Genomic DNA, 55,575 nt, shown 5'->3' with positions numbered 1-55,575 from the left:
GAGGCCATCGGGCACCAGTTCCTCGGGGTATTCGTAGCGCAGCGTGCCGAGCGAGAAATCGCACTGGTCGGCGATGGTCAGCGTGCGTTCCAGCGCCTCTTTCGGATACAGGCGCGACAGGACCTGACGCATGCGCAGATGCGCCTCCGCATTCGGTGCCAGCACATGGCCGCATGCCTGCAACGGCTGGCCCACGCGGATGGCGGTCAGCACATCGGCCAGCGGCTTGCGCGAACGCACGTGCATCGTTACCGCGCCGGCCGCCGCGAGCGGCACGCCGGTCTCGTCGGATACCTGCTGCAGGCGCGTGCGATGCAGCGCTTCCGCGTGGCCCTGCAACAGCTCCAGCGCGATGGAAACGCGCGCGCCGAATGTGCGCTGGCACCAGTCCACCTGCGCGCGCAGCACGTCGGGGTCGGGGCAATAGTCGGGCAGCAGCAGCACGAGGCAGTCGGGCATGCCGCGCAGATGGGACTGCTCGGGGGCGGGGTCGCTGAAGTCCGATGGGTACAGCAGGTAGCTGCCCTTCTCCGCGCGGCGGCGGCCCAGCGTGATCATCTCGCTGAGGTTGCCGAAGCCTTCGCGGTTCCTTGCCAGGATGGCCAGTCTGGGTGGCGGCATGGGGTTCGCCGCGACGTCTGCCATGAGCGTGAAGCGGCTGCCGATGATGAGGTTGAAGGCATCGGCCGCGGCGGCGCGGGCCAGCAGCCAGTTATTCTCTTCCCATGCCGCGTCGTCGCTGGGGCCCGCCTTCAACGCCTGCTCCGCCGCGCGGGCGGCTTCGCGCGCTTCCTCGCGCAGGGTCTTGAGCGCATGGTGCGCGCGCGCGGTGCCGGCCACCGAGCACTCGTCGGTCAGCGCGAGTCCGCTGTAGCCGAGCTGGAACGCGCGCTCGATCAGCTCGGCCGGGTGCGACGCGCCGGTCAGGAACGTGAAGTTGGAGATGCAGTGCAGCTCGACGTAGTCGGGCAGCGACGGCAGTAACGGAAACATCGACATCAGGCAAACAATCCATGCAGGAACCAGCGGTACTCGCCGCCCTCGTCCCCGTCGCGCGCGGGATGTCCCGGGCGCTCGCGATACACCCAGCAGCGCACGCCGTCGGCGCGCTCGGCGATAAAGTAGTCGCGCGTGGCCAGGCCGCCGTCCCACCAGCCAGCCTCGATGCGCTCCGCGCGCGTGAGCATGACCAGCGGGCCCTCGTACAGCGGACGATGGCGTTCCACGCGCAGCGGCTGCGGGGCTTCGAGCAGCCATAGCGGGCGCTCCGGGCGGTCGCCACTTCCGCTGGTCCCGCTGGTCCCGCTGGTCCCGCTGGTCCCCCCACCCCCACTGGCTCGGCCGGTCCCGCGTGTGGGCACCTCGTCGATGGGACACCATCGATTGGCGCGCTCGGGCCGATGGTCGGCCAGCGGCCTGGGCTGCAGCACATTGTCGCGGCCGAGGCGCGCCGTCAGCGTATCGAGCAGGCGCGCGAGTTCCGCGGGCTCGCCCGCCGGGTCGGGAAACAGCGCCTCGCTGCGCGGCAGGCACGTGGACATCGTTTCCACATTGAGCGCGAGCCCGCCGACGGGCGCGTGGAAGCGCACCTTGTCGAGCTTCTCGCGCAGCAGCCGGGACAGATGCACGGGGTCGCGGCTCGGTTGCGCGAGGGCGAGCGGCACCGGCGTGCAATCGACCTCCACGCCCAGCCGGTAGCGTTCGTGCTCGAGCACGAGCACGCAGCGCGTGACGCCCGCCTGCTGTGCCGCGAGCCAGCCCGACAGCGCCAGCAGCAGGCGCTGCGCGCCGGCCAGCACGCCTTCGGCCGAGTCGATGCGCCCGGGCAGTTCCATGCGCTGCGAGAACGTCGGCGGCGCTTCGAACCATGCAAAGCCCGCGCGCGCATCGCCGTATGCCTGATCGAGCCGCGCGAGCAGCGCCGGGCCGAGCCGCCGCGACAATCCCGTGCGCGGCAGCCGGCGCACCTGCGCGAGCGTGCGGCAGCCGATGCCGTCGAGCCATTCGGGATCGACGAGGTTGTGCAGGCACTCGACGGACAGGCGATCGAGCAGGCGATGCATGCGGGCGGCCTGCACCGCGCGCCGCGCGGGGCGGAGGATCTTGCCGCGCGCGGTGCGGCGCAGCGGCTGCCGCGCGAGCCAAGCGGCGCCCTGCGCGGTGGTGCCCGTGCCGATCTGCGCGAGGGTGCCCAGTTGCCGCACGCGCGCGCGCACCGCGCGGCTCAGCGCGCGATGGCCGCCGAACAGCCGCAGGCTTGCGGTCACGTCGAGCATCACGGTGGCCGCGTCGGGGGTCTCGTCGATGGTCACCGCGGGCGTGAAATGCAGCAGCGTCAGCGCAACCGCGGTCATCAGCGAGGCTTCGGCCTGCACGTCGCGCTCGAGCTGCACCACCTCCGCGGAGAGCGCCTGCACGCCGCCGCGCCGCATGCCATGGCCGACGCCGAGCGACATGGCCGGCCCGTTGGCCAGCACCACGCGTTCGTGTTCGAAGACCGCCACCGGCAGCGCATGGAACGCGACGGAGGTTGTGCCATCTGCTGCGATGGTTATCGCCTCAGGCCAGTTCGGCCGCAGCGCGTCCAGCGACAGGCGCGGCAGATGCACCGCGATCCAGTGTGTCGGCAGCATGGACAAGACTCTTCTCAGTGACGGGGGCGGCGGGACGGCCCGGAACATGCGCCATGCCCGCGAGCGGCAACAGCAGCGGTGTGTCCCGCACGGGCCCGCGCCGTTTATGGAACGCGATGGACAGCACATTGCCGGGCATCGGCGACAGCGATAACCGCAGCACCGCGGGCGACGACTCGTGCAGCGCCTTGCGCGGCCGCAGCACCCAGACCACCGTATCGCCCGCATGGGCCAGCACCTGCAGCCGGCGCATCGCTTCCGGCCGCGCGCCCGACAGCCATACCATCACCGCGCCGAACGCCTGGCTGCGCAGCATCTGCTCGGCCGCCCACAGCATGTCCGCGCGGCGCGCGGCCTGCGTGGCGCCGGCCGGTGCCCGCACCCAGAACAGCTGGCTTGCCGGCAGGCTGTCGGCAAGTCCCATCGCGTTGGGCAGGTACGGCGGATTCACGAACCCCACGCGGCGCCCCGTCGCGGCAATCGCGCGCAGCGCCGGCATCAGCAGGCGCAACTCGCCCGCGCCATCCTGCGCGAGCAGCAGTTCGGTCACGGCGGCGGCCGGCCAGCCGCCGCCGGGCAGCTCGGCCGTGAGCGCGTCATAGCCCGTGGGCCATACCGGCAGACGGCCCAGATGGCCTAGCTGGCCAGCGCGCCAGAGACCCGGATAGCGCTGCTCGAGATCGGCAACGGCCACGCGGCCGCCCTCCGGGGGCGGGTCGGGCGCATCAGGTTCGGGCGCATCAGATTTGGGCGCATCAGGTTCGGGCGCATCAAACAGCGGGGACGGCAGCTCCACCGCCATGGGCGGGGCTGCGTACGGTTGCGCAGGCATTGTGCTGTAGTCACCTCTTTTTATAAGGCGACGTCGTGGTTTCTCTCAATAACTGTATATTTATACAGTATCGGGAGCCACGCAAGCTTTCGATGCACCAGTGCGGAGACCTTCACACGGCAAAAACCACGCGCGCGTGCCATGCCCGCCTTGGGACTGCCAGCAACGGAATGTGAACAAATGTCAGACAGGATTGGCTTCGCGTCACTGGTACGGAACAATCCTTGCTATGAAACGGAATACGCGCGAATGCGTACATCTTCTGGTGAGCGGCCTCCAGCGCGAGGGACCGCTTCGACGCGATCAGCTTGCCGATGCAAGCGGACTGACCGCGGAGGAAACCACACGCGCGCTCAAGGCCGCGCGCCAGATGTGCGTGGTCGACCATGTGCCGCACGAACCCGAGGCGCACGACAACATGGTCTATTACAACCTCACCGGCCGCCCGTTGCCGCCTGCCCGCCGCAGCACGCGTATCCCGCCCGCGCCGGCCGACCGCTTCCAGGCGCTGCTCGAAGCCTGGAACTCGCCGTTCGAGGCCTGACCCGCCCGTCGATTCACCGCTTCAATCCACCGGCAGCACATGCAGCGTCGAGGTGCCCCGCGCATACTCGACCGCGAACAGGCGCCGATGGCCGGCGTCGAACGCCACGCCACGAATCGACTGGAATCCCTGCGCGAACACGCTGACCGCGCCCGCCGCCGAGATGCGGCGAATCGCGCCATCGTGGCCCCCCGTGAACAGGTCGCCATTGGCACCCAGCGTGAACTGGTCGTTATCGGCCGTCGCCAACAGCTTCAGGGCATCGGCACGGCCCGGTGTCGACGTCAGTTGCGCCAGATCGCCCGTATAGATCTTTCGCGTGGACTGGTCGCCGACGTACAGCACGTTGCCGCGCACCGCCACGCCCACGGGCTTGTCCAGTCCCGTCACCAGATCCCGTTCCACACCGGTCAGCGGCGTGGTCTTCGGATCGATCGTCAGCAGGCTCACGCCGCCCTGCCGGCTGGCATCGCCCCGGCCTTCCTGCTGGATAAACCAGCTCACCACATAGGTATTCGTCTTGACGGGCCATAACCCGATACGCCGGCGCTCGGGCGCCAGTCCCTTCACCACATCGATGCTGCCGCGCGGATCGACGTATGCCACGCCGCCCGCGCCGCCAAACCCGAACCTCGGAACAAGATAACGGCCATCGGCATCGCGCACGACCTGGCCGAGACCCGGGCCGCGCGGCGTGGTCACCGGCGGCAATGTGGCCAGCGGCAGCACGCGTCCATCGTTGGCGCGCGACTGCAGCCGGTTGCCCGTGTCGTCGGTAATGATGGCTACCTGCGTGGGGTCGCTCCACCAGATGCCGTTGGCGCTGCCGGCGAGCGCTTCCTGCGCGGGCTGGCGATCGACGGACGGCGCCGCGCAGGCGGCCATGAGGACAGCGGTCAGGGCAATCGGAACGCGCATACCGTCGGCGGGAAAGTTGGCATGACGCGATGATAGAAGAAGGAACGGCCGATTGATTGCGCGTTATTGCCGTTTATATGTCGCGTGCATGATCTGGATCCATTCGCCGTCGCCGCCCTGCATGAACGACGTGAGCGTGCGCTGGTTGTCGTCCTGGAACGCAATGACGTCGCGATACTTCGCCATCTTGCCCTCCACGACCTTGCCCTCCGGCGAGAACGCGGGGCCGTCGGCGCGCAGCGTCAGCGTGCGGCCATCGGACGAGAGATCGCCTTCGTAGACCCACAGATGGCTCATCATCGAGCCGATGAACGTGCCCACGAAATGCTTGCGGGCGGGATCGTAGCCAAGCGTCATCACCATGACGCCATGTCCGCAGCCCGGCATGTCGCCCTCGCTGCGGCCCTGCACCCAGATATCGCCGATGGCGGTCACCTGCTCCGGCATCTTCCACTTCTGGGGCGGCGCATCGGGGCCCGGCTTCGCTTCGCCCTCGGCCATCCAGTTGCCGATGAGCTTCTTCAGCCAGGTATGTTCCTGAGTCGTTTGCGTCTGCATGCGTGATCTCCTTTATTTGTGTACAGCGTACACAAACTCTAGGAGACCATCGGCGATGTGTCCAGCAACATGACAACATTGTCATGTTGCATGGCCGGTGCTAGGGCAACCGGATCTTGGGCACGATAAACGTATTGCCCGGCGCGCGCATGACGTCGCACTGCGCGTCGCCCTTGCGCGTCTCTCCGGACGCCGTCATGAATTCGATATTGCCGACGACGCTGTACGCATCTTCGGCCACGCGACGCGTGGTGCTGCGCGTCCAGCGGAACGCCTCCGGATTCGGCAGCTTTGCCTTGACCGCATCCATGCACGCGATGGGCGCGCCGGGGGCCTCGGGCTTGCCGCGCTGGCCCAGTTCGTAGTTGATGCCGTCGAGCGACGACTCGACGACGGCATGGGCTGCCGCGGGCAACAGCAATGCGGTGAGCGCCAGCACGCGGGCCACCAATGTCATGTCAGGACTCCAATAGAAAAAGGCCGGCGCATGAAACGCCGGCCCCGAAGATTATAGCGAGACGGTCGGGATCAGACCGAGAGGTCCTTCGGCTCCGGCTTCTGGTCGTCGAACCAGCGGTAGAGCACCGGCACCATCACCAGCGTGAGCAGCGTCGACGTGATGAGGCCGCCGATCACCACCACCGCGAGCGGGCGCTGCACCTCGGAACCCGGCCCCGTCGAGAACAGGAACGGCACGAGGCCCAGCAGCGCGATCGTCGCGGTCATCATCACCGGACGGAACCGCTGCGTTGCACCGCGCACCACGCTGTTGCGCAGCGACATGCCCGACTCGCGCAGCGTGCGGATATACGACACCAGCACCACGCCATTCAACACCGCGATCCCCCACAGCGCGATAAAGCCCACCGATGCCGGCACCGACAGATACTCGCCCGTGACGAACAGCCCGATGATCCCGCCGATGGACGCGAACGGCAGCACAAGAATGATCAGCGTGGCATACCGCAGCGAGTTGAACAGCAGGAACAGCAGGAAGAAGATCGCGGCGATCGTCAGCGGCACGATGATCTGCAGGTGGCCCATCGCGCGCTCCATGTTCTGGAACTGGCCGCCCCACTCGAAGTAATAGCCTTCGGGCAGCTTGACCTTGCTGGCCGTCGCGCCCTGCAGTTCGGCCACGAAGCCGCCCAGGTCGCGATCCTTCACGTTGATCATCACCACGACGCGGCGCTTGGCCATTTCGCGGCTGATCTGCGCCGGACCGTCGGTCACCTCGATCTTCGCCACACTCTGCAGCGGCACCTGCACGCCCGAAGGCGACGATACCAGCAGATTGCGAATCGCCTGCACGTTGTCGCGGAACTCCTCGGGCAGGCGCACGGCCGCCGCGAAGCGGCGTTCGCCTTCGAAGATGTCCGTGGCCCGCTTGCCGCCGATGGCGATCTCGATGATGTCCTGGATGTCCGAGACATTGAGCCCGTAGCGCGCAATCGCCTGACGATCGATCTCGATCTGCAGGTACTGCTGGCCCGAGATCCGCTCGATACGCACGTCCTGCGAGCCCTTGATGCCGCCGGCCACGCGCGACACCTCGCCCGCGAGTTCGCGCAGCTTGTCGAGGTCGTCACCGAAGATCTTGACCGCCACGTCCGAACGCACCCCGCTGACCATTTCGTCCACGCGGTCCGAAATCGGCTGGGCCATCACGATCTGCACGCCGGGAATCGCCTTGAGCTTTTCGCGGATGGCGTTCTGGATATCGTCCTGCGTCCAGCCGTCGGGCCACTCGTCGCGGTCCTTGAGGCTCGCGATCGGCGTCGATTCGTTCTGGCCCTGCGGGTCGGCCGGGCTTTCGCCGCGGCCCACGCCGGAGACGATGCCCTTCACGCCCGGCACCGACAGCACGAGCTTGTTGGCTTCCTTCTCGAGCTTGATCGACTCTTCGAGCGAGATGTTCGGCACGCGGTCCAGCGCCGGCACGATGGAGCCTTCCTTCATCTCCGGAATGAACGACGTACCGAGCATCGGCACGATCGCGACCGCGGCAAAGAAGCCCACCACGGCGCCGATCACCGTCTTCTTGCTGTTGGTCAGCGACCAGTGCAGCATGCGCAGGTAGCCGCGCTTCATCACCGCGATGAGCCTGGTCTCGTGGTCCACGCCGCCCTTGAGCAGGTACGAGGACAGCACCGGCGACAGCGTCAGCGACAGGAACAGCGAGATGGCCAGCGCAATGGAGATCGTGATCGCGAGTGGCGCGAACATCTTGCCTTCCATCCCGCTCAGCGTCATCAGCGGCAGGAACACCAGGATGATGATGCCCACGCCGACGATCACGGGCGTGGCCACTTCCTTGACCGCGCCGACGAGGATCTCCGTCTTGGTCAGGCCGCTATCCCTGGCGTGCCCCAATCGCTCGAACGAGTTCTCCACGACCACCACGGACCCGTCCACCATGAGGCCGATGGCGATCGCCAGCCCCCCTAATGACATCAGGTTCGCGGACAACCCCATCCGGTTCATCACCATGAAGGTCAGCAGCGGTGTCAGCACGAGTGTCGCCAGCACGATCAGCGACGAGCGCACGTCCCCGAGGAACAGGAACAGGATGATCACCACGAGCACCACGCCTTCCATCAGCACCTTGGTCACGGTCCACAGCGCCGAGTCCACCAGCTCGCTTCGATCGTAGTACGGCACGATCTGCAGCTTGCCCGGCAGCATGCCGGTGCTGTTGATCTCCGCCACGCGCTTCTTCACGCGGCTGACCACTTCCTTGGCGTTGCCGCCGCGCATCATCATCACGATGCCGCCGACGGATTCCGTCTGGCCGTTCTTGATCAGCGCGCCCTGCCGGACCTCGTGCCCGATGGTGACCTCCGCCACATCGCGCAGGTACACCGGCGTGCCGTTGACCTCCTTCATCACGATGCTCTGGATGTCCTCCACCCCGCGCGCAAGGCCCACGCCGCGAATCAGGTATTGCTCGGCATAGTGCGGCAGCACGCCGCCGCCCGAGTTCGCGTTGTTGTTGGCCAGTGCCTGATACACCTGCTGCAGCGTGATCTGGTAATGGCGCATGCGGTCAGGATTGACCAGCGCCTGATACTGGCGCACATAGCCGCCCTGCGAGTTGATTTCCGCGATACCGGGGATCGAACGCAGCAGCGGGCGCACCACCCAGTCCTGCACGATCCGGCGCTCGGAGAGCTCTTCCTGCGACAGTTCCTTGTCGCCGTCGTCCGCGCGGTCCAGCGTGTACTGATACACCTCGCCAAGGCCGGTCGAGACCGGGCCGAGCACCGGCGTCACGCCCGACGGCATGCGCCCGCCCACTTCGATCAGCCGCTCCATGACGAGCTGCCGCGCAAAATAGACGTCGGTCTTCTCGGTGAACACGAGCGTGATCAGCGACAGGCCCGCCTTGTTCAGCGAACGCATCTCTTCCAGGCCGGGCAGGCCCGTCATCGCCATTTCGATCGGCACCGTGACAAAGCGCTCCACCTCCTCGGGCGAGCGCCCGGTGGCTTCGGTGGCGATCTGCACCTGCACGTTCGTCACGTCCGGGAACGCATCGACCGACAGCTTGCCGGCCGCGCGCAACCCGAAGAAGAACAGCACGATCGCGATCACGCACACCACCAGCCGCTGCTTGATAGCGGCTTCTACCAGGGATGTCATCATGGCGGCTTATCCCTGTTCGAGGCGCTTGCGCTCGTTGTCCAGATGGAACGCGCCATCGACCACCACGCGGTCGCCCGGCTTCACGCCGCCGAGCACCACGCGCATGCCGTCGCTTTCCGCGCCGAGCTTGACCTTGGTCAGGCGGTACTGGTGGTTGGGCATCTCCACATAGACGGACTCGTCGTTGCCATCGCGCACCACGGCGGACTCCGGCACCACCAGCTGCTCCACGGCCTTGCTGGCGATGAGCATGCTCGCGAGCATCGCGGGCTTGAGGCGGCCGTCGCGGTTGTCGAGCTCGGTGCGCACGAGCACCGTGCGCGTCTGCGGGTTCACGATGCGGCCGACGTAGATCAGCTTGCCCGTGATCGCACCGTTGCCGTTGCCCAGCGACGGGACTTCGATATCCACGCTCTGCCCTTCCGCGACCAGCGCGGCCTGCTGCTCGGGCACTTCGGCCACGACCCAGACGCGCGACAGGTCGGCCACGGTGTAGAGCGCGTCCGCCGGCTGCACGACCTGGCCCTGCGCGACATTGCGCTCGACCACGGTGCCGCTGATGCTCGAATACACGGGCGAGTACGAGTCGATGCTGCCGCTCTTGGCCAGCGTGGCGATGGCGGCCGGCGACATGCCCAGCACGCGCAGCTGGTCGCGATAGGCGCGCATTTCCGCGGACGCGATGGCGAATTCGCTTTCGCGGCGTTGCAGTTCGCCGCGGCCGATCACGTCGGCCGCGAACAGCTGGCGGGCACGCTCGGCATTGCGGGACTGGAGGTCGCTCTGCGCCACGGCCTTCAGGAACGACATCTGGACGGCGCCGAGTTCGCTGCTATGCAGGCGCGCGAGCACCTGGCCGGCCTTCACTTCCTGGCCGAGGATGGCGTAGAGATCGGTGACGCGGCCGGTCACGCTCGCGCCGATGCGCGAGACGCGCTGCTCGTCGAAGTCGACGCGGCCGGCCACGCGCAGCATTTCCGCGAACGGGGACGTGGCGATGGGCGCGACCTTGAGCGTCGCCAGCAGGTTCTGCTCGGGCTGGACCAGACCCGGCGGCAGCTTGGCCAGGGCCGGTTCGGTCTCCGCCTCCTTGGAGCAGCCGGTCAGCGCAAGCACCATGACGGCGGCGGCCGTGAACGAATAAAGGAAATTGGGGCGCATGATCAATTCGGAATCTGGGACGTGGGCATCGCGGACGGCATCGGACCGGTAACGCTACCGGGCGCCGCGGACATGAGCTTTTCGATCTGGATGGCGGCAACCTGCATCTCGTACTGCGCGGCGATGAGCTCGTTCCGCGCATTGCGCAGCACACGCTGCGCATCGATGAAGTCGAGAATGCCGCGCTCGCCGAAGCGGTACGCGGCTTCCGCCACGCCCAGCGCGGATTCGGCTTCGCGCACGATGCCGGACTCCAGCGCCGTGACCTGCGCCTGCGTGATCTCGTATTGCCGGTATGCGGTGTCCAGTTCCTGCATGAGCTCGAACTGGCGCGCTTCCAGCGCGGTCTGCGCCTGCGTGGCCTGCGCGGTGGCCTCGCCAACAGGGCCGCTGCGGCGGTCCCATAGCGGAATGGTCATGACCAGGCCGACCTGCGTCACCTTGTTGTCGGGCTGGCGATCGGTCTGCGCGCGCACCGAGACCTCGGGCCAGCGCAGCGAACGCTGGTAGTCCACGCCGAGACGCGCTTTCTCCAGTTCCATGCGGCGCTGCGTCAGTTCCGCGTTGTTGCTGAGCATCGTCTCGTGGAGGATGCCGAGCGCCGGCACGGTGGGCGAGGTGCCGAGCGTACCCTGCACGTCGAACAGCGACGGCATGCCGCCGCCCACCTGCTGGCGCAGCCCAGCCTTGGCCTGATCCACGCGCAGCTCGGCCGTCTGCATGTTCTTCTGCGCGGTGAGCAGTTCGGTTTCCGCCTTGATCAGCTCGTAGCGCGGAGCCTCGCCGACTTCCACGCGCAGCCGGGCGCGCGAATGGATCTGCCGCATCATCTCGAGGTCCTGGCGCGCGGAGTTGAGCTCCGATTCGCGGCGCAGCACCTGATAGAACGATGTCTTGACGCGGGCCGCGAGGTCCGACCGGAACCCCTGCCGCTGCGCCTGCGATGCCTCGAGCCCGCGGCCCGCCATTTCCTGGCGCAGGCTGCGCTGCTGCGGATAGTCGAACTTCTGCACCACGGCGTAGGTCGGCGCGGCGCCGCTCGGCACGTCGGACTGGCGGCCCTGCAGGCGGCCGTACATCAGTTCGACCTGCGGGTTCGGATACGCGCCGGCGGACGTGATGGCCGCGGACGCGGCATCCACGCCGGCCTGTGCGGCGTCCACGCCCTTGTTGGTGGACTGCGCCAGCGCGAGCACTTGCTGCAGATCGAAAATCGTGACCGATTGGGTCGTATATGCGGGTGGTGTCCGGACCGCGGCCGGCGCGGTCGTCGTGGCCGGCTGCTGTGCCCATGCGGACACGGCTACCAGCGACAACGACGCTGCCCAGGTCAGCGTTATCTTGTTCTTCATGTCGAAAGCAATCGAGCGAAACGGTTGCCCCACGCCCGCCAAAGGCGGATGACGTCCCTGGATGCCATGGCATCAGGACGAGAGCATGGCGCCATACAGGCGCTAAGGGCAAGGATGCGACCCGCCGTGTCCGGTCGTTACCGGACAGACGGCGGATGCCGTGAAGACGTCAGACGAGGGCGTCAGGCGGCCTGAGCAGGCTCGCCGGCCGGCTGGGAGCCCGGCCACCGGAAGGTGCCACGTAGGTGGCTACGGAGAATTGAACGGGAGGAACGGGCGGCAGCACGAACAGCGCGCTGGACTCCTCGATCTCGTCGAGCATGTCCAGCGGGTCGAGCAGGTCCGCGGACCAGATATTGCAGTAACCGGGCGGCGGACCGTTATCGACGAAGATTTCCTCGACCTCGAGCGGGTCGTCGCCGGGCAGGACGATCTGCTCGGCGGCATCGCCGTCATCGAAGAACCCGGTGGCCACGACCGCATCGGACTGCGCCACCGCCTCCATGACGGCGTCCGCCGCAGGTGCATCCGCGCGCACGTTCGCCGCTGCCGAAAACGACAGCGCGGACAGGCACAGGGCAGTCAGCAGATAGACGACGAAACGCATGAATGGGGGCGCGCGTTGGAGGGGTTACGACGGGAAAACCACGTGGCAGGCGAATTGCTGCGACACAGCATTGTAACCGAACGAAACATTGACCCCGCAGATTCATAGGAGTTCCGCGACTTATGCTGCGAACGCCTCCCGATTCGACTGCACGAAGTCCGCCACGGTTTGCGGGGACTGGCCGGTCACCTGGGCGATAACGCCGTCCACGCCCGAGAAGATGCCGTTCTGATAGTCCACCGCCGTGGCCAGAAAATGCTGGATCAGGAATTCCGGCAGGTTGTACGACTCCAGATGCGCGCGGTACTGCTCGAGCGTGGACGGTGCGTACGTGATGGTCCGGCCGAGGACCTTGCCGATTTCGGCGGCGATTTCCTGCTGGCTCATTTCCACCGGCCCGAACAGCGAGTAGATGCGGCCGATATGGCCTTCCGGCTGCGTCAGCACGCTCGCGATAAAGCGGGCCTGGTCTTCCGCCGCGATCGGGGCGTGGCGGCCGTCCCCATAGGGCAGCGTGATCTTGCCTTCGTTCACGAGCGGGTCGCGTACCCACGGGAATGTCAGCCACTCCGAGAAATACGTCGGACGGATATGCACGGTGGGCACGCCCGACCAGTCGAGCACGCGCTCGGCAATCCAGTGGTCGCGCGCCGCATGGCTCTTCGAGTCCTCGCGCGCCGAGATCTGCGACATCTCCACCACGACCTCCACGCCCGCGCGCTTGGCCGCATCGGCGAAGTAGGACGTCGCCTGGATATAGCCGGGCCGCACGGGATAGCACAGATAGGCCCCGGACACGCCCTCCATCGCGTGGATCACGTCGTCGTGCTCGAGCAGGTCGCCCACGAAGATTTCCGCGCCCTGCGCGCGCAGCGCTTCACTGCGCTCGTCCTCCTGATGCACGAAGGCGCGCACCGCGTGCCCCTGCTCCAGCAGTTGACGAATGGTATGGACACCGGTCTTGCCCGTTGCGCCCGTGATCAGATATTTGCGTTGTGCCATGAGTTGCTCCTGTCGAGGTAATGGGTGTCCGACAGCGTCAAATCGCATCGAGATGCCGTTTGACATCGTTCAAAAGCGCCACTGAAGCGTCGGAATCTTCAATGACGCGTGACATCGTGATCGCGCCGATCATTGCCGCCAGCGCGAACGCGGCGGCGGATTTCGCCTCGTTCGGGGACCTGTCCGCGAAGCGTCTGGCAAGGGTGTCGCGCAGGTCGTCGAACCCCTGCGTGGCGGCCCGCCGTGTCTGCGTGTCCGCGTGGGCCAGTTCGCTGCCCATGGCGGCCAGCGGGCAGCCGCCGGTCGGCGTGTCGCGGTGCGCCGTGGACACGTAGGCATCGACCAGCGGCGCGATGCCGGGCTTCGCGCCCTGCTTTCCCGCCGCGGCTTCCAGTCCGGCAATGACTTCGGCCATGGCCTGCGTACAGGCCTCCGCCACCAGCTGGTCCTTCGACGCGAAGTGCCGGTAGAAGCCGCCCTGCGTCAGGCCTAGCGGCGTCATGACGTCGTTGAGCCCCGTCGCCTGAATGCCCTTGAGCCGAAACTCGCGTGCGGCCATCTCGACGATGCGCCGGCGTGTTTCCGCGGTTTCCGCTTTCGACTTTCTCATGTTCGCCCCTGTGCCTTCGATTGTTTGTGGTCGCTAACCATCTTATTTAGATGGTAGTCACCATCTATTTGGAAGTCAAGGAAGTTTTAGATGGGGATTGGCACATTAGGTCGAGTGAAGCCCGAGTCAAGGCGGCGGAAGGCGGTAGACTCTCGCCTTCCGCCCATCTTTGGCGCCTTTGCCGATATCCGCGTGACACGCTGCTTCGCGATTTTCTCGTTTTTCTCCGTCCTCGCCCTTCCCTCCCTTGCCCTCGCGCAATCCCAAGGCATCGATATCACGTGCGATCCCGCCACGCGCGGCAGTGCGACGGCCGCCGAGCGGTTGATCTGCGATCACGCGCTGCTGTCGATGGGCTATCGCCGGATCTTTGCCGATCAGCAGCGCATGCTGCGCGAGCAGAAGATCACCGACGATGACGTGGCAGCGTTCCGCAAACAGCGCGACGCCTGCACCACGCTGGACTGCCTCGATGGCGTGTTCTCCGCATGGAAGCAGAACACGGCGAATCTGAAATCGGGCCGCAGATAAACCGCCGCATCCGGCGTTTTGAACACTTCTGAAACGACACGGAAACCTTCGCCGATGGGTCCGGTATCGTCGCGACCGGTACGCTCGACAGCTATTGGTTCAACCTATGACGGACATTGGAAATGGGTCTTTGACCCAATAGCAAGTAGCGACCATTCTTAAGCCATCGCTTAACGCATTGCATCGCTCGATGCAGAGCACTTGTCCCACCCATCTGGAGTTGAAAATGAAGCGCGTTCTTCTTGCCATCGCCGGCGCCGCCGCCCTTGTCTCTTCCGTTTCCGCCTTTGCCGGTCCCGACTGGACCGTCATCGAGCGCGCCCGTACCTATGCACACCAGCAGCAAGTGCAACAGGCCCAGCTGCAGCATCAGCTGCAGGAAGCCCGCAGGGCATCGGGCAGCAACGCCAAGGCTGGCTGAGCCTGACGCGGCTCCCCGCCCCTGTCACCGGACGCATTCCCCGAGGGGTCTGCCGGGCCGCGTGGCAACGCGGGTAAGGAAAAGGCGACGGTCGTCCAGCCGTCCCGCGACCGAATGGTCATCGCGCCGCCGTGGGCTTCCACCAGACGCTGGCTGATCGCGAGGCCCATGCCCATGCCTTCCGGGCGGGTCGTGAAGAAGGGTTCGAAGACCCGCGGCAGATGCCGCGGATCGATGCCGCTACCGTTGTCGGCAATCTCGAACCACACGGGTCCGTTGCGCGCGTCGCGATGGTCGCCACACTGGTAGGCGCGTATGCGCAGATGTCCGGTGCGCACCGCGGCGACCGCCTGCAGCGCGTTGGTGAGCAGGTTCAGCATGACCTGCTGGATTTGCACACGGTCCGCCAGTACGTCGGGTAGCGATGAGGCGATATCCACGTCCATCCGCTCGGCGTGCGCGAGGCGCGACAGCGGCACCAGCGGCACGGTTTCGTCCCATGCGGAGCGCAGCGACAGCGGCTCGACCTCGCGCTCCGTGCGCCGGCTCAGCGCGCGCAGTCCGCGCAGCACCCGCTCCGCGCGCAGCGCCTCCTCGCGCATGCGTTCGACGCCCTCCGATACCTCCTTCAGATCCACGGTCTCGTGCGACAGCCAGCGCAGCGACGCATCCGCATCGAGCGAGATCGCCGCGAGCGGTTGCCTGAGTTCGTGCGCGATGGATGCGGCCATTTCGCCCAGCGTGGACAGGCGGCTGACATGGGCGAGCATGTCCTGCAGCCGCGCGAATGCGGCGCGCTGACGCACGACCTCGCGCCGCATCGCGCGCACGCGCATGGCCAATGCCAGCGTTGTCACGGCCAGCACGATGGCCAGCCAGATCATAGGGTGAGTGCGCGAGGGCGGCGTACCGCGAGCGCGTCGGCCATCGTCACCAGTTCCGCGAACGAGTCCGCCTGCATCTTGCGCATGACCTGCCCACGGTGGATCTTCACCGTCGCCTCGGTAATGCCGATGGCGCTGGCCACCTGCTTGTTCAGCAAACCCGCCGTGGCCAGCGACATGACTTCCTGCTCCCGCGGCGTGAGTTGCGCAAAGCGTGCCCGCAGCGCGCGCACCCGCGAGTCCGCCGAGCGGCGCGTGCGATCCACCTCCAGCGCGCGGTGCACGGCGTCGAGCAGTTCCTGGTCGCGGAACGGCTTGGCGATAAAGTCGCACGCGCCGCCCTTCATGGCGGCGACACCCATTGCAAAATCGGCATAGCCGGAGATGAAGACGATCGGGATCGGATGCTGGCGCTGGCGCAGCCGCGCCTGGATCTCCAGCCCGCTGATGCCGCGCAGCCGCACGTCCAGGACGAGGCAGGTCGGCACGTCGGGCGGCGTCAGCGCCAGCAATTCCTCGGCGGAAGACAGCGTTTCGTAGCGCAGGCCGACCGAGCGGAACAGGTTGGCCAGCGCCCTGCGCATGGCCGCCTCGTCATCGACAGCCAACACGAGTCCCTCGTCATCCAAGTCCGACAGCGCTGCGGGAATGGCATGAAACGTCACAGTACACCCCCTTCGTACCTTTGGCGAATCCGCGCATATTCTTCTGACTATCCAGAAAATGTATGTCGGTTGCGGGGCGCCCGCCACAAAAAGCTGTGCTTCGGCGCATGAAGTGCGACTTTGGTATGACTTCGAACCGACCGTAGTGGTAGCGCCCGCGCGTCCGCGTGCACATACATTGAGACCACATGACTCCGCCCGTCGCCCGCCGTCCGCCGCCATGCAGAACTCGTCAATTGTGGTGCCCCTTGTCTCCGTCGTGGAGGACGATGCGGGCGTAAGAATCGCGCTCGGCGGGCTGATCCGTTCGCTGCGGCTGCCCGTTGCGCTTTATGCGACGCCGCGCGGATTCCTGCAATCGCCGCGGCTGGCGGCCACCACCTGCCTCATTGCCGATATCGAGTTGCCCGCGATGACGGGCTTCGCGCTGTACGAGTCGTTGTGGGCGGCGGGGCTTCGCATGCCAGTGATCTTCATGACGGGCGCGGCGGACGAGACGTACCGCCAGCGGGCCGCGCTATTGAACGCCGCCGCGCTGCTGGAGAAGCCCTTTCTGCCCTCGGCGATGGTGGGGGCCATCGAGCATGCGCTGGCGCTCTCGCCTTCCTGAGGGCGCGGGCATGGAAAAAACGCCCCGTGCGGGGCGTTGGTGCGGGAGGACCCGGGCTTCAGGCGTCAGGCGCCGTCGGAAAACGAACTGCGCGGGCCGATACGCGCACCATCGACGAACGGGTTGCGTTCGCGAAGGCGCGCGCCATCGGTGTACGGGTCGCGCGGTCCTGCGCGATCGGCGCGGGCCAGATGATCGAAGACCTGCAGCGTGCGGGCCGGCGGCGCGCTGACGCCGGTGCGGTCCTGCCCGGCGTGGGCGTTGCCGGACAGCGCGACGCCGAGGGTCAGCGTCATGGTGGCTACAACGAGCGTGCGTGCGAAGTGGGACGTCATGATCGAACTCCTGTGGATGGGATAACTGGATATCTGCGGCGCGTTGCCGTTGAGACCAATGTAGGAGCTACCCACTCGCGACACTAGGACCAGGAATGACGTTTCACTGACAACCGATGGTTGATGATCAGCGCCTGGCGATCGACGTGCCGCCCAACCCCAGCAGCCGATCGCCGGGCCCGCCGCTCGCCGCCACGACGAAATCGATAAAGCGCCGCACGCGGACGGGCATATGGGTGCGATGCGGGTAGTACATGTAGAGGCCGACGTTGTTGCTGTCGTACTGCGGCAGAATCGCGACGAGCCGCCCCGCCGCCAGATCCTCCTGCACCATGTACGCGGACAGCTGGCCGATGCCGATGCCCGCGCGCACGGCTTCGATCTCGGTCTCCACATCGTTGAAGGTCGCCACGGCCGGCACCTCGAGGTAGACCAGATCGCCATCGATCGTCAGTTCCCACGGGATCGTCCGGCCCGTGACGGGCCGCCGGAAGCCCGTGCACTGGTGCCGCTGCAGGTCCTCGGCGCGCTTCGGTTCGCCATGCCGGGCCAGATATTCGGGCGAGGCGCAGATCAGCAGCGGCAGATCGCAGAGCTTGCGGGCCACGAGGTTCTGGCCCGGGCTGGTCCCGGCCCGGAAGCCCACGTCGATCCGCGATTCCACGAGGTCGGTAAAGAGATCGCTGGCCACGACGTCGAACGTGATGCCCGGATACTGCTGCCGGAACTGCCGGATCAGCGGCACCAGCACGCGCACGGCCACCGAATGCGGCGCGGTCAGCCGCAGCATGCCGTCGTCCTCGGCCCGGCTGCTCCGCACCTGTTCGAGCGCTTCGTCGAGCTGCCGCATGCCCGGATCGGCCAGTTCGAACAATCGCGCGCCTTCGGTCGTCAGGCTCAGCTTGCGCGTGGTCCGGTGCAACAGCCGCACGCCGAGTTCGTCCTCGAGCGTGCGCACGGCCTTGCTGACCGCCTGCGGCGTGACGCCGGCCTCCACCGCGGCCTGCGCGAAGCTTTTGGCCCGGACCACGCCCAGGAACAGTGTCAGTACGCGCGCCTTGTCCATGTTTGGCAACTGAGGGTTGGGAATGATGCGTGACTATAGCGCGCAGGGCGTCGATTCCGGCTAGGGAAAGTCCTATCCCACAAGCGTGTCGGCGCGACTCTACAATAAGTCCATATTGTAGTTAAGCAATCCATAATATGGACAACAGAAGATTCCCATGCCGCTCGATACGCCCGACACAGAACCGCTGACGCCCTACCAGTATCCGAACCCGCCCGATGCGCTGCCCGAGATCGTCGTGCCGCAGGCCATCCCGACCGACGAGCGCCTGTGGGTGCCGCAGGCCGAGAATGTGTGGTTCCGGCCGCTGTGCCTCAACGCGAGCCAGGGCTACTGGATGAATCTGCTGCGCGTGCGGAAGTCGGGCGTGCTGAGCCGCCATCGCCATCCGCAGGCCGTGCATGGCTTCGTGCTCAAGGGGCGCTGGAAGTATCTCGAGCATGACTGGGAAGCGGTCGAAGGCAGCTACGTGTTCGAGCCGCCCGGCGAGACGCACACGCTCTATGTGCCGCCCGATGTGGAGGAGATGATCACGTATTTTCAGGTGAACGGCGTCATGTACTACACCGACCCGTGGGGCAAGGGCATGGGGTACGAGGACGTGTTCACGAAGATCGAGATGTGCCGCAAGCATTTCGAAGCCGTGGGCCTCGGCGCCGACTATGCCAACCAGTTCATTCGATAGCGGCGCAGTCCGATGAACGCGACGCCACGGGGCTCCCACGCGCGCTACGACTTCTCCGGCACGGTGGCCGTGGTCACGGGCGGCGCGGCGGGGATCGGCGCGGAAATCGTCGCGCAGCTGCGCGCGCATGGCGCGACCGCGATCGTCTGGGATCTGCCGAACGCGCTCGACGATACCGGCGACGGCCTGTTCAGCGCCGTCGATGTGACCCGGCCCGACACGCTGCGCGCGGCCGCGACGGCCGCCCTCTCGCGCTGGGGACGCATCGACTGCCTCGTCAACAACGCGGGTTACGCGGGACCGACCGTACCGCTCGATGCGTACGACCCCGCCGAGTGGCAGCGCATCGTCGAGATCGACCTCGTCGGCGTGTTCCATGCGTGCCAGGCCGTGGTGCCCGCCATGCGGCAGGCGGGCTACGGGCGCATCGTCAATATCGCCTCGCTCGCGGGCAAGGAAGGCACGCCCAACGCGTCGGCGTACAGCGCGGCCAAGGCTGGCGTGCTCGCGCTGACCAAGTCGCTCGGCAAGGAGCTCGCGATGGAAGGCGTGCTCGTCAATGCGATTGCCCCGGCGGCCGTACGCACGCGCCTGCTCGAGCAGATGTCGCCCGCGCATGTGCGCACGATGATCGACAAGAGCCCGATGCATCGGCTCGGCGAGCCCGACGAGGTGGCGGAGATGGTGCTGTGGCTGTGTTCGGCGTCGTGTTCGTTCAACACCGGCGCGGTGTTCGACCTCTCCGGAGGCCGCGCGACCTATTGATTTCGTAGTGCCCTAAAAATAGACCAGACAGGAGACAAGCCTCATGAAAACTCTCGCGTTCCGCCTAGGTTGCGGCATTGCGCTGACCGCCGCCTGCGTTGCCGGCCCGACCGTGCAGGCGCAGAGCTACCCGACCCATAGCGTCGAGCTCGTCGTGCCGTTCCAGGCCGGCGGCGGCACCGATGCGCTCGCGCGCGCGTTTGGCGAGTCTTCGCGCAAGCATCTGCCGCAGAGCGTGATCGTGGTCAACAAACCCGGTGCGAGCGGGTCCATCGGGTGGGCCGACGTGGCCAACGCCAAGGCGGACGGCTACAAGCTGTCGCTGCTGACGGCCGACCTGACCATCGTGCCGCACCTGGGTCTGACCAAGCTCACGTACGAGAACTTCACGCCGATCGCGCGGCTCAACGCCGATCCGTCGGCGATTACCGTGCGCAGCGATTCGCCGTACACCACGGTGGAACAGTTCCTCGATGCCGCGCGCAAGAACCCCGGCGGCATGCGCGTGGGCAATGCGGGCAGTGGCTCGATCTGGCATCTGGCCGCGGCGGCGCTCGAGGACAAGACCGGTACCAGGTTCAACCATATTCCGTTTCAGGGCGGTAATCCCGCCGTGCTCGCGCTGCTCGGCGGACATATCGATGCGGTGACGGTGAGCCCTGCGGAGGTCTATGCGTATGTGTCCGCCGGCAAGCTCAAGACGCTTGCCGTGATGGCGGACCAGCGCGTGAAGGGCTTCGAGAACGTGCCGACGCTCAAGGAGCGCAAGGTCGATCTGTCGATCGGCACGTGGCGCGGGATCGGCGCGCCGAAGGGGACGCCGCCCGAGGTCATCAACGTGCTGCGCACGGCGGCCGCGAAGACCGCCGCGGAGCCCGCGCTGCGCGAGATGATGGACAAGCAGAACCTCGGCTTTGCCTATGCGGACCAGGACGAGTTCCGGGCCGCGATTGCCAGGGACGATGCCTACTTCAAGGCGCTGATCGCCAAGCTGGGATTGAATCCATGACATTCGAAGCCAACCTGTTTGCGGGCAAACGCGCGCTGGTCACGGGCGCCACGCAGGGCATCGGCGCGGGGGTCGCCAACCGGCTCGCGAGCCTCGGTGCCCGCGTGACGGCCACGGGGATCGATCGCGGCGACGGGTCGCTCGATGGGTCGATCGATATCCAGATTGCCGACGTGAGCCAGGACGCCGACGTGGCCGTGCTGATCGGCGGATTCGACGGGCTCGATATCGTCGTCAACTGCGCGGGCATCATTCGTCGCGGGACCGAGCATGACGTGGATGTGTTCGCACAGGTGCTGGACGTCAACCTCACGGGCACGATGCGCATCTGCTCGACGGCGCGCCCGTTGCTGGCGGCGCGCAGGGGCGTGATCGTCAATACGGCGTCGATGCTGAGCTTTTTCGGCGGCGCGCTGGTGCCCGGTTATGCGGCGAGCAAGGGCGGTGTGGCGCAGCTGACCAAGTCGCTGGCATTGGCGTATGCGGCCGATGGCATTCGCGTGAACGCGGTGGCGCCGGGGTGGATTGCGACGCCGCTGACGCAGGCGCTGCAGGACGACCCGTCTCGCGCGGAGCCGATTCTTCAGCGGACGGCGTTGGGGCGATGGGGCACGCCTGAGGATGTCGCGCAGGCGGTGGCGTTTTTGTGTGCGCCGGCGGCGGGGTTTATTACGGGGGTGATATTGCCGGTGGATGGCGGGTATATGGTGAGTTGAAGGGCGCCCTCTCCCCCGGCCCCTCTCCCCACGGGGAGAGGGGAGAAAACCTGAACCAGCAGGTAATCAAACGTCGCGGCCGCCGGCCAGCGCAGGGGTTTCCGCGACGCGTAGGCCGATCTCCCGGCAGGCCGCGATCAGCGGTGTCACGTATGCCGCCACCGGGTCCTCTTTCTGGCGGAACCGTAGCGTGCTCACGCTGACCGCCGCGATCGGGCGGCCCTGTGCGTCGACGATCGGCGCGCCGAAGCAATGGATGCCCGCTTCGTTCTCTTCGTCATCGACCGACCACCCCTGCGCGCGGAACGCGTCCAGTTGCGCGCGCAGGGTCTTCGCGTCGCCGATCGAGTTCGGCATATAGCGCTTGAACTCCAGCTGCGGGATCAATGCATCGAGCGCGTCCTGCGCGAGCGCGAACAGATACGCTTTTCCCACCGCCGTGGAATGCATCGACACCGACGTGCCGATGCGCGACGCCATGCGCACCGCGCTCGGGCTCTCGAGCTTCTCGATGTAGATCATCGTGTTGCCATTGGGCACGGCAAGATGCACGGTCTCGCCCGTGACATCGCGCAATGTCTTGAGCGCCTCCACGGCCGCCACGCGCAGATCGGAACGCGACCAGCTGCGGCTGGCCAGCTGCATGAGCCGTGGCCCCAGCGACAGCGTGTTGTCGCGCGGATTCTCGCGCAGCATGCCCTCGGCCACGAGCGCCGCGACGATGCGATACACGGTAGGACGCGGAAATTCGCCGTCGCGCGCGAGCGACGCGATGGTGACGGGCTCCTCGGCATCGGCGACCTGCTGCAGCACCACCATGAACTTGGAGAACGCGGCGGTACCGGCGACCTTGGCGGGAGAGGAAGCGGTCATGAGCAATGGCGTGGATGTCGGTGGACAGGCAGCCATTATCGCGCATGCGGACGCAAAAAAAACGCCGAGGCGCCATGCCGCGGCGTTCAAAGGACAAGGAAAGTGCGTGGCGATCGTTGTCAGAAACGATGGCGGATGCCCATCAGTACACCGGTCTGGTTCTTGCCGGGCACGGTGCTGCCGAAGCCGCCGGTGCCCAGATCGGATCCATCCTTGTTGCGCGTATAGGCAAGGTTCAGATAGGCGTCGGTGCGCTTGGAGAATGCATAGTCCGCCGACACGATAAACAGCCACGGATCCGCCCCGGAATTGCGGAAGTCCTGGTAGTACGCGGCACCGGTCAGCGACCATGCGGCCGTGATATCCCACGAGGCGCCGGCCCAGTACAGGTTCGACGAGGTGGCCGCGTTCGGCGCCGTATGGATGCGGCCATAGCGGTATCCGAGGTACGACTTGACCGGACCGATCACGTAGGTACCGACCAGCGCGGCCTTGCGCGTGTGATCGTCCTTCGTGGCGACGGTCTTGCCGTCCTGCTCGTCGTACACGGCCGCGATGGCCAGCGGACCGCTCTCGTACGCGAGGCTCGCGCCGTATTCGCGGCCGACCTTCGGGCTGCCCGGCACTTCGCCATTCACGCCAGACGTACCGTCCGCGCCAAAGCTGTAGAGCAGCTTGGCCGTGACCGGGCCGAACCTGCCCGTGTACTTGAGCGAGTTGTCGGCGCGGGACTGGAACACGTCGTCCTGCACGCCGATCGAGTAACGCGTGGAGATGCCCATCGGGTCGTACTGCACGCCGATGTCATACATCGGCGTCATATGGCGACCCAGCGTCAGCGTGCCGAATTGCGACGCGTCCAGACCGATCCACGCCTGACGACCGAACAGGCGACCGCTCTGCCCGCTCTTGCCATCGTCGATGCTGAACCCGCTTTCCAGCGCAAAGACCGCGCGCAGACCGCCGCCCAGGTCTTCGGCACCGCGCAGCCCCCAGCGCGACCCCGACAGATTGCCGGACTGCATCCGCACCACGCTGTTGCCAGCGCCCTTCTGATGATTCACGAACTCGACACCCACGTCGGCCACGCCATACAGCGTGACGGACGTCTGCGCATACGCGTGACAACCCAGGCCCGCCAGGGCCACTGCTACCAGCTCTCTCTTCATGCTCTCGGTTTCCCCTAGTGGTGGCCGCCAACCGCTGATTGATCGCGGATGTGTCAATGCCGAGGCAGATTGTTCCAGCGGGCGCTGTCAGATTGAAGTGTGCATTTGTATCACAAAATACACATTGAGTGACGTTTCGAGCATGCGGTCGTTCGAAACGTCAAACGGAGAACGCGGAGATATGTCGCGGTGTTTCACCGTCCGGCCATGACATCGGTCGACATAATTGCCAGATGGCCCCCGCCCCGACCGGCTCCTACAGTTGGCTCACCGACGCACACACGTCATCGCTCAACCACCGGAAACGATCATGGAAAACCTTCACTACATCGCGTTCTTCGTCACGGGAATCGTCGTGGCGGCTTCATTCGTAGAGGCCTTCTTTCTGGCGCGCAAGGCACGCCGCGAAGGCACGGAATACCACTGGCACGAGATGGGCCTGTCCCTCGCCGACATGGTCGGCCGCAAGCTCATGGCCTTCCTGCCGCTCTCGCTGGCCACGCCGATCTTCGCGTTTGCCTGGCAGCACCGCCTCTTCACCGTCGAGATCAACAGCGCGCTGGCCGTGCTGCTGCTCTTCGTCGGGCAGGAGTTCTGCTACTACTGGTACCACCGCGCCTCGCACCGCATCCGCTTCTTCTGGGCCACGCACGCCGTGCACCACTCGCCCAACGAGCTGACGCTGGGCACCGCGTACCGCCTCGGCTGGACCGGCAAGATCACGGGCACCGCCGTCTTCTTCGCGCCGCTGGTCTTCCTCGGTGTGCGCCCGGAAGTGGTCCTGGCCACGCTGAGCCTGAACCTGCTGTACCAGTTCTGGCTGCACACCACGTGGATCCCCAAGCTGGGCTGGCTCGAGTATGTGTTCAATACCCCGTCGGCCCACCGCGTGCACCATGCTTCGAATGTCGATTACCTCGATGCCAACTACGGCGGCGTGCTGATCGTCTTCGACCGGCTGTTCGGCACCTACGTGGAAGAACGGGAAGACGAACCCTGCCGCTTCGGCCTGGTCCACCCGACGACGACGCACAACCCGCTTGTGAACCAGTTCGAACACTGGATCAGCCTGGGCAAGGACATGAAGGATGCGGGCAGCATGCTGAACGCGATCGGCTACCTGACCATGCCGCCGGGCTGGGCACCGAACGGCGAAGGCACGACGACCGAGGCACTGCGCAAGCAGCATCAGCAGCAGCAGGAGATGGCGGCAAGCGCCGGCTGAGCGGAAGGAAATGTAATGAGGAAACGGGCAGCGACGGCTGCCCGTTCTGGCTTAACGACCAGCGTCCGCGACTAACGTCCGCGCAGGAACGTGACGACGTGTTCGGCGAATGGTTCGGGCACCTCCCAGTTCGAGAGGTGCGCGGCGGGCAGCGCCACGTATCGCGCGCCCGGAATCGCTTCCGCGGCCTCGCGCCCCTGTGCCGCGGTGGTGGCCAGGTCCTGCTCGCCGGCAATCACGAGCACCGGCGCGTCGATCGACGGCAGCAGCCCACGCAGATCGGCATCGCGCACCGCGGCGCAATTGGCCGTATAGCCCGCGACGCTGGCGGTCTCCAGCATGCGCCGTACCGGCGCGATGTCATCGCCATGCGCGCGCAGATAAGGTTCGGTGAACCAGCGCGCGAGCACGCCATCGACGATCGCACCCATGCCGTCGTGCTCCACCGTCGCGATGCGATTGTTCCAGACCGTCTCCGGCCCGATCAACGCCGCCGTGTTGGCCAGCACGAAGCGGCCGAAGCGCGAGGCGTGACGGCTGGCAAGGAACATCCCCGTCATGCCGCCCATCGACAGCCCACAGAAATGCGCGCGTTCGATGCCCGCATGATCCATGATGGCGACGACGTCGGCCGCAAGCTCGGCCATGCCGAACGATGGCGAGGGCAACGCCGAGCGGCCATGACCGCGCGTGTCGTAACGCAGCACGCGGTAGTGCAACGTCAGCGCGGTCATCTGCGGGTCCCACATCTCGAGCGTAGTGCCCAGCGAATTCGACATCACGAGGACAGGCTTGCCGGCCTCTCCCTCGATGACGTAATGCAGCCGACGCGTGGGCTCAATCGGCATGGATCCCCCGCTCGCGAATCAGTGCGCCCCACTTGGCCGTCTCCTTCGCCAGATGATCCTTGAGCTGCGCGGGCGTGCTGCCGATCGGCTCCGCGCCGATACCGGCCAGCCGCTGCCGCACCGCGGGCTTCTTCAGCGATTCGAGCATCGCGCGGTTGAGCGTGTCGATGACGGCCTGCGGCGTCTTCGCGGGCACGAACGTCGCGAACCACGGCGACAGCTCGTAGCCCGGCACGCCAGCCTCCGCCACCGTCGGCACATTGGGCAGCGCGGACGACCGCACGCTCGTGGTCACGGCGATCGGCGTGAGCTTGCCGCTATCGATATGGGGCTTGGCCGACGTGATGCTGTCGAACATGTAGTCCACCTGCCCGCCCAGCAGATCCGTCATGGCCGGGCCCGACCCCTTGTAAGGGATATGCAGCAGGTCCACATGCGCCATGGACGTGAAGAGCTCGCCGGCCAGATGGATGGACGTGCCGTTGCCGGCCGACGCATAGGTGTACTTGCCGGGCTTCGCCTTCGCGCTGGCGATGACGTCGGCCACGGTCTTGCTGGGGTTTTTCGCCTTGCTGGTGACCAGCACGTTCGGCACCACCGCGAGCAGCGACACCGGCGCGAAATCCTTGATCGGGTCGTAGCTGAGCTTGCCGTACAGCGCGGGGTTAACGGCCATGCCATTGGCCACGATGATCAGCGTGTAGCCGTCGGCCGGCGCGCGCGCCACGAGCTCCGCGCCGATATTGCCGCCCGCGCCGGGACGGTTCTCCACCACGATGGCCTGCCCCAGCGACTTCGACATGTCCTCGCCGAGCGTGCGCGCGATATTGTCCATGGCGCCGCCCGCGGGGAACGGGACGATCCAGCGGATGGGGTGGTCGGGATAGGCGGCATGCGCGGGGGCGGCGGCGAACACCGCCGAAGCCGCTACGGCGAGGGTCGCCAGCGAGGGCAGCAAGGACTTCATTGTCTCCGTTCCTTGTTGTAATGGTTATCGGGGTCCGCGATCAGCGGATGGACGACGGGTGCTTGGCGAGCGGCGTCACATGCAGCTTCATGTAGGGGAACAGCGGCAGCGCGGACAGCAACGCATGCAGTTCGTCGTTCGACTCCACGTCGAACACGCTGTAGTTCGCGTACTCGCCCACCACGCGATATAGCGCCTGCCACTTGCCCTGCCGCTGCAGGTCCTCCGCGTAGGCCTTCTCGCGCGCCTTGATGGCTTCGAACGTGTCGGCGGGCAGGTGCTGCGGCACCTGTACATCCATCCTGACGAGGAACAGCATGGGATAGTCTCCTTGATCGATCGTTGGTGGCGTTGCGTGGGTGGCGTTGACAGGTCAGGCCTTGCGGCGATAGTGCGCGAGCTTGTCCTCGTCGATGGCGAGACCAAGACCCGGCCCCTGCGGCAGATGCAGCGCGAAGTCCCGGAACACCGGACGTTCGGTCACGATATCGTCCTTGACGAGCAACGGACCGAACAGCTCGGTGCCCCAGGCCAGCTGCGGCAGCGTGCAGAACCCATGCGCCGCGGCAATGGACCCCACGGCGCCTTCGAGCATCGTGCCGCCATAGAGCGCGATGCCAGCCGCGTCGCCCACCGCCGCAGTCCGCAGCATGCCAAAGATGCCGCCGGACTTGGCGATCTTCAGCGCAAATACGTCGGCGGCGCCAAGGCGCGCGAGTTCCATCGCATCCTCGGGGCCGGTCACGGCTTCGTCGGCCATGATCGGCACCACGAAGCGCGCGGCCAGACGTGCCAGCGCGGCGCGGTGCTCGCGCGGCGTGGGCTGTTCGATCAGATCGATGCCGGCGGCCTCCAGCGCCGCGATACCGGTGGCCGCCTCGGCCTCGTTCCACGCCTGATTGACATCGACGGTCACGCGCGCGCGGTCGCCCAGCGCGCGCTTGATGGCCGAGACATGCGCCACGTCGTCGCGCACGGCGCGGCGGCCGATCTTGAGCTTGAACGTGTTGTGGCGGCGTTCTTCGAGAAAACGCTCGGCTTCCTCGATATCGCGGCCCGTATCGCCGCTGGCCAGCGTCCAGAGCACGGGCAGCGTGTCGCGCACCGCGCCGCCGAGCAGCGTGGCCACCGGTACGCCAAGGCGCTTGCCCTGGGCATCGAGCATGGCCGACTCCAGCGCGGACTTGGCGAACCGGTTGCCGCGCGCCACCTTGTTCAGGCGCGCCATCGCGCCATGGACGTTGGCGGCGTCCTGCCCCATCAGCGCGGGGGCCAGGTAGGTGTCGATCGTCAGCTTGATGCCTTCCGGGCTTTCCTCGCCGTACGACAGGCCGCCGATCGTCGTGGCCTCGCCGATACCTTCCACGCCGTCGCTGCAACGCAGGCGCACGATGACCAGCGTCTGCTGCTGCATCGTGGCCATGGCCAGCTGGTGGGCCCGGATCGTGGGCAGATCGACCAGAATCGCTTCGACGGCGGTGATCGTCGTTGTCATACCTTCTCCATCCGTAAACATGCGCATTCATGCGTTGCACCGAGTATGGACCTTGACGCGACGGGCGTCCAAGACCGAAGATGTCTCGATTCATACCCTCAAGGTATGCCTCGGCATACCCCCCCCTCCGCCATGGAACTCCGCCACCTCCGCTATTTCCAGACCGTCGCGCAGGAACTCAACGTGACGCGCGCGGCAGAGAAGCTCCATATGGCGCAGCCGCCGCTATCGCGCCAGATCCGCCAGTTCGAGGAAGAAGTGGGCGTGGCGCTGTTCGACCGCGTCGCGCGCGGCCTCAGGCTGACCGAGGCGGGCCGCTTCCTGCTCGACCAGTCGCTGCAACTGACCCAGCGGCTCGAGGAAACGCTGGAGGGCACGCGACGCATCGGCCGCAACGAGAAGCGCTGGTTCAATATCGGCTTCGTGCCGTCGGTGCTCTACGGCGTGCTGCCGGAACTGATTCGCGAGCTCCGCGAGAACGATGGCGACGTGGAGGTCGGCCTGACCGAGATGATCACGGTACAGCAGGTGGAGGCGCTCAAGTCCGGGCGCATCGACCTCGCATTCGGCAGACTGCCCTTCAACGATGCCGCGATCGTCCAGCAGGTCGTCATGTCGGAGACCCTGGTTGCGGCCATCCCCATTGCCGCCACGCCACCCAAGGCGCCGCCCACCGCGGAAGATCTGGCGCGTCAGCCGCTGATCCTCTACCCCGCCCGGCCACGGCCGAGCTACGCGGACCACGTGCTGTCGCTGTTCCGCGCCCAGGGGTTGCAGCCGCGCGTGGTGCAGGAAGCCAACGAACTCCAGACCGCGCTGGGCCTCGTGGCGTCCGGCCTCGGCATGACGCTCGTGCCCGCGTCGGTGCAGCGGCTGCATCGCGACGATGTGCGATACGTACCCATCGAAGCGCCGGGCTTTCTGTCGCCCGTGATCATGAGCTATCGCGCGGGCGATACGTCGCCGCATCTGGCGCGCACGCTGGCCTGGGTGCGGGAGCGGCTGCACGGCTAGTGCGGAAACGGCACTAGCGCGGATTTATGGAAGACGCCTGGTCCGTGATCGACCACGATGGACAACGTCCCCGTCCCTTGCGACCGGGATCGCATCCTTCGCAGATCGATTACAGGAATCAGCATGACCCAGCCATCGCTCAAATGGCGCGACCGCGCCAGCATGACGGAAGCAATGTTGCCGGACGACATTGTCACGGCCTTCAAATCGGGCTTTCGTGGAAACCTTATCGGCCCCGCCGATGCAGAGTATGACGCGGCACGCCGGTTGTGGAATGCCGGCATCGACAGGTATCCCGGACTGATCGCGCGGTGCGCGGACACGCAGGACGTAGCCGCCGCCGTGCGACTCGCCCGGCGGCATCGCATACCGCTCGCCATCAAGGGCGGCGGGCATGGCGTGACCGGATGGGCGCTCTGCGACGGCGGACTCGTTATCGACATGTCGGCGATGAACCGTGTGGTCATGCACCCCGAGACCGGCATGGTCGTGGCCGGCGCGGGCGCACGGGTCGGCGATCTCAGCACCGTGACGAGCGCATTCGGCCGCGCGGTGCCGATGGGTGCCCATTCGCGAGTCGGCATCGCGGGCCTGACGTCGGGCGGCGGCATCGGCTGGCTGAGCCGCCGATACGGCCTCGCATGCGACAACCTGATGTCGTGCGAGATCGTGACCGCGGACGGGGCGTCGATCGTGGCCGACGCGCAGGCCAACCCCGATCTGTTCTGGGGCGTGCGCGGCGGCGCGGGTAACTTCGGGGTGATGACGACATTGGTGTTCCAGTCGCATCCCGTGGATCGGGTGCTCGGCGGCATCGTGCTGTTTCCGCGCAGCGAGGCGACGCACGTGCTGCGCCAGTACCGCGCATTCATGCAAACCGCACCCGACACCCTGACCGCGTACGCGGCCTTGATGTCGACGCCGGACGGCGTGCCGGCGGTCGCCGTGATGGTCTGCCATTGCGGCAGCCCAGAAGACGCGATGCGCGATGTCGCGCCGATACGCGCGTTCGCGACACCGCTCGTGGACACGATCGCCCCGATGCCGTTCGACGTCATGCAGCGCATCGCCGATGCGGGCAGCCCGGACGGATTCCGCAATCGCATTCAATCGGCGCTGATGCCCGAGCTGACCGATGACGCGATCGCGCAACTCGTCGGCCACGCCGAACGCGCCCCGTCGCCGTTCTGCATGACGCTCGTGCAGTGCCTGGGCGGTGCGATCGCCCGCACGCCGCTCGATGCCACGGCGTTTCCGCATCGGCATGCGGCGTACAACATCGGCATCGAGGCCAGATGGACCGATGCCGAGGACGACGCGACGTATGCCGCATGGACGGCTGCATTCGCCGACGCGCTGCGCCCATACTCGGCGGCCACGCAACTCGTCAATTTTCTCGGCGACGATAGCGCGGACGCCATCTGCAACGCCTTCGGCCCGCACTACGGCCGGCTGCAGCAGCTCAAGCGCCAGTACGACCCCACGAATCTGTTCCTTCGGTGCGCCAATATCCGGCCAGGCTGACCAGGCGGGTCATTCCGATGCGGGCGGCAGGTACTCCATGCCGATTTCCTCGTAGAGGCGATAGATCAGATCGAGCAACGCGCGCAGGTCTTCCGATTCGTCGAGCGCCCGCGTGCTCATGATGATCGGCGAGACGAGCTTGGGGTCGTCCAGTTCCACATAGGTCACGTCGTCGCGCTTCAGGCCATAGACGCTGCTCGGCACCACGGCGATGCCCTCGCCCATCGCCACGAGTCCCAGCGCGATCTGCAGCTCGCGCGTTTCCTGAATCCGCCGCGGCCGTAACGCGCGGTCGTGGAAAGCGGCCAGCACCTGGTCGGCGAAACTCGGCCGCGGCGCCTTCGGGAAAATGATCAGCGTGTCGTCGAGCAGATCGTGCAGCGCCAGCTGCGTACGGCCCAACGACAACGGATGCCCCTGCGGCAGCGCCACGATCATGCGCTCCTCGCGCAGTACGACACGTCGCACAGCGGGGTCGTCGTGACGTATGCGGCCGAAGCCGACGTCGATGCGGCCCTCCTTCAGCGCCTTGATCTGGTCCATCGTGGACATCTCGTGCAGCGTGAGTTCGATATCCGCATGCGCGGTGCGAAACCGCCGGATGATGCGCGGCAGCATGCCGTACAGCGTGGAGCCGACGAAACCGATGGACATCGTGCGCTCGATATTGCCCACCCGCCGCGTCATCGCCTCGAGTTCGGCGGTCTGCGCGAGCAGCTGCATCGCCTGCGTGTAGAAGTAGCGCCCCGTGTCCGTCAGCTTCAGCGGCCGCGCGTTGCGCTCGAACAGCAGCACGCCGAGCGATTCCTCCAGTTGCTGGATCTGCCGCGATAACGGCGGCTGGGCGATGTGCAGCCTTTCCGCCGCGCGGGTGAAGTTGCGTTCCTCTGCCACAGCCACGAAGTAACGCAAATGTCTCAGTTCCATCTTCATACCTTTCTGGTATCGCCCGGATACTCATTCAGTCTTGGACGGGCCGAATACGCGTCAACTATGCTCCCCAACACGTCGCACGGCAAGCCTGAGATAGGGTTAATACCCAGCAAGCATAAAGTGACCGACCGTTCGAACCCACTAGAGAGACATATCGGAGCGAGACATGACGCACGCTGACATCCAGACGCTGGTCAGGCAATTTCTGGTCGACACGGCCACCCAGGGCAACCCGAACCCGCGCGTCCAGCAGGTCGTGGTGCGGCTGACGACGGACCTGTTCCAGGCCATCGAAGACCTCGACCTGACCCCGAGCGAAGTCTGGAAAGGCATCGAATATCTGAGCGAAGCCGGCGCGACGCAGGAGCTTGGCCTGCTGGCCGCGGGCCTCGGCCTGGAACGCTTTCTCGATATCCGCGCCGATGAAGCCGAGGCACGCGCCGGCCTGACGGGTGCCACCCCGCGCACCATCGAAGGCCCGTTGTATGTCGCGGGCGCGCCCCAGTCCACGGGCTTTGCGCGCCTCGACGACGGCACCGAATCCGCGCAGGGCGAAGTGCTCTTTATGCAGGGCACCGTGTACGACACCGCGGGCAAGCCGCTGCCTGGCGCGAAGGTCGAGGTCTGGCATGCGAACCTGCTCGGCAACTATTCGTTCTTCGACAAGACGCAGTCGGCGTTCAACCTGCGCCGCACAATCGTCACGGATGCGCTGGGCCGCTACGGCTTCCGCAGCAATATGCCGATGGGCTATGGCTGCCCGCCGCAAGGGACCACGCAGCGCCTGCTCGACCTGCTGGGCCGCCATGGCCGGCGGCCCGCGCATATCCACTTCTTCGTCTCGGCGCCCGGCCATCGCAAGCTGACGACGCAGATCAATATCGATGGCGACGCGCACCTGTGGGACGACTTCGCGTTTGCCAGCCGCGACGGACTCGTGCCGCCGATCCGGCGCATCGACGACCCCGCGCAGCTCGACAGGCTTCAGTTGAGCAAGCCGTTCGCGTCGATCGATTTCGACTTCCGGTTGTTGCGCGATGCGGCCGAGGCGCCCGCCGCGGAAGTCGAGCGCATTCGCGCCGCCGCATAAGCATCCCGCATAAGCATCCCGCATAAGCACCCCGCATAAGCACCCTCGCAAGTACGCCCAGCAGGAGACAACCATGATCCCGATCCATCTGGATACCGGGGCGGGCCCCGCTCGTCCTCAAACGCCGCCACACAGCGTGGAGAGCCTAGATCGCTTCCTCGTCGAGGACAAGGCCACCGGCGACTATCGGCTGCATCGCGCGGCCTTCACCGACGAAGCGCTGTTCGAACTCGAGATGAAACATATCTTCGAGGGCAACTGGATCTATCTGGCGCACGAGAGCCAGATTCCGAACAACAACGACTACTACACCACGCACATCGGCCGCCAGCCGATCGTGATCGCACGCAACCGCCAGGGCGAGCTCAACGCATTCATCAATGCGTGCAGCCATCGCGGCGCGATGCTGTGCCGGCACAAGCGCGGCAACAAGGCCACCTATACGTGCCCGTTCCACGGCTGGACCTTCAACAACAGCGGCAAGCTGCTGAAGGTGAAGGACCCCGACCAGGCCGGCTATCCCGAATGCTTCAACAAGGAAGGTTCGCACGACCTCAAGAAGGTGGCGAAGTTTGCCAACTATCGCGGCTTCCTGTTCGGCAGCCTCAATGCAGACGTGCTGCCGATCGAGCAGTTCCTCGGCGATGCCGCGCGCATCATCGACATGATCGTCGATCAGTCCGCCGATGGCCTCGAAGTGCTGCGCGGTTCGTCCACGTATACGTTCGCGGGCAACTGGAAGCTGCAGGCCGAGAACGGCGCCGACGGCTATCACGTGTCCGCCGTGCACTGGAACTATGCGGCCACCACCAGCCAGCGCAAGCAGCAGAACGAGCGCGAGGACAAGATCCGCGCGATGGACGCCGGCAACTGGGGCAAGCAAGGCGGCGGCTTCTATGCGTTCGACCATGGCCATATGCTGCTGTGGTCGCGCTGGGCGAATCCCGAGGATCGTCCCAACTTCGCGCGACGCGACGAGTTCGCCGAACGCTGCGGTGCCGCGACCGCGGACTGGATGATCCAGAACTCGCGCAATCTCTGCCTGTATCCCAACGTCTACCTCATGGACCAGTTCGGCTCGCAGATCCGGCTGCTGCGTCCGCTGTCCGTCGATCGCACCGAGGTGACCATCTACTGCATTGCGCCGAAGGGCGAGTCCGACGAGGCGCGCGCGCGCCGCATTCGCCAGTACGAGGACTTCTTCAACGTCAGCGGCATGGCGACCCCGGACGATCTGGAGGAGTTTCGCGCCTGCCAGCAGGGTTATGCAGGACAGGCGCTGCCGTGGAACGATATGTGCCGCGGGGCCACGCACTGGATCGAGGGCGCCGACGACGCCGCGAAGCAGATCGGGCTCCATCCCGTGATGAGCGGACTGCGGACGGAGGACGAAGGCCTCTATACGATCCAGCATCGCTACTGGCTCGAGACGATGAAACGGGCGGTGGGAGACGCAGCATGAGCGCCGCCGCCATCCAGATCCACGACGTATCGGCGTTCCTCTACCGCGAATCGCGCCTGCTCGACGACGAGCAATGGGACGACTGGCTGACCTGCTACCACCCCGAAGCACGCTTCTGGATGCCCTGCTGGGACGATGACGGGCAGCTCGTGACCGATCCCGAGCGCGAGATCTCGCTGATCTTTTATCCGAACCGGCAGGGTCTCGAGGACCGCGTGTTCCGCATCAAGACCGAGCGCTCGAGCGCGACGATTCCCGATACGCGCACGAGCCACAACCTCAGCAATATCGAGATCGAGAAGATCGATGGACAGACCGCCACGGTGCGCTTCAACTGGCACACGCTGGCGCACCGCTACCAGACCAACTTCAGCTACTTCGGCATGTCGCGCTACGTGATCGATTTCTCGGGAGAGACCCCGCGCATCCTGGACAAGTACGTCGTACTCAAGAACGACTACATCCACCAGGTCATCGATATCTATCACATCTGATACCAACGATGGGGACAGCCATGGCACATACCATTGCTCTGCAGTTCGAAGACGGCGTGACGCGCTTTATCTCCTGCGCCGAGAACGAAACGCTGGCCGATGCCGCATATCGCCAGAAGATCAATATCCCGCTCGACTGCCGCGACGGCGCGTGCGGGACCTGTCGCGGGCTCTGCGAGTCCGGCCGCTACGACCTGCCCGAGTCGAGCTATATCGAGGATGCCCTTACAGCCGAGGAGGCCGCGCAGGGCTACGTGCTGTCGTGCCAGACGCGGCCGCGCTCCGATTGCGTGATTCGCGTGCCCGCATCGTCCACCGCATGCAAGACCGGCGTGTCCCGATACGAAGGCGCGATTGCCGATGTGGCGGCGCTCTCGGACTCGACGATCGGCTTCGCGATCGACCTCGACGACCCTTCCGCGCTGAGCTTTCTGCCGGGCCAGTATGTCAACGTGGAGATTCCGGGCAGCGGGCTGACGCGCGCCTACTCGTTCAGCTCCGCGCCCGGGGCCTCGCGCGCGGCATTCGTGGTACGCAACGTGCCGCAGGGGCGGATGAGCGGCTACCTGTCCGCGCAGGCGCAGCCGGGACAGCGCATGACGTTCTCGGGGCCCTATGGCAGCTTCTATCTGCGCCCCGCCACGCGACCGGTGCTGTTCCTCGCGGGCGGCACGGGCATCGCGCCATTTCTCTCGATGCTCGGCGTCCTGTCCGCGCAAGGAAGCGAGCATCCGGTGCGCATGGTCTACGGCGTGACGCACGACATCGACCTCGTCGCGACCGATCGCCTCGATGCCGCGGCGCAGGCCGTCGGCGGCTTCAGCTATCGCACCTGCGTGGCCGATGCGGGCAGCGGCCACGCGCGCAAGGGCTATGTGACCGCGCATATCGAGCCCGAGTGGCTCAACGATGGCGACGTCGATATCTACCTGTGCGGCCCGGTCGCGATGGTGGAGGCAGTACGCGCGTGGTTGCAGGATTCGGGGATCACGCCGGCCAATTTCTACTACGAGAAGTTCTCGGCGAGCGCGGAGGCATGATGGCGAATACGCTTCCTGATGCGGGCCGACTCGCGGGTCAACGTGCGGGCCAACGTGCGGGCCGACTCGCGGGCAGATTCGCGGGCCGGACGATGATCGTCACGGGCGCGGCACAGGGGATCGGCCGCGGCGTGGCCCGTCGCGCGGCGACCGAGGGGGCGACCGTGGTACTGGTGGACCGGTCCACGCTCGTGGACGAGGTGACCGCCGAGATTGCATCGGCGGGCGGCATGGCCATCTCCGTCCACGCGGACCTCGAGACGTTTGCCGGCGCACAGCGCATGGTGGCGGCCGCGCAGGAGGCATTCGGCGCGGTCCATATCCTCGTCAACAACGTCGGGGGAACGATCTGGGCCAAGCCCTACGAGCATTACGCCGAAGACGAAATCGAGGCCGAGATCCGGCGTTCGCTGTTCCCGACGCTATGGGGCTGCCGCGCGGTCCTGCCCGGCATGGTGGCACGGCGTTCCGGCGTAATCGTCAACGTGTCCTCGATTGCCACGCGCAGCATTCATCGCGTACCGTATGCCGCGGCCAAGGGCGGCGTCAATGCGCTGACGGCGAGCCTTGCGTTCGAGCATGCGGAGGACGGCATTCGCGTGAATGCGGTCGCGACGGGCGGCACCGAGGCGCCGCCCCGCCGGATTCCGCGTAACGAACAACGCCAGAGCGCGCAGGAAGCCGGATGGTACGAGGCGATCGTCGCGCAGACGAAGGCCACGAGCCTGATGCATCGCTATGGGTCGATCGCGGAGCAGGTCGGCGTGATCCTGTTCCTTGCCTCCGACGAGGCGTCCTATATGACCGGGACGGTCGTGCCCGTCGGCGGCGGCGATCTGGGCTAGCCAATCACGCCGCCACCTTCTTGCGCGCGGCCCGCGCGATGCTCTCCGCGAACAGCGGCGTCTCGCGGCGATTATGGTCGCCCGATGCCGCCTGGCGGTCGCGCGCGGCCTGCTCGAACGTGAGGCCATTCTTCTCGACGAACGCAAGGAAGTCGTCCGTCGGGTGCGACGTCACGCTGTTCGTGTACTCGGTCCTGCCGTCGGGCAGGCCCTTGGCGCTCAGTTCCCAGATGACCTGCACTTTCGTGCGGCCATGCGGCGTGAAGACGTCCGAGATCGAGACCATCTTGCAGTACTGCGGGTCCGTGACTTCGCCCACGTAGTGCTGCACCACGAGACCCGTGCCGATCATCTCGACGTTGATCGACATGCGCCGGCCATCATCGGTCCACGTTGCGCCGGCCGCGATGTGGTCGGGAGGCGCGCAGCGCTGATACTCGGCATCGGGCAGCGCGAACAGCCATTGCGCGATATCGACTTGCTTCACATCCACGTCGATGATGTGGCTGAATGCGCTTTGCGAGAGGATGAGGTCTTTGCGTACGGTGGTCATGGCATGCTCCAGTGAGTGAGAGAACGTGATCTAGTCTCCTGCATCGGTATCTCGCGTACCTTCGTGGACATCCAGGCGATTTAGTCTTCGCCGCCGATCGTGAGAATGATCTTGCCGACGTTGGCGGACGATTCCATGCGGCGATGCGCGTCCGCCGCGCGCGATAGCGGAAACGTGCTGTCGACGATCGGCAGCAGGCCCGCATCCGTATCGAACCGGGTGAGCCAGTGTTCACGGAAGCGTTGCGTCATCGCGTGCTTCTCGGCCTGTGTGCGGGACTTCATGACCGTGCCGATGATCTGCAGATGGCGGTAGAGGATGTCTTCCAGCCTGATGCCGACCTCCCCGCCGCCCCCGAGCAGTCCAACCTGAACGAGGCGGCCGCCATGGGCCAGCGACGCGATGTTCTTCGCGAAGTACGGCGCGCCGATAAAGTCGATGACGGCGTCCACGCCGCGCTTGCCGGTCTTCTCCGCGATGACCGCCGCGAAATCCTCGTTGCGATAGTCGATGACATGATCGGCACCGAACTGCACGACGCGGTCGTGCTTGGCCGCATCCGCGGTCGCAAACACCGTCGCGCCCGTTGCGCGGGCCAGCTGGATGGCGGCGGAACCGACACCGCTCGCACCCGCATGCACGAGTACGGCGCCGCCCCGCGTCAGGCGGCCGAGATGGAGCAGCGCTTCATGGGCGGTCACGAAGACCTCGGGAATGGCCGCTGCGTGGACATCGTCGAGGCCGGCCGGAATGGGCATGGCCATGCGCCAGTCGATGCGCGCGATTTCCGCATAGGCACCGCCGCCGACCACGCCCATCACGCGGTCTCCCTCGCGGTAGCCCTGCGCCTCGGCACCGACCGCGATGACCTCGCCGGCGATCTCCAGGCCCATGAGGGCCGAGTCGCCGAAGTCCGCGCGGCCGTAGCCACCCTTGCGGTGGGTCAGGTCGGCGCGGTTGACGCCCGCCGCGTGGACGCGCACGAGCAGGTCGCTCGGGCGCAGTTCCGGTACGGGCGCATCGCCCAGTTGCAGCACATCGGCATCGCCGAACGAGGGGAAGAGAATGGCTTTCATTGCGGGTGGCATGGCAAACGTGAATGACATGCCCCGAATGGTAGTGCCGCACCGCCTGAAAACCATGATGCAAAAATGCATCACTGCACAGGAAAAGTGCAGGTATCTGGCAATGCCCTCCGCCGCTTACAATCGGGCGTCGAAGGCTTCGGTGATCTTGTCGATCATTGCGCGAATGCGGGCGGTGTGCCGCAGGTCCTGGTGGGTGACCAGCCAGACCTCGTAGTGGGGGTTCCGCTCGCGTCCGGGCCAGATGCGCACGAGCCCGTCGCGCTCGGCCAGCGGCACGGGCACCTCGCCGATCGCGCGGCCCATGCGGATCAGCGCGCGCAGCATCAGGCTCGAGTTGACGGCCGCCGCGAGGCGTCCGTGCTCGGTCGGCAGTCCCACCAGCGTTTGCTGGAGGCTTGCCGTCGGATGCGACTGGAACACGACGAGGTCGTGCCCCGCAAACCCGTCGCCGGGCGTGGGCTCGCCGCGTTCGGCCAGATAGGCGGGCGAGGCGTAGAGCCCGACCGGCCAGCGCGCTAGACGGCGTGCGATCAGGTCGGGGTTGTCGGGCTTGCGGTTGCGGATGGCGATATCGGCCTCGCGGCGCGCGAGGTTCAACATCTGGGTCGAGGTGTTGAGCCGCACCTCCACGTTCGGATGTTCCGCATGCAGGCGCGAGATGGCCGGGATCACGAACTCGAGCGCCAGCGTATCGGTCGTCGTGACCTTGACCTCGCCGGCGAGCCGGGTATCGGCGCCCTGTGCCTGCCTGACGAGTTCGTTGGCCGACTTCTCCATCTTCTCCGCCGAGCGCAGCACGTTCTCGCCAGCCGGCGTCAGCACGTAGCCTTCCGAGGTGCGCAGGAACAGCGTGGCGCCCAGCGCGTGTTCGAGCGCCGCGAGGCGGCGCCCCACGGTGGCCTGATCCACGCCGGCCACGCGCGCCGCGCTACGCAGCGTTCCCTCGCGCTGGAGCGCCAGAAAGATTCGAGTGTCGTCCCAGTTCACTGCCGACCCATGACGTTGAAGTTTCCGCCAATGGTACAGCCTCGGCCGTGACGGGGGTCAGGTCCAGATAGCGGCGACTGGCTTCGATGAATGCATGGAGGATGGACATCGGCATACGCATGCGGGCTGTTTGACATTGAGATGCATGGTATCGGCTCGCCGCCGGAAAGTCCCTTGCACATTGGCGCAGCGCGCATCGGGCGAATCGCCTAGCGACATCACACCTTGGCATGATCCGGCACATGCGTGCGGCGTCTCGGCGCCATGCGCTGCCTGCCTTTTCGTATCCGCACGCAGGCCCGGGATCCACGTGCGCGCGAGCGGCAGCCACGGGAAACCGCGCGACCTGTCGGAATTTGCGATCAGGAAAGATCGAGCGCGAACGACAGGTGCGCGGCGATGCTGGCCAGCACGGCCAGCAGCCCCAGCGTGTCCAGCAGCGCGTCGAGCATGGCAACCTCCATCATCGTCAGTGAGACAGTCGCGGTCCGTAGACCTTGATGAAGAACATCAGCGTGATCAGGCTCGTGGCGATCAGCGTGACGACGCGCACCGCTGCCGCCGGCGCGCGCCTGCCGAGACGCGCGCCGCCATAGCCGCCGATGGCCGCGCCGACCAGCATGGACAGCGTCTCGGGCCACTGCACCGCCTGCGCCGCGATAAACGCGGCCACCGCCACCGTGTTGGCTGCGCTGACGAGCAGCGTGCGCGGCGCGTTCAGATGCTTGATCTCGCGGCTCTCCAGCAGGCCCCACATCGCCATCATCATGATGCCCACAGCCCCGCCGAAATAGCCGCCATAGATGCCCAGCGCAAACTGGATGGACAGCACCGCATGCCGATGGATGCGCACACGGGCCCGCAGCGCTTCGCCGATCTTCCGGCCGAACGCGAGCGCGACCGAGGCGACCAGCAGCAGCCAGGGCAGCACGAACGTGAACGCGACCGACGAGGTATGCAGCAGCAGCAATGCGCCCAGCATGCCCCCGCACAGCGTGACGACCAGCAAGGCGCGCAGGGAGACCGATCCCACCGGACCCAGTCCGTCGCGATAGGCCCACGCGCTGGCGAGGCCGCCCGGATAAAGCGCGACGGTGCTCGAAGCATTCGCCTGAACCGGGGGGACGCCCGCCGCGATCAGCGCGGGCAGCGTCACGAACGAGCCGCCACCGGCCAGCGCATTCATCGCGCCACCCAGCATTCCCGCCGCAAATACCAAGACAATCGGTGCCATGGGACGCATGCTAGTCAGGTAGCCACCGTTTCACAATCTGGCAATTCCCGTGCTAGCCTTCGGACATTCCGAAACCACATGACATGACCGATGCGCTTCGATCTGACCGATATGCGGCTGTTCCTGACGGTCGTGGAGACTGGAAGCATCACGCGGGGCGCGCGGGCCATGCATCTGGCCCTCGCATCGGCCAGCGAGCGCATTGCGGGCATGGAGGCGGCACTGGGCACGCCGCTGCTCGATCGCAACCGGCGCGGCGTCAGTACGACGGCCGCGGGCGATGCGCTCGTCCGGCATGCGCGCGAGATACTGGGCCGGGTCGAGCAGATGCGCGGGGAGTTGCGCACGTTTGCCACCGGGCTCAAAGGTCGTATCCGCCTGCTGGCAAACACCGCGGCGCTCGGCGTATTCCTGCCGCCGCGGTTATGCCGCTTCCTGACGGAGAACCCCGATCTTTCGGTCGATATCGAGGAACGCACGAGTGTCGATATCGTGCGCGCACTGGCCGATCGGCGCGGCGACCTGGGTATCGTGGCCGATACGGCCGACCTCGGCGCGCTGCAGACGCATGTGGTCGCGCGTGACCAACTGGTGGTAATGACGAGCCGCGCCCACCCGATGGCGTCGCTAGACAGCGTGGCGTTTGCCGACGTGCTCGATCAGCCGATCGTCGGCATGGCCGATAGCGCGCTCGAGACCTATCTGGGCGAACGCGCGTCGCGCCTCGGGGGGCAATTCAACTTCCGCGTGCAGCTTCGCACGGTGCACGATGTCGCCATGCACGTGGAAGCGGGCATCGGCGTGTCGCTCCTCTCCGAAGCCCTCGCGCGGTCGGTCACCCGCGACGTGGCCATTCTTCCGTTATCGGAATCCTGGGGCGCACGCCGCCTGATTCTTTGCGCGCGGGACTTCTCGAAACTGTCGCCGCATGCCATGCTACTGGCGCGAGAGCTGATGGCGCCGACCGTCTGAGGGCTTGCGGATCGTGCGATGTGCGCGTCACCGTCGGTGATTCGTCACCGCTTCCAGGCACATTCCATCAGAACTTCGGGCGACCGGGCGGTTCGGGTCATGGTTGCCGGGCGCCGCGAAGAACTGGATGCCATAGCGCTCGCTGTATTGATCGGGCACCTTCTCGAGGCCGCGCATATGCACGGGCTGGCCGTCGTCGGAAAAGTCGCCGGGCAGCGCGATGTTGGCGGTATCAGGGCAGCGCCATGCCGAACTGCACGAACGGATGGTACGTGTTCGCGTTCATGATCAACGCGTAAATCGGCCCGTTCCTGACCAGCACGCCCGCGTCGCCGGCCTGGAACAGCGCGACATCGCCGGACGGGTCCGCGGCGTTGAAGGCCTGCAGGGCGCCGAGGTTGACCTTGCCCGGCGTGGGCTGCGCATAGTCGAGCGTGAACGACGGCGTCGTGGCGGTCGTGGCCGCGCCGGCCTGCGTGCCGCCCGTGCCGCTGAACAGGCTGGCCACGTACGTGGCCGCGGGTGCGCGCGTGCCCGTCCCTTCCACGCAGTTGCCCATATCGGGAAGGAAGTAGGTGCCGTTGTAGGTGCCGGGGAGGTCGGGATGATCGACGGTGGCGTCGAATACGCCGGTCGATACCGCCGGCGCGCCGCTCGAACCGTCGTAGGTCACCTTTCCACAGAGGGCCGCGGACGTGACGCCAACGAATGTTCCATCGAATGCGTTCGGCTGCAACGCCGTGGCGGGCGCGAGCAGCGACAGCCCGACCTGGGCGTCGGCGATCGTGTTGAGGAGGTCGCTGGCCTGGGCGGGAATGAACGAGTAGCCGATGCGGACGATCACCGGAATGCGCTGGGTGCCGACCTTGCCGACGATCATGATGCCGTGTGCCTGCGTCGGCGACAGCAGGACGATCGGCTGCGCGATGCCGACCGACGCGTAGGGCGACCCGGACGACCTCGAGCGGCTGATGAACACGTTGTCCTGCGTCAGGTCCGCATTCTGGCGGCGCGTCCACGGCGTACCCGTCGTGCTGCACGAGTACCCGGTGCCCTCCGCCGTGCAGCTACCGTCCGCATTGAGCGTTTCGGTCCAGTTCGCGGGTTCGGGCCCCCAGCCCTGCGGGCGCGCGGTCTGGTAGCTCGTGCCCGTTGGCGACATATACATGCCGACCTCGTGGTAGCGGCCCGCTACCTGCGACAGGTCCGTTTCCGTCTGGGCAAACCCGATGAACGGGAAGCTGTCGAACGTGCGTCCCGGCACCGCGCCGAGGTTACCGAGCAATGCCACGCCGTCGTACTGGATCGTCGCGCCGGGCGTACCGCCGGTCACGGCGTCGAAGCCCGCGAACAGCATCGGCGGGTTGGCCGGATTGATCGTGACCGCATAGCTGGCGTCGGCGGTCTGGCCGTCCTGCAGCACGAATGCACAGCGGTTCTGTTCGGCGGTCGGCAATGTCGTCGGATGCGTGAAGCTGCCTTCGATCGTCAGGCCCGTGCGCGTCTGGTTGACCTGGCCGGCAGCCTTCGGCACCGCGGACGCGACGAACGTCATGCGATACCGCCGCGTCGTCGTATCGAAGCCGATCTTGATGTATTCGCCGCCGGAGGAGGCACCGGTGAACGTGGTGCCGTAGTCGAGCGATGCGGCGCACAACGGTGTAACCGGTGTCTCCGGCGTGACGGGATCAGTGGCCGGCGGCACGGGATTCGTGGCGGGCGGCGGTGTCGTGGCCACCGGCGCCGCCTGTGCCGGCGGATCGTCGCTTCCGCAACCGCTCAAGGCGGCCAGCAGCGGCAGTGCCAGCAAGATGCCACGCGTGGACGTGGCAAGACCCGGATGTGTCCATCCCGTTTTTTTCATTTTTGATTTCCCCGGTACCCCAAATCGAACAATCCGCGGCTCGCTCTGATGATTTGTCTGGCGAGTCTTGCGCGACTATAGCATTGCCGTGGTCTACCGCAGCAGCATCCACGCGCCAATGGCGAGTGCGATCCACATGCCCACGACCAGTGCAATGCCCCAATAGCTCGTCGGTCTGGCGCGTTGTGCATCGAGCCATGCTTCCGCCTGCAAGCGGGAAGCGGCGAGCACCTCCGCGGGGATCAGGCGGATGGCCAGCCAGATGAGTCCCGGCAGCAGCAACACATCGTCGAGATAGCCGAGCACCGGAATGAAGTCGGGGACGAGGTCGATCGGGCTCAGCGCGTAGGCCACCACGACCATGCACAGGGCCTTCGTCAGGAACGGCGTGTCCGGATGCCGGCAGGCGAAATATAGCGTCACGCCGTCGCGCTTGATGCGTCGCGCCCATTGGCGGAGATCGTCGGTCAGCGGCATGGATCCGGGTGGTGAGATTGGGTGAAGAGCCGGCGTGGAGAGACGCGTCATTGTAGACAGGGAATCCGGCTCGGCTAGAATGCCCGCATGACGCAAATCATTGTCTTCCACTGCTGAGTCGCGTGCGCCCTGATGTCGGGGTGCTTCAGGCGATTGCCCTGGGTGCCGGGCTTCGGTCCGGCTGACCGACTGCACCCGCGTTCGCGATGAACGCCGCGGTGCTTATGGAAGATTTGCGTCATGCACTCACCTACCCTTCTCGTCAGCGGTATCTCGGGCCAGCTCGCCCAGCTTGTCATGGCGTCCTTGCTCGGACATCCCTCTCTCGTCGGCACCACGCGTGCGCCCGAACGGCATCGACATCTGGCCTCGCATGGCGTCGATGTCCGGTACGCGGACTTCGACCAGCCAGCATCGACGACCCACGCATTCGAGGGCGCCGACCGGTTGCTGCTCGTCAGCACCGGCGCCGAACACTGCGGACCGCGCCGCGTGGCGCAGCACCGTCACGCGATTTCGGCGGCGGGCGAGGCTGGCGTCGAGCGTCTGGTCTACACGTCGCTATTGAACGCCGACACGTCCCCGCTCGGCCCCATCGCCAGCGATCACGCGGCGACCGAAGCGATGCTGCGCGAAAGCGGCCTCCGTCACGTCGTGTTGCGCAACGCGTTCTACATGGACATGCTGTTGATGTCGCTGCAACGAGCGATCGCCACGGGCGAATGGATCTCGGCCGCAGGCCAGGGCCGAATCGCATACGTGACGCGCGAGAACTGCGCCATGGCGGCGGCCGCCGCGCTGCGTTCAGACGTGGGGCAGGACATGACGCACCATCGGCGCGTGGACATCACGGGTCCGGACGCGCTGAGCGGCGAGGACGTAGTCGCGATTGCCAACGCGGTACTGGGGACCCGGATCCGGTTCGTCCCGGTGACAAAGGAGGAAGCCGCAAGCCGGTTATCCGCAAGCGGCATGCCGCCTCCCATGGCGGCGCTGCTGGCTTATATCGACACGTGCGTGGCGCAGGGCGCGATGGCGCCCGCGAGCGACGATTACCTGCAGCTGACAGGCGAGCGCGCAACGTCCGTGGAGGCGTTTCTGATCGCGCATCGCGACACGTTGCTCAACGCAGCATCAACCTGACGGTCTCGGCAGCCGCACGCGCGACCGCGACAAGCCTGGCCTCGCCCATGCCCTCGCGTGCGCCTGCCGACAACCCCGACATCACGAGCGCCACATAATCGGTGACGGCACCGGCCTGCTTTGAATGTGTCGTCGCGATATAGCGCCGCACCTGCGCGCGCCTGGCTTCCGCGACTCGCCTCGCCAGCGTGGCGCTTTCGCTGTCGTCGTTGCCGCGTGCCGATTCGAGCACCAGACAGCCGCGGCGGCCCGGGTCCCGCGAGTAGCGCCGTGCCGCGCGCTCGAGCAGGTCGGCGATCGCTTCGGCGGGCTCTCGGCCGGGACGCAGGACATCGGCCAGCACGAGCTCCGTGCGCGCATAGCGTTCGAGCACGCGCTCGAAGAACGTGGCCTTGCTGCCAAAGGCCGTGTAGAAGCTCGGCGGCTTGATGCCGAGCGCCTCCGTCAGTGCGCTCAACCCCACGGCGTCGTAGCCTGCGGCATGGAACAGGCGCTGCCCTTCGGCCAATGCCGCATCCGGATCGAAGCTGCGGGGACGACCGCGGGCCGGCTTCTCGGTTAATAGTTTAGTGCTCACTATAGAAATCTCTTGCGACCGTATGCAACGAAATATATAGTGATCGCTACATTAATTCAAGGACACCGCCATGGAAGCACGCAACATGGAAATCGGAATGATCGGCCTCGGCGCGATGGGCCAGGCCATGGCACGCAATCTCGTGCGAGCCGGCCATCGCGTCAAGGCGTGGAACCGGTCGGGGGGATCGATCGACGGCGTGACGATGGTCGCGTCGCCCGAAGAAGCGTTTCAGGGCGATGCGGTGCTGACCATGCTGTCCGACGACGACGTCATCCGCTCCGTGCTGCTGGACTCCGCCGTGCTGAGCCGCGCCCGGCCCGGCGTCGTCCATATCGTCATGGCCACGATCTCGGTGAGCTTTGCGCGCGAGCTCGTCGCGCAACACGCGGCGAACGGCGTGGCCTATATCTCCGCCCCGGTACTGGGCCGCCCCGACGTGGCCGCGGCCGGCGAACTCAACGTGCTGGCCGCCGGCGCGCCGCAAGCCATGGAGAAGGTCCGCCCGCTATTCGATGCGATCAGCAAGCGCGTATGGGACATGGGCGCCGAACCGCCCACTGCTAACGCGGCCAAGGTGGCCTGCAACATGATGATCGCGATGGCCATCGAAGCGATGGCCGAGGCGGTCGTGCTGACGGAATCGAACGGCCTGCCCCGCGCGCAGTTCTTCGACCTGATCCTGAACACGCTGTTCGGCAGCCGTTCGTATCAGGTGTACTCGGCCAATATCGCGGGCAACCACTACGACCCGGGCTTCAAGGCTTCCCTTGGCCTCAAAGACCTGCGCCTGGCCTCGGAAGCCGCGGCAGACACGGGTCGCACGCTACCGATGCTGGCCGCCGTCCACGACCGCATGGCGGAAACCGTGGCGGCCGGCATGGGGTCCCGAGACTGGTCGGCCATGGCGGACTTGACGATCGGGACCCGCTGATGTCCCGCTGATGTCACGGATATCGCCGTCAAATCCCCGCGTACCACTCGTACCCGCGGTCTTCCCAGTAGCCGCCGCGTCCGCCCCATAGCGCGTCGAACGACGACACGACCTCGATGCGCATCAGGTACTTGGCCTGCTTGTAGCCGAGCTGGCGCTCCACGCGCAGGCGCAGCGGCGCGCCGTGGGCGACGGGCAGGTTCTTGCCGTTCATCGCATAGGCGAGGATCGTTTGCGGATGGTAGGCGTCGAGCAGGTCGATGCTTTCGTAGTAGCGCCCGCTGCCGTCGAGCGAGGCTTCCAGTTCGTCGGCGCAATGGAACACCACGTAGCGCGCGCCCGGTTTCAGCCGCGCGAGGTCGAGGACGCGGCCGAGCGCCACGCCCTGCCACTGGCCGATCGCGCTCCAGCCTTCCACGCAGTCGTGCCGCGTGATCTGCGTGCGAGACGGCAGCCGCTTCAGGTCCGCGAGCGTCAGGCTCAGCGGCTGCTGGACCAGCCCTTCCACCTTGAGCCGCCAGTCGGCAAACCCGTTCTCGCTCAGGCGGAGGTATTCGTCGGAATCGGGCGCCTGCGTGCCATTGGCGCGAAAGACGGGCGACAGGTCCGCGAGGCGGTACTCGGGGGCGAGCTTCTGCCCGGACAGCAGCAGCCGCTGGCTGGCCTCGGTCAGTTTCTCGGTATTGCGCAGCACCGCCCCGAACGATTCGCTCTGCGTCATGCGATCGCACCCGGCAAGGATGCCGGACCCGGCGGTCGCGATCAGGCCCGCCAGCATGCGGCGGCGTTTGAGGTCGACTGTCATTGATCGTCCTTCGCGCGTTCGATGGCATAGCGCCCGGTCAGCATCGATCGCATGTTGTTCCAGAAACCCGAGAGCACGACCATCAGCACATGCACGACCACGAACAGCACGAGCGACGACGCCGTAAGGAAATGCAGCGTGCGAGCCGAGGGCCGGCCGCCGAACAGGTCGGGCAGGAACGGGAACGCCGCGTCGAGGCCCGGCGACATCGTCAGTCCGGTCAGGACCATCAGCGGAATGAGCACCAGCGCGACGACGAGGTACGTCATCTTCTGCAGCGCGTTGTAGCGCCGCGCCTCCTCACCCTTCGGAAAGCGAAGGCGCGCGTGATCCCGCACCTCGTGCCAGAGATGCCGCGGCTTCAGCTGATCGGCGTCCGGCAGCAGATCGCGCCGGATATGGCCGCGCCACAGTCCGTGCAGCAGGTAGACGAGTCCATTGAAGACCAGCAGCCACGCAAACAGGAAATGCCAGTTCCTGCCGGCGCCGAGGTCGTGGTACGAAGGAATCGTGAGCCACCCCGGAAAGGCGGACGCGGCAATCAACGCATGGTCCGCGTCCGCACCGAACTTGCCCCAGTAGAGCCGCGGGTGCGCATTGAAGATCTGGAGGCCGCTCATCAGCAGGATGGCGAGGCAAAGCACGTTTGCCCAGTGGGTGATGCGCACGATCACGGAGTGCCGTGCGACGAATCGATGATTGCTGTTCATGCGGGATGCCTCAAAAGGCCAAGGGTGGCCGGCTGGCACCCTGTACCAGCCGGCGTGAGCGGGACGCCCGAACGGATTACATCGGCGGCACGACGCCGTTCTTGCCGACGATCAGCTGGCTCGCGGACAACGCGCCCGATGCATCCTTCTGCGTGGGGATGAACACGACCGTGCCCGGCTTCACGTCGTCATGCGTGGCGGGTGCCAGCGTGACCACAGGCGTGCCATTGGGAATCGAGATCTTCTTCTCCTGCCCGTGATAGTTGACGGTCACCACGCTGCCATTCACGGACTTCACCGCATCGCCAACGGTAGCGTTGGTCATCGAGCTGTTGGGCTTCAGGTCCCAGCCATAGCTGCCCTCGCCGCGCCCTTTCATCGCGGGCGGAAAGATCAGCACTTCCAGCGCGCCATCGCCGCCCTCGGCCTTGGGCAGCGAGGCAATACCGACGAAGTCGCCGGGCTTGATATCGCCGGTGCTCGCGCGCTGCACGGCCGATACCGCCCAGCCGTCCGCGAGCTTGATCGTGACCGGCTGCCCTTCCCGCGATTTCACCTGGAGCTCGTTGCCGGACAGCGCGGTCACGGTACCCCGCACGCGAACGGTCTGGTCCGCGGCATGCGCGGCGCCCATGGCGCCCACGGCAAGCAGCAGGCCCGTCAGGGTGCCGGTGATGGCGCTGGTAAACGTCCTGTTCAGTCGAGAGACTGTCATGTTCTATTCCTTGGCGTGGCGCATCGTCTGAAAGGGCCGTCGAAGGCTGCGCCGTGACCTTCGACCGCATGCTCCATCCAACTAGTTGGTAGGGAGTAAAGATAAAAAAATCATTCACGCCTGGCGGCGCGCAGCATCGCCTCCACACTCAGCGCGACATCGGCTTCTGTCGTGGCCCAGTTCGCCACGCTGATGCGCATGGCCGTGCGCCCCTGCCATACCGTGCCACCGCACCAGCAAACGCCCTCGGCCTGCAAGGCATCGATGACGGCGCGCGTTTTTTCCGCGGAGCCGAACGAGACGAGCACCTGATTGAGCACGACCTCGTTGAGAATGTCGTAACCGGCTTTCGACAAGCTTTCGGCGAACAGGCGCGCAAAGCCACATGACTGCGCAACAAGGTCCGCGACACCCTCGCGGCCGAGGTGCAGCAATGCCGCCCATACCTCGACGCCCCGTGCTCTTCTGGAAGATTCGGGCGTGTAGTGCGACGGATGGCGCTCGGCGTCGTCCCCCTCCGCCAGATACGCGGCCGTTGCCGACATGGCTGCCCGCAGATCGCCAGCGTTGCGCACGAACACGAGGCCGCTGTCGTAAGGCACGTTGAGCCATTTGTGTGCATCGGTCGCCCACGAGTCCGCCTCGGTAAAGCCTTGGGTCAGCGCGTCGAAGCCGCGATGCGCGAGCGCCCAGAGACCGAACGCGCCATCGACATGCACCCACGCGCCGGCCTCGCGGGCCAGCCGGCACACCTCGGCCGCAGGATCGAAATCCCCGGTGTTGACGTTGCCGGCCTGAATGCAGACGATCGTGCGGTCATCGAGCGCGGGCAGCAGTTCGGCGCGCAGTCTTCCGCGCCCGTCGGTCGGCACGCGAATGACGCGGTCTCGTCCGAGGCCCAGCAACGACAGCGCCTTGAGCACCGTGACGTGGACCTCGTCACCGACGATCACGCGAAGTTCCGGCGCGCCATACAGGCCCCGGGCCTCGACATCCCAGCCCTGCCGCGCCAGCAGCGCATGCCGCGCGGCGGCCAGCGCGGTAAAGCTGGCCATCGAGGCGCCGCTCACGAAGCCGCCGGCGACATCTTGCGGCATGCGCAGGAGATCGCGCATCCATTGCAGCGAGACATCTTCCAGCGTCGCCGCGATCGGCGAGGTCCAGCGGAAGCATGCGTTCTGATCCCATGCCGTGGCCAGCCAGCTGGCCGCGACCGTTGCCGGCAGCGCGCCGCCGATCACCAGACCGAAATATCGCCCGCCCGATGTGGCCACCGTCGCCGGCGAGCCGATCGTATCGAGCCGCCGCAGGACTTCCGCCGCCTCGACGCCTTGTTGCGGCAGCGGATGGACCAGCGCTTCGAGTCGCAGCTCGGCCTCGGGCGCCGGCACGACCGGGCGGTTCCGAAGGCCGTCGAGGTAGGCCGTGGCCCGTTCGGAGGCATCCTGTAGAACGGCGTGCGAATCGGCGTGCGAATCGGCGTGGCGCGGGGTGTCGTGCATGGTCAGAGCAATCCGATGGCGGAGGCCTTGAGTGTCGCCGCGGCCCGCGTCGTGCAACCGAGCTTGCGGAACACGCTTTCGATGTGCGTCGCGACGGTGCTCGGGCTCAGGTTCAGCTCACGCGCGGCTTCCTTGTTGGTGGCACCGCGCGAGATCGCGCGCAAGACGTCGGACTCGCGCGGCGACAACCGCAACCCCGGCTCCGTGCGATCCACCACCGGACGCACGATGCCGCTGCCACCGGAGACCAGCGCATCGACGGCCTCGCCACACAGCCGGCCCGCGTCGGCCTCCTCGCGCAGTTGCCGGGCCGCGGCCTCGGCCGGCATCGCCGCGCGCCATGGACGCGGGGAACGCATCGCGACCCAGGCCACCGACGCGGCCAGCACGCGGGCTTCGGGCGACAACGCCTGATCCCGCGCCCCGCGGAAATAGCCGGAGCCATCGAGCCGTTCATAGGCAAACGAGGCAAGCGTGGCGGCGGCGCCGAGCGGACCCGCCCATGGCCCGGCCCGGGACGTCCAGTAGGGAACCAGCCGCACCTTTTCCCAGGCGCTGCTGGAAAGATGCGCGGTCATGTTCCAGATCTGGATGGGGACCGAGGCGCGCCCGAGCCCATGAATCAATCCGGCAAGATACACACGCTCCTGCGTGGCCTTGCTTGCGGCAAGGCGCGTCATGGCCTGTGCGGCGGTGCCCGCGACCGCGCGCGAGAAACCCGTCATCCAGGGCAGCTTCAGATCGATGACATCGGCGATCAGCTCCGCCGGCGTCATGCGTTCCATCTGCGGCGTGGTCAGCGCCATGTCGAGCGTTTCGGGCGCACTGCCTTCGAGTTCCGCGAGCCAGTCGGCCGCATGCCGGGCCGCGATCGACGCGAGCGCGGCAGGATACCGGCGGTCGCCGCGCGCCTCGATCTTGCCGAGCGCGCCCTCGATGCCGTCGATACGGGTCAGGACCTCGATATCGCCGGCCAGCGAGACCACCGACACGGTGACCGGCACCGCGTCGCCCGCCAGATGCGCGGGTTGCCCGGTGCCATCCCACGATTCGAGGATATGGCGCAGCGTCGTTTCGGTAGTGGAAGATAGCGACAGCATGCGGCTGACTTCGGCCGACACTTCGCAATGGATCTCCGCGAGCGGCCGCAGCACGACGCCGAGGTTCGCGACTTCGGCCACGGGGCGGATGCCTTCCGGACGCCCTTCGAGCATCGCCACGCGTACCGCGATGTCATCGCCGAACAGATCGGCAAAGCCACCCGCATTGGCGGTACAGCCCGACCAGCGCAGCAGCGCCGCTTCGCGGACGGCGGCCTGCACGGCCGGGTCCAGCCCCGCAACCTGCGCCAGACGCATGGCAAGCCATGCCGTACGCACCGAATGGTTCGTCGGCTGGCCCATGCTCAAGTCGCCGACGAAGGCGAGCGCTTTCACGACATCGAAGACACGAAGCTGATGGCGCCCGCGGTAAATCTTGTCTTTCATCGTGACTCGGGGGTCTGAAACAGTCACGACTATAGCGCGTCGGCGCCGGAGACGGGCATCGGTCATTCAACCGATCCCCGGCCCCCTTACGGTGTCACTCCACGCGGATATTGCGCGCCTTGACCAGCTCGTGCCAGCGGGCCGATTCGGTCTGCAGGAACGTCTTGAACGCCTGCGGGCTGTTGCCGACCGGATCGAGGCCCGCCTGCTGCAGCTTCGCCTTCACGGCAGGATCCGCCACGGCCTGCTGCACGGCATTGGCGATGGCCTGCACGCGGTCCGGCGGCGTGCCTTTCGGCAGGAACACTGCATTCCATTCGAGCACCTCGTAATTGGGCATGCCGCTCTCCGCCATGGTCGGCGTGTTGGGCAACGCGGCGACGCGATGCTTCGACGTCACCGCAAGCGCGCGCAGCTTGCCGCCCGTCACGTACTGCAGCGTGGAAGCCGAGTTACCGAAGTACGTGGCCACCTGCCCGCCCATGACATCGGTCAGCGCGGGCGCGCCGCCCTTGTAGGGCACGTGCAGCAGCTCGATCTTTGCCTGATCGTCGAACATCTCCGCCGCGAGATGCGAGCCCGTGCCCGCGCCGGCCGATGCGAATGTCAGCTTGCCGGGCGCTTTCTTCGCCGCGGCAACCAGATCGGCAACAGTCTTGTACGGCGCGTTCGTGGCGACCACGAGGATCTGCGGCGCGGTGGCCACCAGCGACACCGGAATGAAATCGCGCGCGGGATCGAACGGCAGCTTGCGCAGCGCGGCGTTGACCGCGAATGCCGATGCGTCGTAGAGCACCGTGTAGCCATCGGCCGTGGCCTTGGCAACGTTATCGGCACCGATCACGCCGCCCGCGCCGGGCCGGTTGTCGATGACGATGGTCGTGTTGAGCAGCTCGCCCATCTTTTGCGCGACGATGCGCGCGGTATTGTCGGCGCCGCCGCCGGCCGAGTACGGCACCACCATCCGGATGGGCTTGTCCGGAAACGCGGCGATGGCAAAGGCCGGCGTCATGGCGGCGAGGATCGCCATGGCATTGCCAAGGCGTTGCAGGTACGTCTTCATATTGCTTGTCTCCGTGAATCCTTGATGTTCTGTCTTGCCGCCGCGTTGCCGCCCGCCTACTCGCTGCCGAATCCGTACAGCCGCGCGGGGTTGTCCACCAGAATGCGGTGCCGCACGGTGTCGTCGCCGGCCCAATCCGTCAGCAGATCGAACAACAGGGCGTCGTCCGGCTTGCGGTCGGGCTCGGTGAAATGCGGCCAGTCGCTGCCCCAGACGAGGCGCTCCGGTGCCGTGCGCACCCATGCCTTCGCGATGGGGGCGATATCGGCATAACGCCCGGCCTCGCCCACTATCGAATCGAGATAGGCGCCGGACAGCTTGAGCCAGCCGTTGCCGCGCGCGAGCAGTTCCGATACCAGCGCGAACGCCGGATGGTCGGTGCCGCCCGGCAATGGCAGGCGCGCCAGATGGTCGAACACGATCGGCGTGGGCAGCCGCAGCAGCAGATCGCGATGCGCGGCGAACTGGTCCGCGGTCCAGTGCAACTGGAGGTGCCAGCCCAGTCCGGCGATGCGATGGGCAAGCGTCTCCACCATATCGAAGCCCACCGCGGCGTTGGCCTGCGTGTACAGCGAGAATCGCACGCCGCGAATGCCGCCGGCGTGCAGTCGTTCCAGCGCGTCGTCCGTGACATCGGGATGCAGCACCGCGATCCCGCGCGTGCTGGCCGCGCCGAGGCGCGCGATCGCATCGAGCGTGGCGCTGTTGTCGGTGCCGTACGTCCTCGGCTGCACGATGACCGCGCGACGCGTGCCGAGCAGCGCCTGCATACGCCGGTAGTCCTCGGTCGTGGCCTGCTCGACCGTCGGCGCAACCGCCTGGAAGCGCGAATCGTAGATATGCAGGTGCGCGTCGCAGGCATTGGCCGGCGTCGTGCTGCCCGGCAGTGTCTGCGCCCCGCTGTTGGGCACCTGCAGCACGGGTGTGCCGCGAGACTCAGGCATCGCGGCGCGTCCTGTCCGCGGCCTCGCGCACGAGGTCGCCATGCTGATCGAGCGTGGGCGCGGCAAACGGATCGGGGCCCGGCGTGCGGCCGAACTTGACCGGCCGCGTAAAGCCACGATAGCGGCCGACCACGGGATGTTCGAACGTCGCGATCATGTCTTCGGCCGTCACCTGCGGAAAGTCGAACATGTCCTCCACGCTGCGCGCCGCCGAGCAAGGGACTTCCTCGCCGAAGATGGCCTCCCACTCCATGGCGGAGCGCTCGCGCAATGCCGCGTGCAGCGCCGGCACGATCTCGTCATGGTGCTGCGCGCGCTTGCGCACGGAATCGTAGCGGTCGGTTTTCAGCAGATGGGCCAGTCCCGTCTTCTCGCACAGCGCCTGCCAGAAATGCGGGGTGTTCGCGGAGATATAGATAAACCCTTCGCGCGTCGGGTGGATGCCCGTGATCCCGCCCGAACGCATGTCGCGCCCGACGTCGCGCGGCTCCGCATCGGCCCAGATCATGCGGGCGGACTGCATCGTCAGGGCCGAGCGCAGCAGCGAGACGCCCACGTATTGCCCCTGCCCGCTCTTCTCGCGCTCGTAGAGCGCGGAGGCGACCGCGCCGGAGACCAGCGAGGCCGCGTAGTAGTCGACGATGGAACCGTACAGGATCTCGGGCGGCCCTTCCTTCCTGCCCTGCAGCGTGCACATGCCCGTCATCGTCTGCAGCACCTGGTCGTAACCGGCCTTGTCCTTGAGCGGACCGGTCTCGCCATAGCCGCTCACCGCGCAGTAGATCAGGCGCGGATTGGACTCGCTCAGCTGTTCGTAGGCGATGCCCAGCCGTCCCGGCACGCTGGGGCGGAAGTTGTGCACGAGCACGTCCGCCTCGTTTGCCAGCGCGCGCAGGCGTTCGAGATCCGCGGGCTGCTTCAGGTCGAGCATCACCCCGAACTTGCTGCGATTGACGCCCAGGAACGCGCGGCTTTCCGTTTCCAGCGTCGACGGATACTTGCGCAGATTGTCGCCAGCGGGCGGTTCCACCTTGATGACGGTGGCACCCTGATCGGCCAGCAGCGAGCAGCCGTACGGGCCGGCGATATAGGCGCTCAGGTCCAGCACCTTCACGCCGCTCAGCGGGCCGGGGCGCCCGGTACGGGGCGCGCCAAAAACGTGTTCGCCGGTCTTGGCGTCGGTATCCATGCAATGCTCCTGAATCGGTGGTCGTCGATCGTCGTGCTTCAATCGGCGACGATGTTCTGTTCCTTCGCCAGCGCCTTCCAGCGGGCGACATCGGCCGCGATCGTCTCGGCGAACTGGTGCGGCGTCACGGGCTTCGCCTCGGCGCCTTCCTTGAGAATCGCGTTGCGGATCGCGGGCTTGTCCAGCGCGCGGTTCACGGCGGCGTTCAGCTGCGCCACGATGGGGGCGGGCGTGCCGGCGGGCGCGAGGAAGCCCCACCAGAGTTCGAACTCGTAACCGGGCACCGCACTTGCCATCGGCACGAGATCGGGCGCGATGGGGCTCGGCTTCGCGCTCGTGATGCCCACGGCGCGGACCTTGCCCGCGCGCACCATCGGCAGCAGCGACGGACCGCTCGAGATCAGCAATTGCGTCTGATTGCCGATCAGATCGGTAATGGCGGGACCCATGCCCTTGTACGGCACGTGCTGGATCTGGAGCTTGCCGGCCTTGGCCTTGAGCAGCTCGGTGCCGAATTCGTTGACGCTGCCGGGGCCCGACGATGCGTAGTTGTACTTGCCGGGGTTCTTCCGGATCAGCTCGATCAGTTCCTGCGGGGTCTTCGCGGGCAGCTGGTTGCTGACGGCCACGATAAACGGTCCCTGCGCCACCATCGCCACCGGCGCGAAGCTCTTGACCGCGTCGTAGGTCAGCTTCGTCTGCACCGCGGCGTTGGTCGTCATGCTCGACGATACGGCCACGAGCGTGTAGCCATCGGGGGCGGCCTTCGCGGCCATCGATGTTCCCGTGTTGCCGCTCGCGCC

At 66.4% G+C, this 55,575-nt stretch carries 57 protein-coding genes and 1 pseudogene (2 of these 58 only partly in view); 19 read left to right on the top strand and 39 right to left on the bottom strand.

Translation table 11 applies throughout. The features are described from left to right. The 3 genes in view from AAHB16_RS14135 to imuA are tightly spaced (each overlapping or abutting the next) and all read right to left on the bottom strand, a layout consistent with a single transcriptional unit that may run on beyond the window. A protein-coding gene (locus tag AAHB16_RS14135) for an error-prone DNA polymerase (protein ID WP_342051174.1) crosses the window boundary here: on the bottom strand, window positions 1-999 show its 5' end (the start). It extends 2,319 nt beyond the left edge of the window; the window shows 999 of its 3,318 coding nt (coding positions 1-999); its start codon is at window positions 997-999; its stop codon lies off the left edge, out of view. After that, window positions 999-2,633 carry a Y-family DNA polymerase gene (locus tag AAHB16_RS14130; RefSeq protein ID WP_342051173.1) on the bottom strand — a complete coding sequence of 545 codons (1,635 nt, stop codon included), beginning with the start codon at window positions 2,631-2,633 and terminating at the stop codon, window positions 999-1,001. The genes AAHB16_RS14135 and AAHB16_RS14130 overlap by 1 nt, the downstream gene beginning before the upstream one ends. After that, entirely contained in the window at window positions 2,560-3,465 is a 906-nt protein-coding gene (gene imuA, locus AAHB16_RS14125; RefSeq protein WP_150374730.1) for a translesion DNA synthesis-associated protein ImuA, read from the bottom strand. The genes AAHB16_RS14130 and imuA overlap by 74 nt, the downstream gene beginning before the upstream one ends. 265 nt (window positions 3,466-3,730) lie before the next feature. Here imuA and AAHB16_RS14120 point away from each other — a divergent pair, with 265 nt between their 5' ends. Beyond that, entirely contained in the window at window positions 3,731-4,009 is a 279-nt protein-coding gene (locus AAHB16_RS14120) for a hypothetical protein (protein WP_223851738.1), read from the top strand. A 21-nt stretch (window positions 4,010-4,030) separates the two neighbouring features. Here AAHB16_RS14120 and AAHB16_RS14115 read toward each other — a convergent pair whose 3' ends face one another. The 9 genes from AAHB16_RS14115 to AAHB16_RS14075 all read right to left on the bottom strand — a co-directional run bounded on the left by AAHB16_RS14115 (window position 4,031) and on the right by AAHB16_RS14075 (window position 13,862). Beyond that, on the bottom strand, window positions 4,031-4,927 hold the full coding sequence (locus AAHB16_RS14115) for a hypothetical protein (protein ID WP_342051172.1): 897 nt from the start codon (window positions 4,925-4,927) through the stop codon (window positions 4,031-4,033). 63 nt (window positions 4,928-4,990) lie between these two features. Continuing rightward, window positions 4,991-5,485, bottom strand: coding sequence for a DUF1579 domain-containing protein (locus AAHB16_RS14110; RefSeq protein WP_342051171.1), 495 nt, complete (start codon window positions 5,483-5,485; stop codon window positions 4,991-4,993). A 100-nt stretch (window positions 5,486-5,585) separates the two neighbouring features. Continuing rightward, on the bottom strand, window positions 5,586-5,942 hold the full coding sequence (locus AAHB16_RS14105; protein ID WP_150374733.1) for a DUF2880 domain-containing protein: 357 nt from the start codon (window positions 5,940-5,942) through the stop codon (window positions 5,586-5,588). 71 nt (window positions 5,943-6,013) lie between these two features. Further along, window positions 6,014-9,130: an efflux RND transporter permease subunit gene (locus AAHB16_RS14100; RefSeq protein ID WP_342051170.1), complete on the bottom strand. Its 3,117-nt coding sequence runs from the start codon at window positions 9,128-9,130 to the stop codon at window positions 6,014-6,016. Between the two features lie 6 nt (window positions 9,131-9,136). Next, window positions 9,137-10,291: an efflux RND transporter periplasmic adaptor subunit gene (locus AAHB16_RS14095; protein ID WP_342051169.1), complete on the bottom strand. Its 1,155-nt coding sequence runs from the start codon at window positions 10,289-10,291 to the stop codon at window positions 9,137-9,139. 2 nt (window positions 10,292-10,293) lie between these two features. Further along, window positions 10,294-11,643 carry a TolC family protein gene (locus tag AAHB16_RS14090; RefSeq protein WP_150374736.1) on the bottom strand — a complete coding sequence of 450 codons (1,350 nt, stop codon included), beginning with the start codon at window positions 11,641-11,643 and terminating at the stop codon, window positions 10,294-10,296. 169 nt (window positions 11,644-11,812) lie between these two features. Then, window positions 11,813-12,250: an auxiliary protein of the heavy metal cation-transporting efflux system HmyCBA gene (locus AAHB16_RS14085; RefSeq protein ID WP_150374737.1), complete on the bottom strand. Its 438-nt coding sequence runs from the start codon at window positions 12,248-12,250 to the stop codon at window positions 11,813-11,815. Between the two features lie 120 nt (window positions 12,251-12,370). Then, entirely contained in the window at window positions 12,371-13,252 is an 882-nt protein-coding gene (locus AAHB16_RS14080; RefSeq protein WP_150374738.1) for an NmrA family NAD(P)-binding protein, read from the bottom strand. A gap of 37 nt (window positions 13,253-13,289) precedes the next feature. Continuing rightward, window positions 13,290-13,862, bottom strand: coding sequence for a TetR/AcrR family transcriptional regulator (locus tag AAHB16_RS14075; RefSeq protein ID WP_342051168.1), 573 nt, complete (start codon window positions 13,860-13,862; stop codon window positions 13,290-13,292). A gap of 90 nt (window positions 13,863-13,952) precedes the next feature. Here AAHB16_RS14075 and AAHB16_RS14070 point away from each other — a divergent pair, with 90 nt between their 5' ends. Further along, complete coding sequence (locus AAHB16_RS14070) at window positions 13,953-14,393, top strand: hypothetical protein (protein ID WP_342051167.1); 441 nt, start codon at window positions 13,953-13,955, stop codon at window positions 14,391-14,393. A gap of 226 nt (window positions 14,394-14,619) precedes the next feature. Further along, window positions 14,620-14,814, top strand: a complete 195-nt coding sequence (locus AAHB16_RS14065) for a hypothetical protein (RefSeq protein WP_342051166.1) — start codon at window positions 14,620-14,622, stop codon at window positions 14,812-14,814. Here AAHB16_RS14065 and AAHB16_RS14060 read toward each other — a convergent pair. Together AAHB16_RS14060 and AAHB16_RS14055 are read right to left on the bottom strand one after the other, a co-directional pair. Continuing rightward, window positions 14,763-15,698 carry a sensor histidine kinase gene (locus AAHB16_RS14060; RefSeq protein ID WP_342051165.1) on the bottom strand — a complete coding sequence of 312 codons (936 nt, stop codon included), beginning with the start codon at window positions 15,696-15,698 and terminating at the stop codon, window positions 14,763-14,765. The two genes, AAHB16_RS14065 and AAHB16_RS14060, sit on opposite strands and share 52 nt — an antisense overlap. Then, window positions 15,695-16,309 (bottom strand): response regulator transcription factor, encoded by a 615-nt coding sequence (locus AAHB16_RS14055; RefSeq protein WP_223851739.1) that lies wholly within the window; start codon window positions 16,307-16,309, stop codon window positions 15,695-15,697. The genes AAHB16_RS14060 and AAHB16_RS14055 overlap by 4 nt, the downstream gene beginning before the upstream one ends. A gap of 295 nt (window positions 16,310-16,604) precedes the next feature. Between AAHB16_RS14055 and AAHB16_RS14050 the strand changes: the two genes are divergently transcribed. After that, window positions 16,605-16,973, top strand: a complete 369-nt coding sequence (locus AAHB16_RS14050; RefSeq protein WP_191002372.1) for a response regulator — start codon at window positions 16,605-16,607, stop codon at window positions 16,971-16,973. A gap of 65 nt (window positions 16,974-17,038) precedes the next feature. On the opposite strand, the gene AAHB16_RS14045 is transcribed toward AAHB16_RS14050, so the two are convergent. Together AAHB16_RS14045 and AAHB16_RS14040 are read right to left on the bottom strand one after the other, a co-directional pair. Beyond that, a complete protein-coding gene (locus tag AAHB16_RS14045) occupies window positions 17,039-17,308 on the bottom strand; it encodes a hypothetical protein (protein ID WP_342051164.1) in 270 nt (89 codons plus the stop codon). Between the two features lie 127 nt (window positions 17,309-17,435). Further along, the gene (locus AAHB16_RS14040; protein WP_150374746.1) at window positions 17,436-18,374 is read right to left on the bottom strand and encodes a LysR family transcriptional regulator; all 939 of its coding nucleotides are present in this window, start codon (window positions 18,372-18,374) and stop codon (window positions 17,436-17,438) included. 157 nt (window positions 18,375-18,531) lie between these two features. Here AAHB16_RS14040 and AAHB16_RS14035 point away from each other — a divergent pair, with 157 nt between their 5' ends. From AAHB16_RS14035 to AAHB16_RS14020, 4 genes are read left to right on the top strand one after another with little or no spacing between them, the layout of a single operon-like run. Next, window positions 18,532-19,059, top strand: a complete 528-nt coding sequence (locus AAHB16_RS14035; protein ID WP_150374747.1) for a 2,4'-dihydroxyacetophenone dioxygenase family protein — start codon at window positions 18,532-18,534, stop codon at window positions 19,057-19,059. Window positions 19,060-19,071: 12 nt separating this feature from the next. Beyond that, complete coding sequence (locus AAHB16_RS14030; RefSeq protein ID WP_342051163.1) at window positions 19,072-19,824, top strand: SDR family NAD(P)-dependent oxidoreductase; 753 nt, start codon at window positions 19,072-19,074, stop codon at window positions 19,822-19,824. A 43-nt stretch (window positions 19,825-19,867) separates the two neighbouring features. Then, entirely contained in the window at window positions 19,868-20,833 is a 966-nt protein-coding gene (locus AAHB16_RS14025; RefSeq protein ID WP_150374749.1) for a Bug family tripartite tricarboxylate transporter substrate binding protein, read from the top strand. Beyond that, window positions 20,830-21,549, top strand: coding sequence for an SDR family NAD(P)-dependent oxidoreductase (locus tag AAHB16_RS14020; protein ID WP_342051162.1), 720 nt, complete (start codon window positions 20,830-20,832; stop codon window positions 21,547-21,549). The genes AAHB16_RS14025 and AAHB16_RS14020 overlap by 4 nt, the downstream gene beginning before the upstream one ends. Window positions 21,550-21,615: 66 nt before the next feature. On the opposite strand, the gene AAHB16_RS14015 is transcribed toward AAHB16_RS14020, so the two are convergent. Together AAHB16_RS14015 and AAHB16_RS14010 are read right to left on the bottom strand one after the other, a co-directional pair. Further along, window positions 21,616-22,422, bottom strand: coding sequence for an IclR family transcriptional regulator (locus AAHB16_RS14015; protein WP_150374751.1), 807 nt, complete (start codon window positions 22,420-22,422; stop codon window positions 21,616-21,618). Between the two features lie 119 nt (window positions 22,423-22,541). Beyond that, window positions 22,542-23,591: a porin gene (locus tag AAHB16_RS14010; RefSeq protein ID WP_342051161.1), complete on the bottom strand. Its 1,050-nt coding sequence runs from the start codon at window positions 23,589-23,591 to the stop codon at window positions 22,542-22,544. Window positions 23,592-23,901: 310 nt separating this feature from the next. Between AAHB16_RS14010 and AAHB16_RS14005 the strand changes: the two genes are divergently transcribed. Then, a complete protein-coding gene (locus AAHB16_RS14005; protein WP_342051160.1) occupies window positions 23,902-24,816 on the top strand; it encodes a sterol desaturase family protein in 915 nt (304 codons plus the stop codon). 71 nt (window positions 24,817-24,887) lie between these two features. On the opposite strand, the gene pcaD is transcribed toward AAHB16_RS14005, so the two are convergent. The 4 genes from pcaD to AAHB16_RS13985 are packed head-to-tail and all read right to left on the bottom strand — an operon-like array spanning window position 24,888 to window position 28,126. After that, entirely contained in the window at window positions 24,888-25,664 is a 777-nt protein-coding gene (gene pcaD, locus AAHB16_RS14000) for a 3-oxoadipate enol-lactonase (RefSeq protein ID WP_342051159.1), read from the bottom strand. After that, entirely contained in the window at window positions 25,654-26,631 is a 978-nt protein-coding gene (locus AAHB16_RS13995) for a tripartite tricarboxylate transporter substrate binding protein (protein ID WP_342051158.1), read from the bottom strand. The genes pcaD and AAHB16_RS13995 overlap by 11 nt, the downstream gene beginning before the upstream one ends. A gap of 40 nt (window positions 26,632-26,671) precedes the next feature. Next, window positions 26,672-26,950, bottom strand: coding sequence for a muconolactone Delta-isomerase (gene catC / locus AAHB16_RS13990; protein WP_150374755.1), 279 nt, complete (start codon window positions 26,948-26,950; stop codon window positions 26,672-26,674). A gap of 54 nt (window positions 26,951-27,004) precedes the next feature. Beyond that, window positions 27,005-28,126: a muconate/chloromuconate family cycloisomerase gene (locus AAHB16_RS13985; protein ID WP_342051157.1), complete on the bottom strand. Its 1,122-nt coding sequence runs from the start codon at window positions 28,124-28,126 to the stop codon at window positions 27,005-27,007. A gap of 132 nt (window positions 28,127-28,258) precedes the next feature. Between AAHB16_RS13985 and AAHB16_RS13980 the strand changes: the two genes are divergently transcribed. Continuing rightward, window positions 28,259-29,140, top strand: coding sequence for a LysR family transcriptional regulator (locus tag AAHB16_RS13980; protein ID WP_342051156.1), 882 nt, complete (start codon window positions 28,259-28,261; stop codon window positions 29,138-29,140). Between the two features lie 123 nt (window positions 29,141-29,263). Then, window positions 29,264-30,664, top strand: coding sequence for an FAD-binding oxidoreductase (locus AAHB16_RS13975; protein WP_191002374.1), 1,401 nt, complete (start codon window positions 29,264-29,266; stop codon window positions 30,662-30,664). A gap of 9 nt (window positions 30,665-30,673) precedes the next feature. On the opposite strand, the gene AAHB16_RS13970 is transcribed toward AAHB16_RS13975, so the two are convergent. Further along, window positions 30,674-31,591, bottom strand: coding sequence for a LysR family transcriptional regulator (locus AAHB16_RS13970; RefSeq protein ID WP_150374759.1), 918 nt, complete (start codon window positions 31,589-31,591; stop codon window positions 30,674-30,676). Between the two features lie 172 nt (window positions 31,592-31,763). Between AAHB16_RS13970 and catA the strand changes: the two genes are divergently transcribed. The 5 genes and pseudogenes from catA to AAHB16_RS13945 all read left to right on the top strand — a co-directional run. Continuing rightward, window positions 31,764-32,687, top strand: coding sequence for a catechol 1,2-dioxygenase (catA, locus tag AAHB16_RS13965; RefSeq protein WP_342051155.1), 924 nt, complete (start codon window positions 31,764-31,766; stop codon window positions 32,685-32,687). 73 nt (window positions 32,688-32,760) lie between these two features. Then, window positions 32,761-34,149 carry a benzoate 1,2-dioxygenase large subunit gene (benA, locus tag AAHB16_RS13960; RefSeq protein ID WP_150374761.1) on the top strand — a complete coding sequence of 463 codons (1,389 nt, stop codon included), beginning with the start codon at window positions 32,761-32,763 and terminating at the stop codon, window positions 34,147-34,149. Continuing rightward, complete coding sequence (gene benB / locus AAHB16_RS13955) at window positions 34,146-34,643, top strand: benzoate 1,2-dioxygenase small subunit (protein ID WP_342051154.1); 498 nt, start codon at window positions 34,146-34,148, stop codon at window positions 34,641-34,643. Before benA ends, benB begins: the two co-directional genes overlap by 4 nt. A gap of 20 nt (window positions 34,644-34,663) precedes the next feature. Next, window positions 34,664-35,683, top strand: a complete 1,020-nt coding sequence (benC, locus tag AAHB16_RS13950) for a benzoate 1,2-dioxygenase electron transfer component BenC (protein ID WP_342051153.1) — start codon at window positions 34,664-34,666, stop codon at window positions 35,681-35,683. Window positions 35,684-35,751: 68 nt separating this feature from the next. Next, a pseudogene (locus tag AAHB16_RS13945) lies at window positions 35,752-36,528 on the top strand (1,6-dihydroxycyclohexa-2,4-diene-1-carboxylate dehydrogenase); the annotation flags it as partial. A gap of 4 nt (window positions 36,529-36,532) precedes the next feature. Here the strand turns inward: AAHB16_RS13945 and AAHB16_RS13940 are convergent. From AAHB16_RS13940 to AAHB16_RS13925, 4 genes are all read right to left on the bottom strand, one after another. After that, the gene (locus tag AAHB16_RS13940) at window positions 36,533-37,081 is read right to left on the bottom strand and encodes a hypothetical protein (protein ID WP_342051152.1); all 549 of its coding nucleotides are present in this window, start codon (window positions 37,079-37,081) and stop codon (window positions 36,533-36,535) included. Between the two features lie 80 nt (window positions 37,082-37,161). Continuing rightward, entirely contained in the window at window positions 37,162-38,157 is a 996-nt protein-coding gene (locus AAHB16_RS13935; protein ID WP_342051151.1) for an NAD(P)H-quinone oxidoreductase, read from the bottom strand. A 126-nt stretch (window positions 38,158-38,283) separates the two neighbouring features. Next, entirely contained in the window at window positions 38,284-39,156 is an 873-nt protein-coding gene (locus tag AAHB16_RS13930) for a LysR family transcriptional regulator (protein WP_150374766.1), read from the bottom strand. Window positions 39,157-39,625: 469 nt separating this feature from the next. Further along, entirely contained in the window at window positions 39,626-40,390 is a 765-nt protein-coding gene (locus tag AAHB16_RS13925) for a sulfite exporter TauE/SafE family protein (protein WP_342051150.1), read from the bottom strand. Between the two features lie 90 nt (window positions 40,391-40,480). On the opposite strand from AAHB16_RS13925, the gene AAHB16_RS13920 reads away from it, so the two are divergent. Then, a complete protein-coding gene (locus AAHB16_RS13920; RefSeq protein ID WP_342051149.1) occupies window positions 40,481-41,362 on the top strand; it encodes a LysR family transcriptional regulator in 882 nt (293 codons plus the stop codon). Window positions 41,363-41,594: 232 nt separating this feature from the next. On the opposite strand, the gene AAHB16_RS13915 is transcribed toward AAHB16_RS13920, so the two are convergent. Next, window positions 41,595-43,226 carry a DUF2957 domain-containing protein gene (locus tag AAHB16_RS13915; protein WP_342051148.1) on the bottom strand — a complete coding sequence of 544 codons (1,632 nt, stop codon included), beginning with the start codon at window positions 43,224-43,226 and terminating at the stop codon, window positions 41,595-41,597. Between the two features lie 93 nt (window positions 43,227-43,319). After that, a complete protein-coding gene (locus AAHB16_RS13910) occupies window positions 43,320-43,703 on the bottom strand; it encodes a YkvA family protein (RefSeq protein WP_150374770.1) in 384 nt (127 codons plus the stop codon). A gap of 240 nt (window positions 43,704-43,943) precedes the next feature. On the opposite strand from AAHB16_RS13910, the gene AAHB16_RS13905 reads away from it, so the two are divergent. Further along, complete coding sequence (locus tag AAHB16_RS13905) at window positions 43,944-44,846, top strand: NAD(P)H-binding protein (protein ID WP_342051147.1); 903 nt, start codon at window positions 43,944-43,946, stop codon at window positions 44,844-44,846. On the opposite strand, the gene AAHB16_RS13900 is transcribed toward AAHB16_RS13905, so the two are convergent. Continuing rightward, window positions 44,827-45,423: a TetR/AcrR family transcriptional regulator gene (locus AAHB16_RS13900; protein WP_150374772.1), complete on the bottom strand. Its 597-nt coding sequence runs from the start codon at window positions 45,421-45,423 to the stop codon at window positions 44,827-44,829. The two genes, AAHB16_RS13905 and AAHB16_RS13900, sit on opposite strands and share 20 nt — an antisense overlap. Window positions 45,424-45,508: 85 nt before the next feature. On the opposite strand from AAHB16_RS13900, the gene AAHB16_RS13895 reads away from it, so the two are divergent. Continuing rightward, complete coding sequence (locus AAHB16_RS13895; RefSeq protein ID WP_150377317.1) at window positions 45,509-46,357, top strand: NAD(P)-dependent oxidoreductase; 849 nt, start codon at window positions 45,509-45,511, stop codon at window positions 46,355-46,357. 28 nt (window positions 46,358-46,385) lie between these two features. Here the strand turns inward: AAHB16_RS13895 and AAHB16_RS13890 are convergent, their stop codons facing one another. The 9 genes from AAHB16_RS13890 to AAHB16_RS13850 form a co-directional block, all read right to left on the bottom strand. Continuing rightward, window positions 46,386-47,162: a molybdopterin-binding protein gene (locus AAHB16_RS13890; protein WP_150374773.1), complete on the bottom strand. Its 777-nt coding sequence runs from the start codon at window positions 47,160-47,162 to the stop codon at window positions 46,386-46,388. Further along, the gene (locus AAHB16_RS13885; protein ID WP_150374774.1) at window positions 47,159-47,872 is read right to left on the bottom strand and encodes a cytochrome b/b6 domain-containing protein; all 714 of its coding nucleotides are present in this window, start codon (window positions 47,870-47,872) and stop codon (window positions 47,159-47,161) included. The genes AAHB16_RS13890 and AAHB16_RS13885 overlap by 4 nt, the downstream gene beginning before the upstream one ends. Window positions 47,873-47,948: 76 nt before the next feature. Beyond that, window positions 47,949-48,587, bottom strand: coding sequence for a hypothetical protein (locus AAHB16_RS13880; RefSeq protein WP_150374775.1), 639 nt, complete (start codon window positions 48,585-48,587; stop codon window positions 47,949-47,951). Window positions 48,588-48,697: 110 nt separating this feature from the next. After that, window positions 48,698-50,089: a pyridoxal phosphate-dependent decarboxylase family protein gene (locus AAHB16_RS13875; RefSeq protein WP_342051146.1), complete on the bottom strand. Its 1,392-nt coding sequence runs from the start codon at window positions 50,087-50,089 to the stop codon at window positions 48,698-48,700. 2 nt (window positions 50,090-50,091) lie between these two features. Further along, on the bottom strand, window positions 50,092-51,576 hold the full coding sequence (locus AAHB16_RS13870) for an HD domain-containing phosphohydrolase (RefSeq protein WP_342051145.1): 1,485 nt from the start codon (window positions 51,574-51,576) through the stop codon (window positions 50,092-50,094). Between the two features lie 94 nt (window positions 51,577-51,670). Then, window positions 51,671-52,606 carry a tripartite tricarboxylate transporter substrate binding protein gene (locus AAHB16_RS13865; RefSeq protein WP_446718094.1) on the bottom strand — a complete coding sequence of 312 codons (936 nt, stop codon included), beginning with the start codon at window positions 52,604-52,606 and terminating at the stop codon, window positions 51,671-51,673. Window positions 52,607-52,695: 89 nt separating this feature from the next. Next, window positions 52,696-53,583: an amidohydrolase family protein gene (locus tag AAHB16_RS13860; protein WP_342051144.1), complete on the bottom strand. Its 888-nt coding sequence runs from the start codon at window positions 53,581-53,583 to the stop codon at window positions 52,696-52,698. Continuing rightward, the gene (locus AAHB16_RS13855) at window positions 53,576-54,772 is read right to left on the bottom strand and encodes a CaiB/BaiF CoA transferase family protein (protein ID WP_342051143.1); all 1,197 of its coding nucleotides are present in this window, start codon (window positions 54,770-54,772) and stop codon (window positions 53,576-53,578) included. The genes AAHB16_RS13860 and AAHB16_RS13855 overlap by 8 nt, the downstream gene beginning before the upstream one ends. A 38-nt stretch (window positions 54,773-54,810) precedes the next feature. Continuing rightward, window positions 54,811-55,575 carry the 3' portion of a tripartite tricarboxylate transporter substrate binding protein gene (locus AAHB16_RS13850; protein ID WP_342051142.1) on the bottom strand. It continues 252 nt past the right edge of the window, so 765 of the gene's 1,017 nt are visible here — the last part of the coding sequence; the start codon falls outside the window, past its right edge — the gene reads right to left on this strand; the stop codon is at window positions 54,811-54,813.

The sequence above is a fragment of the Cupriavidus sp. OTU4054 genome, from assembly GCF_038440175.1.
Lineage (GTDB): Bacteria > Pseudomonadota > Gammaproteobacteria > Burkholderiales > Burkholderiaceae > Cupriavidus > Cupriavidus pauculus_D.
This window is presented reverse-complemented; position numbering and strand designations above follow the sequence as displayed.

Coding starts and splice junctions, on each gene's coding strand:
- AAHB16_RS14130 (WP_342051173.1), bottom strand. CDS start 2,633: ATGCTGCCGACACACTGGATCGCGGTGCATCTGCCGCGCCTGTCGCTG.
- imuA (WP_150374730.1), bottom strand. CDS start 3,465: ATGCCTGCGCAACCGTACGCAGCCCCGCCCATGGCGGTGGAGCTGCCG.
- AAHB16_RS14115 (WP_342051172.1), bottom strand. CDS start 4,927: ATGCGCGTTCCGATTGCCCTGACCGCTGTCCTCATGGCCGCCTGCGCG.
- AAHB16_RS14110 (WP_342051171.1), bottom strand. CDS start 5,485: ATGCAGACGCAAACGACTCAGGAACATACCTGGCTGAAGAAGCTCATC.
- AAHB16_RS14105 (WP_150374733.1), bottom strand. CDS start 5,942: ATGACATTGGTGGCCCGCGTGCTGGCGCTCACCGCATTGCTGTTGCCC.
- AAHB16_RS14100 (WP_342051170.1), bottom strand. CDS start 9,130: ATGATGACATCCCTGGTAGAAGCCGCTATCAAGCAGCGGCTGGTGGTG.
- AAHB16_RS14095 (WP_342051169.1), bottom strand. CDS start 10,291: ATGCGCCCCAATTTCCTTTATTCGTTCACGGCCGCCGCCGTCATGGTG.
- AAHB16_RS14090 (WP_150374736.1), bottom strand. CDS start 11,643: ATGAAGAACAAGATAACGCTGACCTGGGCAGCGTCGTTGTCGCTGGTA.
- AAHB16_RS14085 (WP_150374737.1), bottom strand. CDS start 12,250: ATGCGTTTCGTCGTCTATCTGCTGACTGCCCTGTGCCTGTCCGCGCTG.
- AAHB16_RS14080 (WP_150374738.1), bottom strand. CDS start 13,252: ATGGCACAACGCAAATATCTGATCACGGGCGCAACGGGCAAGACCGGT.
- AAHB16_RS14075 (WP_342051168.1), bottom strand. CDS start 13,862: ATGAGAAAGTCGAAAGCGGAAACCGCGGAAACACGCCGGCGCATCGTC.
- AAHB16_RS14070 (WP_342051167.1), top strand. CDS start 13,953: ATGGGGATTGGCACATTAGGTCGAGTGAAGCCCGAGTCAAGGCGGCGG.
- AAHB16_RS14065 (WP_342051166.1), top strand. CDS start 14,620: ATGAAGCGCGTTCTTCTTGCCATCGCCGGCGCCGCCGCCCTTGTCTCT.
- AAHB16_RS14060 (WP_342051165.1), bottom strand. CDS start 15,698: ATGATCTGGCTGGCCATCGTGCTGGCCGTGACAACGCTGGCATTGGCC.
- AAHB16_RS14045 (WP_342051164.1), bottom strand. CDS start 17,308: ATGACGTCCCACTTCGCACGCACGCTCGTTGTAGCCACCATGACGCTG.
- AAHB16_RS14040 (WP_150374746.1), bottom strand. CDS start 18,374: ATGGACAAGGCGCGCGTACTGACACTGTTCCTGGGCGTGGTCCGGGCC.
- AAHB16_RS14035 (WP_150374747.1), top strand. CDS start 18,532: ATGCCGCTCGATACGCCCGACACAGAACCGCTGACGCCCTACCAGTAT.
- AAHB16_RS14030 (WP_342051163.1), top strand. CDS start 19,072: ATGAACGCGACGCCACGGGGCTCCCACGCGCGCTACGACTTCTCCGGC.
- AAHB16_RS14025 (WP_150374749.1), top strand. CDS start 19,868: ATGAAAACTCTCGCGTTCCGCCTAGGTTGCGGCATTGCGCTGACCGCC.
- AAHB16_RS14020 (WP_342051162.1), top strand. CDS start 20,830: ATGACATTCGAAGCCAACCTGTTTGCGGGCAAACGCGCGCTGGTCACG.
- AAHB16_RS14015 (WP_150374751.1), bottom strand. CDS start 22,422: ATGACCGCTTCCTCTCCCGCCAAGGTCGCCGGTACCGCCGCGTTCTCC.
- AAHB16_RS14010 (WP_342051161.1), bottom strand. CDS start 23,591: ATGAAGAGAGAGCTGGTAGCAGTGGCCCTGGCGGGCCTGGGTTGTCAC.
- AAHB16_RS14005 (WP_342051160.1), top strand. CDS start 23,902: ATGGAAAACCTTCACTACATCGCGTTCTTCGTCACGGGAATCGTCGTG.
- pcaD (WP_342051159.1), bottom strand. CDS start 25,664: ATGCCGATTGAGCCCACGCGTCGGCTGCATTACGTCATCGAGGGAGAG.
- AAHB16_RS13995 (WP_342051158.1), bottom strand. CDS start 26,631: ATGAAGTCCTTGCTGCCCTCGCTGGCGACCCTCGCCGTAGCGGCTTCG.
- catC (WP_150374755.1), bottom strand. CDS start 26,950: ATGCTGTTCCTCGTCAGGATGGATGTACAGGTGCCGCAGCACCTGCCC.
- AAHB16_RS13985 (WP_342051157.1), bottom strand. CDS start 28,126: ATGACAACGACGATCACCGCCGTCGAAGCGATTCTGGTCGATCTGCCC.
- AAHB16_RS13980 (WP_342051156.1), top strand. CDS start 28,259: ATGGAACTCCGCCACCTCCGCTATTTCCAGACCGTCGCGCAGGAACTC.
- AAHB16_RS13975 (WP_191002374.1), top strand. CDS start 29,264: ATGACCCAGCCATCGCTCAAATGGCGCGACCGCGCCAGCATGACGGAA.
- AAHB16_RS13970 (WP_150374759.1), bottom strand. CDS start 31,591: ATGGAACTGAGACATTTGCGTTACTTCGTGGCTGTGGCAGAGGAACGC.
- catA (WP_342051155.1), top strand. CDS start 31,764: ATGACGCACGCTGACATCCAGACGCTGGTCAGGCAATTTCTGGTCGAC.
- benA (WP_150374761.1), top strand. CDS start 32,761: ATGATCCCGATCCATCTGGATACCGGGGCGGGCCCCGCTCGTCCTCAA.
- benB (WP_342051154.1), top strand. CDS start 34,146: ATGAGCGCCGCCGCCATCCAGATCCACGACGTATCGGCGTTCCTCTAC.
- benC (WP_342051153.1), top strand. CDS start 34,664: ATGGCACATACCATTGCTCTGCAGTTCGAAGACGGCGTGACGCGCTTT.
- AAHB16_RS13940 (WP_342051152.1), bottom strand. CDS start 37,081: ATGACCACCGTACGCAAAGACCTCATCCTCTCGCAAAGCGCATTCAGC.
- AAHB16_RS13935 (WP_342051151.1), bottom strand. CDS start 38,157: ATGAAAGCCATTCTCTTCCCCTCGTTCGGCGATGCCGATGTGCTGCAA.
- AAHB16_RS13925 (WP_342051150.1), bottom strand. CDS start 40,390: ATGGCACCGATTGTCTTGGTATTTGCGGCGGGAATGCTGGGTGGCGCG.
- AAHB16_RS13920 (WP_342051149.1), top strand. CDS start 40,481: ATGCGCTTCGATCTGACCGATATGCGGCTGTTCCTGACGGTCGTGGAG.
- AAHB16_RS13915 (WP_342051148.1), bottom strand. CDS start 43,226: ATGAAAAAAACGGGATGGACACATCCGGGTCTTGCCACGTCCACGCGT.
- AAHB16_RS13910 (WP_150374770.1), bottom strand. CDS start 43,703: ATGCCGCTGACCGACGATCTCCGCCAATGGGCGCGACGCATCAAGCGC.
- AAHB16_RS13905 (WP_342051147.1), top strand. CDS start 43,944: ATGCACTCACCTACCCTTCTCGTCAGCGGTATCTCGGGCCAGCTCGCC.
- AAHB16_RS13895 (WP_150377317.1), top strand. CDS start 45,509: ATGGAAATCGGAATGATCGGCCTCGGCGCGATGGGCCAGGCCATGGCA.
- AAHB16_RS13890 (WP_150374773.1), bottom strand. CDS start 47,162: ATGACAGTCGACCTCAAACGCCGCCGCATGCTGGCGGGCCTGATCGCG.
- AAHB16_RS13885 (WP_150374774.1), bottom strand. CDS start 47,872: ATGAACAGCAATCATCGATTCGTCGCACGGCACTCCGTGATCGTGCGC.
- AAHB16_RS13880 (WP_150374775.1), bottom strand. CDS start 48,587: ATGACAGTCTCTCGACTGAACAGGACGTTTACCAGCGCCATCACCGGC.
- AAHB16_RS13875 (WP_342051146.1), bottom strand. CDS start 50,089: ATGCACGACACCCCGCGCCACGCCGATTCGCACGCCGATTCGCACGCC.
- AAHB16_RS13870 (WP_342051145.1), bottom strand. CDS start 51,576: ATGAAAGACAAGATTTACCGCGGGCGCCATCAGCTTCGTGTCTTCGAT.
- AAHB16_RS13865 (WP_446718094.1), bottom strand. CDS start 52,606: ATGGCGATCCTCGCCGCCATGACGCCGGCCTTTGCCATCGCCGCGTTT.
- AAHB16_RS13860 (WP_342051144.1), bottom strand. CDS start 53,583: ATGCCTGAGTCTCGCGGCACACCCGTGCTGCAGGTGCCCAACAGCGGG.
- AAHB16_RS13855 (WP_342051143.1), bottom strand. CDS start 54,772: ATGGATACCGACGCCAAGACCGGCGAACACGTTTTTGGCGCGCCCCGT.